The 56,214-nt window shown below is 65.8% G+C and carries 55 protein-coding genes, 3 tRNA genes, 1 pseudogene and 1 riboswitch; of the genes and pseudogenes, 29 read left to right on the top strand and 30 right to left on the bottom strand.

Annotated elements, in window-relative coordinates:
• Positions 1-76: 76 nt before the first annotated feature.
• Positions 77-691, top strand: a complete 615-nt coding sequence (locus Ahu01nite_RS26025) for a protein NO VEIN domain-containing protein (protein ID WP_203839250.1) — start codon at positions 77-79, stop codon at positions 689-691.
• Between the two features lie 1,239 nt (positions 692-1,930).
• Here the strand turns inward: Ahu01nite_RS26025 and Ahu01nite_RS26020 are convergent.
• The 6 genes from Ahu01nite_RS26020 to Ahu01nite_RS25995 all read right to left on the bottom strand — a co-directional run bounded on the left by Ahu01nite_RS26020 (position 1,931) and on the right by Ahu01nite_RS25995 (position 12,451).
• Positions 1,931-2,227 carry a hypothetical protein gene (locus tag Ahu01nite_RS26020; RefSeq protein ID WP_203839249.1) on the bottom strand — a complete coding sequence of 99 codons (297 nt, stop codon included), beginning with the start codon at positions 2,225-2,227 and terminating at the stop codon, positions 1,931-1,933.
• A 70-nt stretch (positions 2,228-2,297) separates the two neighbouring features.
• Entirely contained in the window at positions 2,298-4,907 is a 2,610-nt protein-coding gene (locus Ahu01nite_RS26015; RefSeq protein WP_203839248.1) for an RNA-binding protein, read from the bottom strand.
• A 204-nt stretch (positions 4,908-5,111) separates the two neighbouring features.
• Complete coding sequence (locus Ahu01nite_RS26010; RefSeq protein ID WP_203839247.1) at positions 5,112-7,103, bottom strand: AIPR family protein; 1,992 nt, start codon at positions 7,101-7,103, stop codon at positions 5,112-5,114.
• The gene (locus Ahu01nite_RS26005) at positions 7,100-8,104 is read right to left on the bottom strand and encodes a PD-(D/E)XK motif protein (protein WP_203839246.1); all 1,005 of its coding nucleotides are present in this window, start codon (positions 8,102-8,104) and stop codon (positions 7,100-7,102) included. Before Ahu01nite_RS26005 ends, Ahu01nite_RS26010 begins: the two co-directional genes overlap by 4 nt.
• Positions 8,101-10,878 (bottom strand): Z1 domain-containing protein, encoded by a 2,778-nt coding sequence (locus tag Ahu01nite_RS26000; protein WP_203839245.1) that lies wholly within the window; start codon positions 10,876-10,878, stop codon positions 8,101-8,103. The genes Ahu01nite_RS26005 and Ahu01nite_RS26000 overlap by 4 nt, the downstream gene beginning before the upstream one ends.
• A gap of 94 nt (positions 10,879-10,972) precedes the next feature.
• Positions 10,973-12,451, bottom strand: a complete 1,479-nt coding sequence (locus Ahu01nite_RS25995) for an ATP-binding protein (protein ID WP_203839244.1) — start codon at positions 12,449-12,451, stop codon at positions 10,973-10,975.
• 693 nt (positions 12,452-13,144) lie between these two features.
• Here Ahu01nite_RS25995 and Ahu01nite_RS25990 point away from each other — a divergent pair.
• Complete coding sequence (locus Ahu01nite_RS25990; RefSeq protein WP_239159136.1) at positions 13,145-15,118, top strand: DNA cytosine methyltransferase; 1,974 nt, start codon at positions 13,145-13,147, stop codon at positions 15,116-15,118.
• An 8-nt stretch (positions 15,119-15,126) separates the two neighbouring features.
• On the opposite strand, the gene Ahu01nite_RS25985 is transcribed toward Ahu01nite_RS25990, so the two are convergent.
• The 6 genes from Ahu01nite_RS25985 to Ahu01nite_RS25960 form a co-directional block, all read right to left on the bottom strand.
• Positions 15,127-16,434, bottom strand: coding sequence for an ATP-binding protein (locus Ahu01nite_RS25985; RefSeq protein WP_203839243.1), 1,308 nt, complete (start codon positions 16,432-16,434; stop codon positions 15,127-15,129).
• Positions 16,435-16,488: 54 nt separating this feature from the next.
• Positions 16,489-16,935, bottom strand: a complete 447-nt coding sequence (locus Ahu01nite_RS25980) for a very short patch repair endonuclease (protein WP_203839242.1) — start codon at positions 16,933-16,935, stop codon at positions 16,489-16,491.
• A 289-nt stretch (positions 16,936-17,224) separates the two neighbouring features.
• Positions 17,225-17,539: a hypothetical protein gene (locus tag Ahu01nite_RS25975; protein ID WP_203839241.1), complete on the bottom strand. Its 315-nt coding sequence runs from the start codon at positions 17,537-17,539 to the stop codon at positions 17,225-17,227.
• 1 nt (position 17,540) lies between these two features.
• The gene (locus Ahu01nite_RS25970) at positions 17,541-18,260 is read right to left on the bottom strand and encodes a hypothetical protein (protein WP_203839240.1); all 720 of its coding nucleotides are present in this window, start codon (positions 18,258-18,260) and stop codon (positions 17,541-17,543) included.
• A gap of 23 nt (positions 18,261-18,283) precedes the next feature.
• Positions 18,284-18,616: a hypothetical protein gene (locus Ahu01nite_RS25965; protein ID WP_203839239.1), complete on the bottom strand. Its 333-nt coding sequence runs from the start codon at positions 18,614-18,616 to the stop codon at positions 18,284-18,286.
• 16 nt (positions 18,617-18,632) lie between these two features.
• Positions 18,633-18,932, bottom strand: a complete 300-nt coding sequence (locus Ahu01nite_RS25960; RefSeq protein ID WP_203839238.1) for a hypothetical protein — start codon at positions 18,930-18,932, stop codon at positions 18,633-18,635.
• Between the two features lie 948 nt (positions 18,933-19,880).
• Between Ahu01nite_RS25960 and Ahu01nite_RS25955 the strand changes: the two genes are divergently transcribed.
• The 4 genes from Ahu01nite_RS25955 to Ahu01nite_RS25940 all read left to right on the top strand — a co-directional run bounded on the left by Ahu01nite_RS25955 (position 19,881) and on the right by Ahu01nite_RS25940 (position 23,218).
• The gene (locus Ahu01nite_RS25955) at positions 19,881-20,258 is read left to right on the top strand and encodes a hypothetical protein (protein ID WP_203839237.1); all 378 of its coding nucleotides are present in this window, start codon (positions 19,881-19,883) and stop codon (positions 20,256-20,258) included.
• A 753-nt stretch (positions 20,259-21,011) separates the two neighbouring features.
• On the top strand, positions 21,012-21,599 hold the full coding sequence (locus tag Ahu01nite_RS25950) for a helix-turn-helix domain-containing protein (RefSeq protein ID WP_203839236.1): 588 nt from the start codon (positions 21,012-21,014) through the stop codon (positions 21,597-21,599).
• A complete protein-coding gene (locus Ahu01nite_RS25945) occupies positions 21,596-22,036 on the top strand; it encodes a protein-export chaperone SecB (protein WP_203839235.1) in 441 nt (146 codons plus the stop codon). The genes Ahu01nite_RS25950 and Ahu01nite_RS25945 overlap by 4 nt, the downstream gene beginning before the upstream one ends.
• A 621-nt stretch (positions 22,037-22,657) precedes the next feature.
• Positions 22,658-23,218 carry an HD domain-containing protein gene (locus tag Ahu01nite_RS25940; protein ID WP_203839234.1) on the top strand — a complete coding sequence of 187 codons (561 nt, stop codon included), beginning with the start codon at positions 22,658-22,660 and terminating at the stop codon, positions 23,216-23,218.
• Here the strand turns inward: Ahu01nite_RS25940 and Ahu01nite_RS25935 are convergent.
• The gene (locus Ahu01nite_RS25935) at positions 23,206-23,673 is read right to left on the bottom strand and encodes an NUDIX hydrolase (RefSeq protein WP_203839233.1); all 468 of its coding nucleotides are present in this window, start codon (positions 23,671-23,673) and stop codon (positions 23,206-23,208) included. The two genes, Ahu01nite_RS25940 and Ahu01nite_RS25935, sit on opposite strands and share 13 nt — an antisense overlap.
• 5 nt (positions 23,674-23,678) lie before the next feature.
• Entirely contained in the window at positions 23,679-24,194 is a 516-nt protein-coding gene (locus Ahu01nite_RS25930; RefSeq protein WP_203839232.1) for a DUF5919 domain-containing protein, read from the bottom strand.
• Between the two features lie 391 nt (positions 24,195-24,585).
• On the opposite strand from Ahu01nite_RS25930, the gene Ahu01nite_RS25925 reads away from it, so the two are divergent.
• From Ahu01nite_RS25925 to Ahu01nite_RS25855, 15 genes and pseudogenes are all read left to right on the top strand, one after another.
• Positions 24,586-24,903, top strand: a complete 318-nt coding sequence (locus Ahu01nite_RS25925) for a hypothetical protein (protein WP_203839231.1) — start codon at positions 24,586-24,588, stop codon at positions 24,901-24,903.
• Between the two features lie 258 nt (positions 24,904-25,161).
• The gene (locus Ahu01nite_RS25920) at positions 25,162-25,656 is read left to right on the top strand and encodes a Pycsar system effector family protein (RefSeq protein ID WP_203839230.1); all 495 of its coding nucleotides are present in this window, start codon (positions 25,162-25,164) and stop codon (positions 25,654-25,656) included.
• 37 nt (positions 25,657-25,693) lie between these two features.
• Positions 25,694-25,873, top strand: a complete 180-nt coding sequence (locus tag Ahu01nite_RS25915) for a hypothetical protein (protein WP_203839229.1) — start codon at positions 25,694-25,696, stop codon at positions 25,871-25,873.
• Positions 25,874-25,968: 95 nt separating this feature from the next.
• Positions 25,969-26,898: a hypothetical protein gene (locus Ahu01nite_RS25910; protein ID WP_203839228.1), complete on the top strand. Its 930-nt coding sequence runs from the start codon at positions 25,969-25,971 to the stop codon at positions 26,896-26,898.
• A gap of 93 nt (positions 26,899-26,991) precedes the next feature.
• Entirely contained in the window at positions 26,992-27,870 is an 879-nt protein-coding gene (locus tag Ahu01nite_RS25905) for an FtsK/SpoIIIE domain-containing protein (RefSeq protein WP_438874831.1), read from the top strand.
• 101 nt (positions 27,871-27,971) lie between these two features.
• The gene (locus Ahu01nite_RS25900; RefSeq protein ID WP_203839227.1) at positions 27,972-28,412 is read left to right on the top strand and encodes a DUF6197 family protein; all 441 of its coding nucleotides are present in this window, start codon (positions 27,972-27,974) and stop codon (positions 28,410-28,412) included.
• Positions 28,413-28,435: 23 nt separating this feature from the next.
• Positions 28,436-28,735, top strand: coding sequence for a hypothetical protein (locus Ahu01nite_RS25895; RefSeq protein WP_203839257.1), 300 nt, complete (start codon positions 28,436-28,438; stop codon positions 28,733-28,735).
• A pseudogene (locus Ahu01nite_RS25890) lies at positions 28,732-29,127 on the top strand (RRQRL motif-containing zinc-binding protein); the annotation flags it as partial. The gene Ahu01nite_RS25895 and the pseudogene Ahu01nite_RS25890, both read left to right, overlap by 4 nt.
• A gap of 140 nt (positions 29,128-29,267) precedes the next feature.
• Positions 29,268-29,468: a hypothetical protein gene (locus tag Ahu01nite_RS25885; protein ID WP_203839226.1), complete on the top strand. Its 201-nt coding sequence runs from the start codon at positions 29,268-29,270 to the stop codon at positions 29,466-29,468.
• On the top strand, positions 29,465-29,755 hold the full coding sequence (locus Ahu01nite_RS25880) for a hypothetical protein (RefSeq protein ID WP_203839225.1): 291 nt from the start codon (positions 29,465-29,467) through the stop codon (positions 29,753-29,755). Before Ahu01nite_RS25885 ends, Ahu01nite_RS25880 begins: the two co-directional genes overlap by 4 nt.
• A gap of 113 nt (positions 29,756-29,868) precedes the next feature.
• Positions 29,869-30,603 carry a DUF2637 domain-containing protein gene (locus tag Ahu01nite_RS25875; protein ID WP_239159138.1) on the top strand — a complete coding sequence of 245 codons (735 nt, stop codon included), beginning with the start codon at positions 29,869-29,871 and terminating at the stop codon, positions 30,601-30,603.
• Positions 30,600-30,893, top strand: a complete 294-nt coding sequence (locus Ahu01nite_RS25870; RefSeq protein ID WP_203839223.1) for a hypothetical protein — start codon at positions 30,600-30,602, stop codon at positions 30,891-30,893. Before Ahu01nite_RS25875 ends, Ahu01nite_RS25870 begins: the two co-directional genes overlap by 4 nt.
• Positions 30,893-32,704, top strand: coding sequence for a replication initiator (locus Ahu01nite_RS25865; protein ID WP_203839222.1), 1,812 nt, complete (start codon positions 30,893-30,895; stop codon positions 32,702-32,704). The genes Ahu01nite_RS25870 and Ahu01nite_RS25865 overlap by 1 nt, the downstream gene beginning before the upstream one ends.
• Positions 32,704-32,934 carry a helix-turn-helix domain-containing protein gene (locus Ahu01nite_RS25860; RefSeq protein ID WP_203839221.1) on the top strand — a complete coding sequence of 77 codons (231 nt, stop codon included), beginning with the start codon at positions 32,704-32,706 and terminating at the stop codon, positions 32,932-32,934. The genes Ahu01nite_RS25865 and Ahu01nite_RS25860 overlap by 1 nt, the downstream gene beginning before the upstream one ends.
• Positions 32,931-34,097, top strand: a complete 1,167-nt coding sequence (locus Ahu01nite_RS25855) for a site-specific integrase (RefSeq protein WP_203839220.1) — start codon at positions 32,931-32,933, stop codon at positions 34,095-34,097. The genes Ahu01nite_RS25860 and Ahu01nite_RS25855 overlap by 4 nt, the downstream gene beginning before the upstream one ends.
• Positions 34,098-34,161: 64 nt before the next feature.
• Here Ahu01nite_RS25855 and Ahu01nite_RS25850 read toward each other — a convergent pair.
• The 3 genes from Ahu01nite_RS25850 to Ahu01nite_RS25840 form a co-directional block, all read right to left on the bottom strand.
• Positions 34,162-34,236 (bottom strand) — tRNA-Val (locus tag Ahu01nite_RS25850).
• Between the two features lie 15 nt (positions 34,237-34,251).
• Positions 34,252-34,322: transfer RNA gene (locus tag Ahu01nite_RS25845), tRNA-Cys, on the bottom strand.
• A gap of 37 nt (positions 34,323-34,359) precedes the next feature.
• Positions 34,360-34,432 (bottom strand) — tRNA-Gly (locus Ahu01nite_RS25840).
• Between the two features lie 260 nt (positions 34,433-34,692).
• Here Ahu01nite_RS25840 and Ahu01nite_RS25835 point away from each other — a divergent pair.
• A complete protein-coding gene (locus Ahu01nite_RS25835; protein ID WP_203839219.1) occupies positions 34,693-35,880 on the top strand; it encodes a GNAT family N-acetyltransferase in 1,188 nt (395 codons plus the stop codon).
• A 154-nt stretch (positions 35,881-36,034) separates the two neighbouring features.
• Here Ahu01nite_RS25835 and Ahu01nite_RS25830 read toward each other — a convergent pair whose 3' ends face one another.
• From Ahu01nite_RS25830 to Ahu01nite_RS25810, 5 genes are all read right to left on the bottom strand, one after another.
• On the bottom strand, positions 36,035-36,784 hold the full coding sequence (locus tag Ahu01nite_RS25830; RefSeq protein WP_239159135.1) for an FAD:protein FMN transferase: 750 nt from the start codon (positions 36,782-36,784) through the stop codon (positions 36,035-36,037).
• Positions 36,785-36,795: 11 nt separating this feature from the next.
• Complete coding sequence (locus Ahu01nite_RS25825; protein ID WP_203839218.1) at positions 36,796-36,996, bottom strand: hypothetical protein; 201 nt, start codon at positions 36,994-36,996, stop codon at positions 36,796-36,798.
• 251 nt (positions 36,997-37,247) lie between these two features.
• A complete protein-coding gene (locus tag Ahu01nite_RS25820) occupies positions 37,248-37,799 on the bottom strand; it encodes an FMN-binding protein (protein ID WP_203839217.1) in 552 nt (183 codons plus the stop codon).
• 16 nt (positions 37,800-37,815) lie between these two features.
• Positions 37,816-39,318 (bottom strand): ferredoxin reductase family protein, encoded by a 1,503-nt coding sequence (locus tag Ahu01nite_RS25815; protein WP_203839216.1) that lies wholly within the window; start codon positions 39,316-39,318, stop codon positions 37,816-37,818.
• Between the two features lie 134 nt (positions 39,319-39,452).
• A complete protein-coding gene (locus Ahu01nite_RS25810; protein ID WP_239159134.1) occupies positions 39,453-40,430 on the bottom strand; it encodes a phosphatidylinositol-specific phospholipase C in 978 nt (325 codons plus the stop codon).
• A gap of 69 nt (positions 40,431-40,499) precedes the next feature.
• Here Ahu01nite_RS25810 and cbiE point away from each other — a divergent pair, with 69 nt between their 5' ends.
• From cbiE to Ahu01nite_RS25795, 3 genes are read left to right on the top strand one after another with little or no spacing between them, the layout of a single operon-like run.
• Positions 40,500-41,813, top strand: coding sequence for a precorrin-6y C5,15-methyltransferase (decarboxylating) subunit CbiE (cbiE, locus tag Ahu01nite_RS25805; RefSeq protein WP_239159133.1), 1,314 nt, complete (start codon positions 40,500-40,502; stop codon positions 41,811-41,813).
• The gene (gene cobM / locus Ahu01nite_RS25800; protein ID WP_203839214.1) at positions 41,810-42,553 is read left to right on the top strand and encodes a precorrin-4 C(11)-methyltransferase; all 744 of its coding nucleotides are present in this window, start codon (positions 41,810-41,812) and stop codon (positions 42,551-42,553) included. Before cbiE ends, cobM begins: the two co-directional genes overlap by 4 nt.
• A complete protein-coding gene (locus tag Ahu01nite_RS25795; protein WP_203839213.1) occupies positions 42,541-43,263 on the top strand; it encodes a cobalt-precorrin-6A reductase in 723 nt (240 codons plus the stop codon). The genes cobM and Ahu01nite_RS25795 overlap by 13 nt, the downstream gene beginning before the upstream one ends.
• On the opposite strand, the gene Ahu01nite_RS25790 is transcribed toward Ahu01nite_RS25795, so the two are convergent.
• Together Ahu01nite_RS25790 and Ahu01nite_RS25785 are read right to left on the bottom strand one after the other, a co-directional pair.
• Positions 43,238-43,831: a DUF6114 domain-containing protein gene (locus Ahu01nite_RS25790; RefSeq protein ID WP_203839212.1), complete on the bottom strand. Its 594-nt coding sequence runs from the start codon at positions 43,829-43,831 to the stop codon at positions 43,238-43,240. The two genes, Ahu01nite_RS25795 and Ahu01nite_RS25790, sit on opposite strands and share 26 nt — an antisense overlap.
• A gap of 1 nt (position 43,832) precedes the next feature.
• On the bottom strand, positions 43,833-44,465 hold the full coding sequence (locus Ahu01nite_RS25785; protein WP_203839211.1) for a DUF6230 family protein: 633 nt from the start codon (positions 44,463-44,465) through the stop codon (positions 43,833-43,835).
• Between the two features lie 234 nt (positions 44,466-44,699).
• On the opposite strand from Ahu01nite_RS25785, the gene Ahu01nite_RS25780 reads away from it, so the two are divergent.
• Positions 44,700-45,482 (top strand): Tat pathway signal sequence domain protein, encoded by a 783-nt coding sequence (locus Ahu01nite_RS25780; protein ID WP_203839210.1) that lies wholly within the window; start codon positions 44,700-44,702, stop codon positions 45,480-45,482.
• Between the two features lie 92 nt (positions 45,483-45,574).
• Here Ahu01nite_RS25780 and Ahu01nite_RS25775 read toward each other — a convergent pair whose 3' ends face one another.
• Genes Ahu01nite_RS25775 through Ahu01nite_RS51420 form a run of 3 tightly spaced genes read right to left on the bottom strand, consistent with a single transcriptional unit; the run spans position 45,575 to position 49,378 of the window.
• The gene (locus tag Ahu01nite_RS25775) at positions 45,575-47,074 is read right to left on the bottom strand and encodes a precorrin-2 C(20)-methyltransferase (RefSeq protein WP_203839209.1); all 1,500 of its coding nucleotides are present in this window, start codon (positions 47,072-47,074) and stop codon (positions 45,575-45,577) included.
• 2 nt (positions 47,075-47,076) lie between these two features.
• Entirely contained in the window at positions 47,077-47,694 is a 618-nt protein-coding gene (locus tag Ahu01nite_RS25770; RefSeq protein WP_203839208.1) for a precorrin-8X methylmutase, read from the bottom strand.
• A 1-nt stretch (position 47,695) separates the two neighbouring features.
• Positions 47,696-49,378 carry a ferredoxin-like domain-containing protein gene (locus tag Ahu01nite_RS51420; protein ID WP_275411780.1) on the bottom strand — a complete coding sequence of 561 codons (1,683 nt, stop codon included), beginning with the start codon at positions 49,376-49,378 and terminating at the stop codon, positions 47,696-47,698.
• Between the two features lie 97 nt (positions 49,379-49,475).
• A riboswitch (cobalamin riboswitch) is annotated at positions 49,476-49,614 on the top strand.
• Positions 49,615-49,643: 29 nt separating this feature from the next.
• Between Ahu01nite_RS51420 and cobN the strand changes: the two genes are divergently transcribed.
• Both cobN and Ahu01nite_RS25755 read left to right on the top strand, forming a co-directional pair.
• Positions 49,644-53,192: a cobaltochelatase subunit CobN gene (gene cobN / locus Ahu01nite_RS25760; RefSeq protein WP_203839207.1), complete on the top strand. Its 3,549-nt coding sequence runs from the start codon at positions 49,644-49,646 to the stop codon at positions 53,190-53,192.
• A 14-nt stretch (positions 53,193-53,206) separates the two neighbouring features.
• Positions 53,207-53,785, top strand: a complete 579-nt coding sequence (locus Ahu01nite_RS25755) for a helix-turn-helix domain-containing protein (RefSeq protein WP_203839206.1) — start codon at positions 53,207-53,209, stop codon at positions 53,783-53,785.
• On the opposite strand, the gene Ahu01nite_RS25750 is transcribed toward Ahu01nite_RS25755, so the two are convergent.
• Positions 53,762-54,490 (bottom strand): nucleotidyltransferase domain-containing protein, encoded by a 729-nt coding sequence (locus Ahu01nite_RS25750; protein ID WP_203839205.1) that lies wholly within the window; start codon positions 54,488-54,490, stop codon positions 53,762-53,764. The two genes, Ahu01nite_RS25755 and Ahu01nite_RS25750, sit on opposite strands and share 24 nt — an antisense overlap.
• 66 nt (positions 54,491-54,556) lie before the next feature.
• On the opposite strand from Ahu01nite_RS25750, the gene Ahu01nite_RS25745 reads away from it, so the two are divergent.
• Complete coding sequence (locus tag Ahu01nite_RS25745) at positions 54,557-55,000, top strand: DUF1203 domain-containing protein (RefSeq protein ID WP_203839204.1); 444 nt, start codon at positions 54,557-54,559, stop codon at positions 54,998-55,000.
• Positions 55,001-55,047: 47 nt separating this feature from the next.
• Here Ahu01nite_RS25745 and cobF read toward each other — a convergent pair whose 3' ends face one another.
• A complete protein-coding gene (gene cobF / locus Ahu01nite_RS25740) occupies positions 55,048-55,833 on the bottom strand; it encodes a precorrin-6A synthase (deacetylating) (protein ID WP_239159132.1) in 786 nt (261 codons plus the stop codon).
• A 186-nt stretch (positions 55,834-56,019) separates the two neighbouring features.
• Positions 56,020-56,214 (bottom strand): hypothetical protein (locus tag Ahu01nite_RS25735; protein WP_438874830.1); only part of this gene is annotated, 195 nt, incomplete at its 5' end.

Below are 56,214 nucleotides of genomic sequence, written 5' to 3'. Positions count from 1 at the left end.
GGGCGGCGACAACTTCAGGAGGGCCTACGACGGAGGCGCCCCGGAGCGCTACGTCGTAGTTGACGATGCAGGAAGCGTGGATGCGCTCGTCCTCCTGGTGGGTGCCAGAGCGCTAGCCGGTCTCGCCGTCGCCGGTCCGTGGCGCGGCGACCGAGTAGACGTCGCCGATCCGTTGCAGGCGCTGGGCTATACGGTTGACGCCATCGATAGGCAACCGCCTCCGGAGGTTGAGGCTGTAGAACTGGCCGTGCAGGAGGCTGCCGGCCATGGGCGTCATCCCGGTGCTGGGCAAGGCTTCGCGGTTGGCCAGGAAGCCAAGGTGGCGGTCGAGCTGCATGCCATGAGGCGTGCTTTCGAGTACTACCGCGACGAGGGTTCTGTCACCGACACGTCATCTCAGAAGAGCTGGGACTACGAAGTCGACATAGACGGGCAGTGTTGGCACATCGAAGTGAAAGGCACAACCGGCGACCCCGTTGACGTCATCCTCACTCCGAACGCGGTCGCCCACGCACGAAGCTACCCCTTCGTCGCCTTGTATGTCGTTTCCAATATCAACCTTCACGTCGATGACGAGGGCAGGTGCACCACCGATGGCGGTCAGGTCACACATAATCATCCGTGGCGCCTTGACGACGGCGAACTGAGGCCCATCGGCTACAAGTATCGACTGCCGAGCGTACTTGCGTGAACTGAAGAGTGCCTTGCCGTGGACGGTAGATAACTGCTGTCGTTGCGGTGCCGCCCCTCCCAGGTAATGAGCACTGAGGTCGCAGGCAGTGGCCCCTCAACTTCTGTCGGATGCATTGTCGTGGTGGACAGTGTCAGCGCGAGCAACGGCAGGTGGCGGACATCGGTCCGAGGCAGGAAGGGCAGATTTCCGCTCGTGCCGTTGGACGCGGAGCTCGGCCACCGTGACCTTTTCCTTTCGACCTCTGCAATGCAGAAGTGCGGATTGGAGCGGTGGCGTCTAATAGAAGTCCCTGATACCGTGGCGTCCGGCGATCCGATTTGTCGCCTGGGGGGAGTAAAGCCTGACGAACGTCCTGCGCGGTGAAACCGGTCCAACCGCAGCTTTGGAGTATCGTCGATATTTGCTCAGGGTTCTGGATGCTCCGGTTGTTGCAAATGCTTCTGGCCGCTTCGGTGAAGCCTTTCGGATTCTTGCGAATTTTTTATACGTCCGCTGCCCACCGATGATAGTTCTGGCTTTCGAGGCGATTGAGAGCCGACGTTCACGTTCAGGATTGATTGCCTCCAGGGCGGCTTGGATGTCGGCAAGTTGTATGGCTGCGAAGCTTCCTCCCTTTTTACGCAGGGCGTCGCGGAGTGCGGTAATACCCATGTTGGGCTGAGTGGTCAGTTCCTGTCGGACTACAGCGTTGATATCGCTTCTGCTTGCCCGGCCCGTTGGCTTCGTTCCCGTTCGCGCTCCTGGCGGCTGCCGTCGCGTGGCAGCCGGCTTCTTGGTGGCGGGGCCGCGAGGGGGTTGTTTTGCCAGAGCAGGTTGTGGAGCGCGAGGTGGCTGAGACTGCCCGAGGGGCTGTCTGTGCTGTGCTGACACTTGGTCCAGCCAGTTATCGACGCCTCGGTCCGGGCGGTCGTCGTCGCCCCAGTCCCGGCTTGGTGCATCCCATCCGGCGTCTTCGGTATTCTTGTACCAGTCGTCGATAGACATCAGAGGTTCTCCATGTCGTCCGCCGATCCTGATCGGTGACTCGGACCATCGACGGGAGAACGCCAAACATTAGCCAAATACCAACAGCGACAGCCGTGAACGCTGAACGGAGGAGAGTGTTGTTGGCGTTCGGCGGATGGAGCGGCGTGCCAGGAAGCTGAGCGTCAGTTCTGCTGCAGGGTGAACCTGAGGCGCGCCTACCCCGTTGCGGGGATGGCTGGGCAGTGTGGTGCCGCCTGTGTCGACTACTGACTACGAGAAAAGTCGCCCAAAACCATCGCCGATTATCACGGCTGCAGCATCGGCGAGGAACGGTGCCAGCGGCCCGTCCGCCATCTCCAGCAGGATATAGCGTATTGCCTTTATGTGGTCAATCAACATTGATCTGTCTTCATCCGTGATACTGAGTTCGGCGGCATGAAGATGATCCAGCAGTTCGGACGTCACCTCGGGATTGAGTCCAAGAAGGTCGATTCCCTGGCGAAGTGCTCTGGTCAGGCCAAGAGCTGCGTCCACGTCGCCGTTCGGTGGCCCGCCTTCAGAGTTCATTTTTAATCACTTCATCCCTCGGCTGCCGCGGCCTTCCGGTCCTGTCTGGCGGCCCTGTGGCAGGTGATATTCAATCCCCGGTTTCGTTTCGATGTTGCAGTTCGCCGTCAGCACCTTCTGTCTGCTCGTTGTTGTGTATACGTAGCAAGCGTGTGGTGCTGTCCAATCGTAGAGCGGCGGAACTGTTTCGAGGGTAGTACTCCACGCGGCCGGACCAGTTTTTGCCGGGAGGACTGATCATCACTGTTCGGCCGCGCGTTGCCGCGTTGATCACTGCTGCGGCCTCATACTCGGTGATCCGGCAGACTATGCTTTCGTGATGGTCAGTCATGCGTGCAAGGTGGACAGCCGCGTCAAATGTATTTACCGAGGCTGATTTATTGGGATAGTAGCGTGCCCACCCTACGATGACATTGTGCGTCAGTACCGGGGTGTCTCGGCGAAGCCGATATGCATCTACGGCAGCTTGAGCCTCCGACACGCGGATCCAGCCGACGCTGCGGTAGCCGTCCGGCACCGGGAGCCCATCCGGGGCATGGTGATCGACGCTCTCCACGCGAGTATCGGTCTCGTCCGTTGCCGTTGAAGGCAGGTCCGGCGTCACGGCCTGCAACGGTTGTTCCGCACCTTCTGACAGGACGGAGGTCAGGCGTAACGGGGAAGTCCTTGATGGGCGTGTCCATAGCGATTCGAGTTCCAGAGCAATGTCCTCGTCGCCTCGTTGGTGGTACGCACTGAGCACCTGCCTCGGCTTGGCGTCCGTGGGTAATCCCGCCGCGGCCGCGAGCGCTGCGATGGCCTCATCGTCGCTGTCAACCGCAGAGACGCCGATCAGTGCCAGCGCGCTGGCCAGGGGGGCCGCCTTCTTGTCCACGTGGGGCGCGGCCGTCACGTCGAAACGACCATCGTGACGGAAGTCAAGGAACACCATCTGACCTTCAACCAAGCCGAGATCATCGAGGAACCGCTTGATGCTGCCGCTGGTCGGTTGGGGTCCACTCCAACGGATCGGCTGGGTTCCGAGCCGGGACTCCAATTCGACCGTAGAGCCCTCCAGACATCCCACGATCGCGGATACGGCGATGGGGACCGGGAAGCCGGAGCCTCGTAGATGATCCCTCGTGAGAGTGGTGCGTAGCCGCCAGCCGGCCGCATGTTGAAACAGCCGCCGGGTCTCGGCCGGGCTCTTCCGGGCTTGCGCGTTTTCCCGTGGTTGCACTCGCCCTTCTACGATGTCGAACCCTGCGGGCGCGACCGCTTCAAGGATGGTCGAGGCGGTGACGTCCAGCTCGTTCGAGATGGAGCCGATGAGGTCGTGGAGGTCGACACCTCCTCCGGAGGCGTCTACGCGAATGGCAATCAGTTTGCGCACGTCAGCGTCCGGCGGCACATCAGGGGCTCTGAGAGTCCACGTGGAGGGAGCGGTCTCTTGGATCCGGTCGTCGGAGTCGAGTGTGTCCTGTAGCGCTTGACGGTCCAGGGCTGAGTCGATCTGCTGGATGATGGCTTCGGTGGTGAGTGGTGAGCCTGCGACAGCGAGGATGCCCGCTGTGTGATCACCGAGGGTCGCGGTTCGGGTGAGTACGTGTCCGTGGCTGATCGGGTACCCACACCATTCGAGCCAGGCCACGAGTTCCTGTCGCGGCATGGTGCTGGTGGCCGCGAGTTCATCGATCGCCGCGGCACCGTAGGGATCCGCGGAGTCCTCTAACCAGGTCCGGGTGTGATCCCGGGCCGCATCGGTGTGCGGTGCGGCGGCCCAGCCGTCCGTGACCTCGAAGTAGTCATCAAGCCTGTCGAGGACGTGCCACAGAGGAACGTCGAGTTCCGGAACCTGCGCGGCCAGGTCGGGGTGTAGTCGGACGAGTCGGGCGAGGGCGGCCACGGGTTGGATCTCGGTACGGATGCTGGCGAGTAGATTGCCTGTCGCCGTGCCGAAGTGGAACGTGCGGGCCAGGAGCCCATGGAGCTGCACTTCGATGTGCCGCACGTTGTCGACCGGGATGGCGAGCAGGGCGGCGATGTCGGCGTGGTCACTCGGCGCGGTTGCGAGAAACCTCCTGCGAAGTAGCGTCCTTTGATGGCTGTCGAGGCGGGCTACCAGGGCGACGAGTTCCTCGACCGGATCTGCAAGCGGGGAGACGGGAGCGATGTCGGTTGCGGTCAGGGAATTGATCCGCTGGACGGCTTCCTGGATCTCCTCGGGCGCCATGGCCTCGACGCCGACGGCGAAGAGGGGACGGTCCGACAGCTTGCGGATGTGTTGCCAGTTGGCCACCCGGCCAAGATCCTCCAGGAGCTGGGCATGCGATGCCGGCTGGCCTGGGATAGTTGTCCCCGGCCGCGAGCCCTCATCGTCGCGGTCGTTCAGCCCGCCCCCTGCTGGCAGGGTGATGGCGGCTGCGATCAGCGCGGTCACGGCCTCTTCGACGGTGCCCGGTCCGGTGCCACGGGTGTCGAACATGTTCTTGACCGTGACTTCGCCCAGGTCACGGACCGTATGAGCGTCGAGACGCTGAAATGTAGTACGTACACGGCTGCCCGCCGACAGCGCAGAAACCGGCAGTTGCGCAGGAATCGTCGGTAAACTGCTACCGAGCGGGGATTCGGAGTGGCGGGCGATGAAGACTCTGGCGAGGGCGGTGCACAGATCGAAGTGGTCGACGACCATGGTGGTCACAGCGGGCGACTCCGTGAGCCACCAGTCAGGCGCCGGCGACAGATCGGTCAGTTCCCGCAGAGTTCCGGCTGAATAGTGCGTCAGCCATGGTAGAACCTGCACCCACGGGTCGTCGTGGTAGGCCTCTGGGGGTAGATCTGTGAGTGCGGATCCCACCGTTACCTCCTTGAATTCGGTGCATGGTCCGGCGTCGAGGGGCGTGGCTTAGACACGGAAGCCGAGTCGCTCCGACTCCGCCATGAGCCGCAGTGCCTGGGTGGCCTGTTTTTCGGTCACGGTCCAGCCGTTGTTGATGTACCGGCCGATGGTGTCGGACAGTTGCCGCTGCCACGGCTGGAGATTCTGGGTTTCTTTTGCCCATCGGGCGACGGCGAACCAGTGAGGGGCAGGTGTGGCCATGACCCTCGCGACGTCACCGCCGGCTGCGTCGTCACCGGTCGGGCCGGCCCGGTCCTCGATCGGATCCTCGGTGAGCTCGGAAACGAGAGCTGGGGGGACCCTCCAGTTGAACGCGAGGGCGGCCTCCCAGCAGTCCGGCCGCTTGGTCCACTCGCCGACGTGGGTGCCGTGCAGTGGATTGACGATGACGTCATGGATTGGAACGCTGAGCTCGCTGATGGCATGTGCTAACGCGGGCGTGAGTCGTTGATCCCGCCAGATACGGTCGAGATCGATGCGCCGGCCGACGGTCTCTACCAGCCGCGACACTGTGTACGCCGTGATGTTGATTTTGTAGCCGCCGAATTCGCGGGAGGCGACAACCTTGTCCGCCTCCTTGAACAGGATGGCCTTCGCGATGAGACGTCGGCAGTAGCTGGGGTCCACGACGGGCACTTCGTCGCCCATACGCATCATCAGCTCACGGAAATTCTTCTCTGCGCCACGGCTGACAAGGTGGGGCAGCCCACTCCAGGAGTGCAGGTACTTCGCCGCGTCGGACTTGCTGAACTTCTGCGCCAGTGGATGCAGTGCCTTGAACTTGCGCTGGTTGGCCGGCGTCCGTTCCCGGGCGAGGGCATCGGTGTACTGCCCGCGGGCCCGTTCGTAGAACCACCGGGTCTCCTGCCCGCTCCCGTCAGCCGCCGGTGCCCATAGCGACCGGGTCACCTGTTCAAGGGCGACATGGAAGGGGTGGTTGGAACTGAAGTCGACGACGGTGACCTTGTTCTGCGTATTGGAGTACTTGGAGATCTCCGGCACGATCTCACTCAGGCGCTCCGGTGAGACGACAGTGAGCTTCATCTGTACCGACACCCGACTGAGGTCGGCTTTGTCGCGGCTGTGCGCGTAGTGGATGGAAGCCGTGGTCTGCCCACCGTTGACGATCTGAAGGTCGTGTATCCGTTTCACAGCGCGCCCGTCGTCGGTGAAGTCGACCCGTGATGCGGTGGCGGTGATGCCGTTGTTGTAGGCCAGGAACCTGTCAGGTTCGGTCAGCAACGTGTTTCGGATACCGCGGTTGACCCCGCCCTTGGTCTGCAGGAAGGAACGGACGTTGAGCTCCAACAGACGCGTGCCGTGGGTGCCGTACAGATTGGCAAGGTCCTGGCCCGGGATGATCGCGAGGAACACCGCAAAGTCACGGTCCGTCTCCGGCGTCGCCAGGCACGCCAACGGGGGATCGAAGTCGATGGCAATAGGCTCGCTGAGAGTGCCGGAGCTCGCCAACCTTTCCAACCGGGTGAGGTCCCACAGCTCATAGGTCATCACCAGCCCGTCAAGGTCTCCGGCGGGTAGGGCGGTCACCGCGCTGATCATGTTCGTCAGCAGAAACAGTCGGATGCGGGGAGCCTCCGCCAGAGACTTCTGGACCGCCGTGCACATGTCATGGACGTCGGAGGACTCGTCGATGTCGGCCGCGAGCCCGTCGCGTGACCGGCGCACGAAGGCGGCGAGGTGTCTGAACATTGTCTCCACCCGTGGTCGGGCCAACCGCTCCTCCGACGGCTGAAGACTGAACACGGTGATGAAGAGGTCCAAGGTACCGAGCGACTCATTGCTGCCGTAGCCGTTGACCTGCAGACCGCGTCCGCTGTGGTATGCGGCGAAGGTGTTCTCAACTGCCCCTGCCTGCTCGAGCTCCTCCAGCACGCGGCGGGTGAACACCTCCGGCGCCGAGGCGTTCTCGGCTTCTGCGGTCGCGAGCACGTCGGCGACCACGTCCTGCGCATAGGTACGACTGTCCGGAAGTGTCACTGATGCCCCTTGAGCATGCCGGGCAGGTTTTCAGCTGCCATCACGTACTGATCCAGTCCTGCTGTGCTGATGCGGTACCGGCACTGGCTGACTCCCAGTCGCAGATCGGTCTCGACGATCCGTGGGAAGTCACCTGTGACGTGCCAGAAAGACGTGGTGCGTACCGTGTAGCGGGGTTCCTCGTACAGTGCCCGATCCGCCGTCAGGATGCCCACTCTGACCAGCAGGTCGTCGAACGCCGAGCAGGGGCCGGGGGACAGTGAGCTCCTCAGCGAGTCCACCATGGTGTTCAAGGACTCTCCGGTGCCCCCACGCCGTTCGTCCACAGCGAGGTAGATGAGGACCAGCCTTCCCATTCCGGTGGCATCGAGTTGCCGTTCGTTGGCGATGACCAGGGATCCCGGTTGCATCCCGCTACCGGTTTTCACCTCGATCGCGATCGCCGGCAGCTGGAAGTCCTGATTTGCCTTATGCGGTCCGGTCCAGGACAGGACCGCCTGGGTGTCCGGGAGTTGCGGTAGTAGGTGGTCGCGCAGCACGACCAGTTCCCCGAACAGCCCCCGACGGGCTTCTGCCGACAGGCCGGTTTCGGCGATCGACTGCAGGAGGTGCCGCCAGCGTTCGAAGCGTTGGATGCCGGCATTGAGTGCGGCGGCGGGGTCTGTGGCTGCGCCGGCAGCGTCGGCGACATCGGCGATGAGGGGGTTGAACACCTCGGCCCGCTCGGGGGTTGTCAGCGCCATCTGCAGGTTCCGGTGACCACTGACCATTGGCGTAAAGGCCAGCTGTATGCCCTGGGTCTGGGGTAGTTCCCCGTGCTGGCGGACGAACGCCTCGGCGACGGAGGCCGGTATCCTCAGTAGGAGCATCCGTTGATTGGTGGGGCGTTGGACAGCAAGGTAGAGGTCCTGCCCGGAACGCGGTAGGAGCCGCTTCGTTACCACCCCGTGGTCGAGGTCTCCTGCCTCCAGCTCCGCCCAGTCGTCCTCGCTTATCCTCATTCGTCGTCGTCCAGGTCGTCGATCTCGAGTTCACGCCAGATGTTGTTGACGATGTACTCGGTTTCCCTGGGCCGTGTCGATTCGGGGAAGCTCACGGCGAATCCGACGATGGGGGAACGGTCCGGGCACCTGGATGCTTCAGGGTGGATGAGCGGATAGAGCAGCAGCAGCGGCTGATCCACGCCCCGTACCTTACGAAGCGGCCGGCCTGTGGGCACCGTCGGTTCCTTGTACTTGGCGAGCTTGCCTGTACGCTCCGCCCTTTCCCGTGCCGCCGTACGGGTGCCTACGAGCGCCCGTTCCTTTTGATCTTCGGTTAGGTCGCGACTTTCGTCAGGCGGGCTGAGGACCCTGCGAATCATGTAGTGGTCGATAAATTCACCTTTCTGGACGGGTTCCCTTTTGCCGGCCGCCCGCCTGACCAGAGGCGCACGCTGCACGAGCCCTGTCTCCCAGGCCCCGATCTTCTGCCGCTCAGGACTGCCCGGGTTCGAGACGAGGCGTACGGTCCAGGACTGCAGCTCGTCGTCTGCGGTGCACTTGCGGATATAGTCGGCGATGAACGTCGGCCTGACCCTGTAGGAGCGGCCGTCGGGCCGGTATCCATCGAAGAATCCTTCGATGACGTCGTGGGGGGAGACGTTGTCCCAGACGACGCTGTCCAGTTCGCCTTCTTGCTGCCCGGTGTTGTCCCCGAGGCGGTCCACAAACTGGACAAGGTTGGCGAAGTTCATGGCGACGGGTTCCGGATCGAGACTGAAACTGGTCGTCTCGGGAATATCCGCCGAGTAGCTGAGTTTGATGGTCTTGCCGCGCCGTCGCTTGTTTGCTGCGGTCACCATGAGCCCTGCCGAGGATGCTCGGACCTTCAACCCGAACGTTGTGGGGGTCTCACCGAGGGCTGCCATCTCCTCAAAGTCGTGCCGCAGTTCATCGTCCGCCGCGGTGATCTCCTGGTAGGCGTGGTAGAGCGATCTCGTGGTGAAGAGCCGACACAGGTCCTCGTAGCCGCGCCGGTACCCGAACCACCGCCCCATCTGCAGCAGCGTGTCGTACGCCGCTGAGGCGCGCAGGTAGTAACTGACGCTGAGACCCTCCAGTGTCAGGCCCCGTGACAGCCGGTTGCCGCCGACTGCGATGACCGACAGCCCGGTCTTTCGATGGTCGTAGTATTCGAGGGCATCGCGGGAGCTGCCGTTGATGGCCCGTACCACCATCTTCTGCAGGGCAGGGGCCAGCTCGGCGACCACGCTCTTCCAGGCGACTACAGGCGCTTCATCGGTGCTGAAATGGGCACTGGTCGGGACGAAATCTTCCTTCCACAGTTCCTCGAGTTCCCGGAGCGCTTCGTCAGCCTGCGCGCCGTGGGTGTCACGCAGGCGGCTGCCCAGCAGGCCGATGTAGTCGTCGACCTGTTCGCGGACTCTGCCTTGGACGTCGACGTAGTGCGTGACGTGGATCAGCATCGAACTGTGATCTTGTCCCTGTCCACGCGCCCGCCGGGCAGCGCAGCTGAGGACGAACGAGTTGAGCGCCTTCTGCAGCGACGGGGGTAGCGGCTCCGGTGGAATCCAGTCCTTCTTGTGTCCCTGGGGCATCCAGGTGGCCTGGTCGGTGATGGGGGAGTAGATCGGCAGTGGATCGACCTGTTCGGCGTCAGGTCCGATTCCGGTGAGGCCGAAGAGACGCTCGGGGCCGAAGTAGTTGGAGGGCGCTGCCAGGCTCTCGATGAAGCTCTCGGGGAACAGGTCGGCGCCCAGGGCCGCGTGGTCCGCGTCATCGTCGATGTAGATGTTCGCGAACGGCGTCGCGGTGTATCCGACGTATGCGGCGCGGTCGAAGCTATTGAGGAGCCGGCGGATGGCTGCGTTGATCGCTGTCGGATCCGTTTCCCCGTCGTCGTCCTTACTGGTGTCGACCGAGGCGTGGTCGGCCTCGTCGTCGATGATCAGCAGTGGGATGTCGTGGACGACCTTGTTCTCGGAGCCGGCCGTGGCGTGACCCTCGACCTCGACCATCCACTTACGGATGTACTCGAGGACGCTCTTGTGTTTCTTCACCACCAGCACGACGGGGTAGTCACCGATGGGCAACGCCATGTTCTTCGCTACGCCACGGTTGAAGTCGCCCTTTTCCGAGCTGTTGGTCAGCGAGGCGACCTTGAGCCGTTTGGCGCCAGGGATGATCCCGACACCAATGCGTGAAGAGTTCGTGGTGGTCTCATCGGAACGCAGCTGATACTGGGTGTCGAAGCCGAGAAGGCCCTCGTCGACACGCAGCTGGGTCTGGCTGCGCAGACTGTTGTGGATGCCGGCGAGCACCACGATCAGTTTGTAGCCGGCATCCGCGGCCTTGCATACCAGACCGATGTAGTTGCCAGTCTTGCCCGACTGCACCTGGCCGGCTACGAGTCCCGTCCGGCGCCAGCGGCCGGGCCGGTGGGGATCCTCGATCCTGCTGAGAATCCGGTCTGTGCTCTGGTCCAGGCGTCGTACGACGCGCGGCGGCAGGACCTGTACGTCCTCCAGATAGCGGCGGTACCGTTCCCAGAAATCCCAGGAGCGCTCGAGGCGTGCTTCCGCGAGCCATTCGACGTGGTCCCGGTTGTCCACAAGTCCCACCGAGTCGTCCTGCCAGATCGCCACCTTGGACTCGATCTCCTTGAGCAGCACGTCGCGGTCGACGGTCACCCCACGCGAGTGCTGCATCATCCAGACCATACCGACGCTCTCGTCGATCTCCGAGGCCGTTGGTGGGCGGTCCTGGGCCAGCATCGCGAGCACCAACCGGAGCGCCTGCTCGATCGGTTCGTCCGTACCAGGGTTCGGTGCTGTGGACACGGGTCCTCCGGAATGGGGTGTGGTGGGCTCAGTTGCCTGAGCGCCAGAAGCCGTCGATCTGGTCGAAGGGAGGCATGAGAGTCATTCTCCGACGCGCCTCGCCCGGTGTATGGCCCTGCGAGACGAAAGCGGCGAAGATCCGGTCTGCCACGGCGGCTACCTCGTCGCTGGATGAGGTCAGAAAAGGTTCGGGGTCATCAGCGGTGTCGCTTTCGTGCATCACCCGTAGGGTCTCCACCGGAACGGTCTCTTCCAACAACCTGATCAGTGCCTTTGCCGCTGCGGTGGTATCGCCCGTGCCGCGCAGAACTTCGCGGACGAGTGGATGTTCCCTGTTGATCCTGCACCTGATCCGACCCTCGTGGCGGCTGACCAGCCACGTGTAGATGAACTCCGCGCCGTGCGAGCGTGCGGCAATGCGCCCACGGTGGCGCAGCACCTCCACTGCCCGCGTTCTGGCGGCGGAACCGATCCGCTGCAGGTGGCGTCGTACACCGATCGGCGGTACTGCGGAGGACTTGCGGACATCCACCGCCCAGTCCGCGTCAGCCTCGGCAGGCACGTCTACCGCAATCCGAGCCAGGTTGTACCGCTCATCACGACGGAACCCCCGGATGCCGAGCCAGTCACCCGCCAGGATCAGTCGGTTCCGGCGGTACACGTAGAAGCCCTGATGATCGAGCCATCCGGCCGGGCCGGCTGCCAGGTCGGCCTCGGCTGGGTCGAGCCGCCGCGGATGCGGCAGGATGAAGGGCTCGATCCGTACGGCATGGGCACCGACAGGTATGTGCTCGGTCGGCAGTCGCTGTACCGAGGAGTTCGCTGTCAGGAAAGGATCCCAGGGCCTCACCGGGACACCGTTGACGAGCAACGACAGGCCACCACGGCGGCCCAGAAGCCGACCGAAGACCATGCCCAGATGCGCCTCGACCCGGGTGACCTCGCTGTAGAACTGCTTCTGTGCTGCTGCGTCGTCACTGTCGGGGGGCGCCGATGCGAAGCGGTGTAGCTGACGCCACAACACGACGGTCCCCGCAGTGCCCGGTGCTCTTAATGCGGCAAGCACCTCTGTGCTCGCCGGGTCACACCCGTGCAGAAGCCTCCACTGTCCCGTCTGAGCGACGACCGAAAGATCCCAGGTCCGGACGCTCTCATTCCCCCCGGATGGCGTGGTGGCAACCGTCAGCCGTGCCGCCTGGGAAAACGACGCGGTCTTCAACCCCATGCCGAAGCGTCCAAGGTCTGTCGCGTCCCGCTCCACGGTCGTTCCACGAGCAGCAACGGTCATCGCGGTTACCAGACCCGCTGAGTCCATCCCGCGGCCGTCATCGATGACCGCCACCCATGACGATGCCCCATCCCAGGTGAAAGCAACGTCCACCTTCTGTGCAGCGGCGGCGATGCTGTTATCGACTAGGTCGGCAACAGCCGCCTCGACGCTGTAGCCGAAGGACCGCAACGACGAGATCGTCCCCGCCGGGTCGGGATTGGCGATATCAAAATCCACAGGGCGCCCTCCATCTGACGCGAGGCACAGCACTAGCCGCGATCCACGAGACAGACGGCAAAGGGCAGGAGACAGACGGCATCGATAGCTCACGAAGACGGGAGACTGGGATCACGAAGAGTATAGGTTCGCGACGCCTATTTAAACTCTGCAGGCCCCAGGGTGACAGATTCAAGCCGTCCGGCTGGCCGAATCCGGATAGCAGGTTACGCCGACACCTGACAGGGGAGGACTCATTCACATCGACACCACGTCGCTCACTGACGCTCAGTTATTTCCGGCTAGGTGAGTGGAATGCTGTCTGGGCATCTTCTTGCCCTGAGGCATGGACACAACCCTCGCGGCGCGTACCGCGAAGGGAACTGAAGACGGATGCCTCTTCCCGGGTACGGACGGCTTGCGACACGGCTCAAGCGCAGGTGCGCCTGCGCCCTCGGTGGGGTGAACGGGCAGGCTTCACTCCACCACATCAAGCGGGGCCCTGCTCTCCGTTATCGCTCCGACCCCCTGGGTAAGGGTCTGATTCATGTGACGTTCGACCTGGCTTCTAACCTGACCTCTCGCATCCCATCACACGCAGTAGTACCTAACCCTCCCATCACTGCAGTCCTTCCTTACCTTCAGTGACACCATCGGTTTGTGACTCAAGTGGTGCTTGGGTACACCGGTCTACTACCGGTAACGTTCGTTGCCGTGACTGCCGCTGACATTGAGACCGCCCCGCCAGCGCGGGATCCGTCAGCCCGGCGGGGAGCGTACGGCGTGAAGCTCATCCGCGGCCCCTTCGTGCAACTCCCCAAGCATCCTGACGCCAGCGATGAACCGGATGAGATGCTCGAGTACGCCCGGACTGCCCGTGCACGCGGCGAGAAGCTCGCGGCTGACCTGTTCAGCGGTGCAGGCGGACTCAGTCTGGGTCTGGAGGAGGCCGGCTACCGGGTCGTGCTGGCCGTCGACCACTATCCTGAGGCGGTCGAGACCCACCGGCATCACCATGCTGGCCTAAGTGTCGACTGGGACCTGGGCGACCCGGACCGGATCCGGCAGGTCGCCGGGCTGATCAAGGAAGCCGGCGTGGAGCTGCTCGCCGGTGGCCCACCGTGCCAGCCGTTCTCCAAGGCAGGCCGGTCCATGATCCGGCACAAGGTCCGTCATGGTCTGCGTGACCCCTACGACGAGCGACGTGACCTGTGGCGTTCATATCTCGAGGTTATCCGCCTTGCCCGCCCGCCCGCGGTGGTCATGGAGAACGTGCCGGACATGGCACTCGACAAAGAGATGTTTATCCTGCGCACCATGGTCCACGAACTGGAGTCAATGGGCTACTCCGTCGAGGAACGCGCCGTCGACACCTGGCGGTACGGCGTGCCCCAGTTCCGCCAGCGGCTCATCCTCGTGGCCCTGCGCGACGGCACCGCGTTCCAGTGGCCCGCCGAGTCACCCGAAAGGCCGACGGTCTGGAACGCCATCAGTGACCTGCCCGAGGTCGAGGGCGGCTGGCGACCGACGGGAGGTTCCGAGGGCTGGGCCGACTACGACGGCCCGAAAACGGACTTCCAGCAGCGGATGCGCCGCAACGTCGCCCACCGCGACTCGGCCAAGGTCTTCGACCACATCACCCGGCCGGTACGTGAGGACGATCTGAAGGCGTTCCAGCTCATGGACGCCAGCACCCGCTATTCCGACCTGCCGGCGGAGATGAAGCGCTACCGCGACGACATCTTCGACGACAAGTACAAGCGTCTCGACAAGGACGGGCGTTCACGTACCATCACGGCGCACATCGCCAAGGACGGGTACTGGTACATCCACCCGGAACAGCACCGCACCATCACCGTACGCGAGGCGGCCCGCCTGCAGACATTCCCCGACGACTTCCGTTTCGCTGGACCGCCGTCGGCCGCATTCAAGCAGATCGGTAACGCTGTCCCCCCAGTTCTCGGTGAGCACCTCGCACGAGCCGTTTCCACCTCGTTGCAGGCGGGAGTGCCTGTGTCCGTCACCACCCAGGAGATCGCGGCTTCCCTCGCCACCTGGTTCGATGGCAACCATTTCAGCGGAATCCCGTGGCTGCGGGCTCAAACGCGCTGGCAGGTCATCCAGGGCGAGATCCTGCTGGACCGCACCGCTCCGGAGGTCACCCGCCATATCTGGCGGGCGCTGCAGAACTGGCATCAACCTCAGGACACCCTCCGGCAGGAGGAAAATCTGCGACGTACGGGAGGCTTCATCGCCCGCGAGTCCCGCGCTGATGTCATCGCGCAGCTCGCTCGCACACTAGCTGACAACCCTGCCCTGCTGCGCGATGACGACGCGCTGCGCAGCGTCAACGGTCTCAACGAGTCGGTCGCTGACCTGGCCATTCTTGTCGTCCCGGCAGGAGAAGGCGACGATGATTCGGAGGAGCCGGTCCTGGTGACCAAGGGTGTCCTACGCGTCGCCGCCCGGTTCAGCGGCAATCATGTGAACAGCCGTAACCGCCTCACCGACGGACGGCTCGAGATTGCCCGCATGATCGGCATCGACACGGACGCCCGTAGCGCTCACCTCGGGCTAATCGATCTCGCCAATACGCTCTGCCGGGTGAAGGAACCGCTGTGTCAGCACTGCCCTCTCGTCAAGAACTGCGCCGAGGCCGATGTCCATCCGGACCTTTTCTCTGGCTGACGTCCTGGCTAGATTCCGTTGAGTCCCAGTAGGTGAACGACCTCCGGTGACTGCTCTCTCAGCACGGCCTCGATCCGTTCCCAGGCGCTCCACTGGTCAGCCTCCATTGCGGCCATTCGTAAGGCAAGACCGGCGGTAGCCGCGGCCTGCGAAGCGGCCCGCACCTCAGCGGGCGCGCCAAGGTTGGTAGGGACCAATCTGCTCGTGCGTGATGTTTTGCGATAACTATCGTCCGCCATGACACACAGCTCGTTGACTGCTGGTTCGATCAGCTGACGCAACTGAGGCGGCAACGTCACCCGCATCTTTGCGACGTTGATGTTGAAGGCCGCGTCGAGGTCAGTGTCGAACTCGACGGCGGCGCGGGCCAGTTTGGTGTGCTCATCGATTCCCCGGATGCCGCCCCAGCCGCCCCACTGCACCAGTCGGTTGGCCCGGTAGACGTAGAGGCCCTGCTGCCGATTCCAGTTCAGCGGCCCAGACAGGCGGTCGAACCCTTCCGGATCGGTGAACCGGTCACGGGCGGGGAGAACGAACCGATGAAGCTCGACCTTGCCGACAGAGCCCGGTGATTCGATCTCGAACCGCTGCATCGGGAGTTCCTTCGTCGCCGGTTCCTGACGGGCGAACGGGTCCCACGCCTCGACCTTCTGTCCGTTGACGGTGAGGACCAGCTGCGGCCGCCCGGCAGCGCCCTCGATGAAGCGGTGGAAGACCATTCCTAGGTGCTCGGCTGTGCGCGCGGCCAAGGAGTCCAGCCGTCGACGTGCCCATCCTCCTTCGGGCCGTTTTTCCGGCAGCACCCTGTCCAGCAGCTGCCAGATTACGACTGTACCCGTTCCTTCGGCCAACCACTGCCGAGCCCTTGCGGCGGCGGGGTCGGTATTCGCCGGATCGACGATCACCCACTGGTCCCATTCCTCGATGAGGTCGAGATCCAGAGCTCTGGCACATGTACGGACCGCGGATTTCGAGCTACGGCTGACCACCGTCAGCAGTCGGCATTGCGACAATGATGCGGTCTTGAGACCGAGACCATAACGGCCAAGTTCGCCGCGCCCATAACCGCGACGCGTCCCGAAGCGCAGAGCCTCGAGCAACCCGGCCGGGGACATACCATGTCCGTCATCGGCGATGTACACCCTTGATTCGGTACCGTCGAATTCGATGAGGATCTCCACGCGCGTCGCCCCGGCACCGACACTGTTGTCCACCACGTCGGCCACAGCTGTAGGGAAGTCGTAGCCGATGTCCCGCAGCGAGCCCGTCAACCGTGCCGCTGACGGCGACACGTCGTACCACGCCTTTCCAGACACAGGATCCTCCATCACGTCATCGGTGAGGACCAGGATGCCACAGTGCTCACCTGATCACCGAGGCGGCACGGCGGACGGAGACGAATGCGAATTTCGCAGTGACAGCCACAGTTCCTGGAGCCTGTCGGCAACCTCGGTGGTCTCTTCGTGTTCCCAGGCGTGGAAAACCTGCCATCCCCGCATGCGAAGCAGTTCATCTTTTTCCCGGTCACGTTCGACGTTTCTTGTTAGTTTCGCGGACCACCACTGCGCATTGTTCTTGGGCATGGTGGTGTGAAGTGGGCACATATGCCAGAAACAGCCATCGACGAAAACCGCAATCTTAGCCCGGCTGAAAGCGATGTCCGGACGGCCCGGGAGCTCTTTGTAATTTGCGCGGAAACGCATTCCGCGCCGATGCAATTCACGCCGAAGAAGCATCTCCGGTCCTGTTCGTTCGCGCGGCATCCGCTTCATCTGCGCCGACACGTCAGCATTCAATGGCTCAGGTGTACGTTTCATGAGAAATCCTCCACGAAATAGCCGCAGAGCTTAGTGATTCCGGTTACATTCCGGTCTGCCCCCAAAGTAAGGGCGGAACGCGAACGGCTCGTTACCGGTTTCCCGATAGCGAGCCGTTGACCTGCGGTGTTGCTGGTGGGCGATACTGGGATCGAACCAGTGACCTCTTCCGTGTCAGGGAAAGATCAAGACCCTTTGGCCACAGATCAATAAGACTCTGACCTGCGAAGCTAGTCCCCGGTCGTCCATGGTCGTCCGAGAGCGTGGCACCCGGTTGTCACTCAGTTAGTCACTCGCCTGTGACGAAAGGTCCAAGCTCCTCTCGGGTCCGCTGCTCCAGTTCGTTGCGCTCTTCTGGGGTCAGTGCGTTCTGCCACTGCTGGAATTTGGCCATCGCCGTGTTGAGGTGTGTCGCGTACGCCTCGCTCTGGCCGATCTCTCGCAGGGTGGTCCGTCCTGCAAGTAGCTCCTCGGCCATCTCGGCCAGGTCTTTGCCCGCGGTGCCCTTGCCCAGTTGACGCAAGCTGTTCTTGACGGCTTCAGCCGCCTTGGGATTTCCGGCGATCCTGAGTAGGTCTTCGTCGATCGGCTGAGGGTCGGCCACGTCAGGCTCCTGGGCGTGCGTAGGGTGCCGTTGGCAACGGGAAGGCCGACAGGTCGCCGCCCTGACCGCCGACGGCCATGCCACCACCGAACGCAGCCATGATGACGGTTCCGGCCGTGTTGATGATCGCTGATGCTTTGTTGACCAGTTCGAGTAGCTCGATGGCCTGCCACGCGGCGACGCCGTATCCGGCTACTGCTCCTACTCCGGTCTCTGCCGTGGCCGTGCCGGCGGCCGCGGAGATACCGATCAGAATCGCCTTGTCAGCGATCGCTTGCAGGAGATTCCCCAACTGGTTGGACAGCTGCCAGGCGCCCTTGGCGGCCTCGCGGTAGCCCTCGGCTGCCTGGTGCAGCGCGAGCTGTTTCCCGCTGGTTGCTGCGGCCAAATCGGTGAAGTAGTTGTAGGCGGCGTCCGAAGCGTTGCCGTCCCACTGTCGGTCCATCTTGATCACACCGGACTGGATGTCCATGCCGAGTTGCTGCGTGAATCGGGCGAGGGCGTCGAGCGCGTCTCCGAACTTGTAGAGCTCGCCCCACTCACCGGTCAGGGTGTCCGTCGCGTAGCCGAAGATGTCGATTCCCGTGGTCTTCTCGATCACGTCGTTCACCCACGCCGACGGGCTCAGGTAGTTGAACATGTCGAACGGGTTGACGAACCCGTTGGTGATGCTGTCATCAGGCTCGGCCGGGTCAACGAGATACTGGCTGGGTTGGCTCATGAGGAATCCCCGTTGCTGGTCGGTCAGTCCCGGTTCGGTGTCGGTCTCGGCGCGGTGGGATAACTTGCGTCGACGCGTGCGGCACTCTGCTGGTCAGAATCCTGGTAGGAGTCGGCAACTGCCCGCAGCGCCTCGTTCGATCTCCAGAGGACGACTTCCAGCTTGTCGTGCAGCTCTTGTAGTTGCTGCATGAGACCAGCGTGTTGGCCCGAGAGCTTCCCGATGACCCCTGCCTGGTGGAAGCTGAAGTCACCGTGAACCTTGATATAGTTCTCGGCCATCTCTACCTCTGAGTAGAGGTTCACAAGTTCCGCCGCGTAGGTGCTGAGAGCAGTCGGCTCCACCTTGAACGTCATAGTTTTCCCCCGCTGTCTAAAGCGCGTACGCCGCGCCGACCAGCAGCACCAGGCCGGCGATCCCGTACACAAGCGCCTTGCGCCACAAGTTCGAGATCCGCTGAGCATCATCCGTTGTGTGCAGCTGGATTGCGTAGTAGGCCGCTGGAACGAAGGCGCACCCCGGGATGACCGCCAAGGCGATGTTCAGCGGCTCGAACGATGCACCCCGCGCAGCGCCAGCCAGACCCGCGACCAAGACGACCACCCAGCACAAGGCCAGGAACAGAACCACCTTGCCGATGAGCCTACGTGCTTCGATCGCGTTCTTCGCCACGCTGTACCTGTCCTCGCCGTTTGACTGGAGCCGACCTTAACAAGGGTTGATGCCCCGGCGTTGGCCCTCTAGTGCCCACACGCTTGGAATGGAGCGGCTCCGACACGTAGAGGCGCTCGTGCGCCTGAGCGGGGACGTCAACGGAGCCACGCCAGGCTTCTCGGTCCAGCACTCGGTTCGAAAATGAGGCAGCATCTAGGCGCAACCGTGCTGTTGAGCTGCACAACGGCCGTCTCAGCTCGGCGAGAACCTCTAGTCGTTGCACCTCCTCTGCATCGCGGTGTCTAGCGCGCATAGGCCGTGGAGAGGAGGGAGAGTTGTTTGCAGCAGCGCATGATGCTTGATCAGCTCATCATGTGCGTCAGGCATCCGGATCAAGACGCAAGTTGGTGGAGTAGAGCCAGGCGGACGTACTGATTCGAGGTTCAGGCTGATCAAACGGGGATGCGGGATGGCTGTCGAGCTGGCCAGGCTGTTTTGAGACCAACAATTTCGCAACGAGCGTGCTCCGGAAGCTCGGCTGAAATGTTCTTAATTACCTGGTATCAGATGAAATATTATCCATATGGAAACACAATCACACGTAGCCAAACACGGCGCGCGAGTGCGGATGCAAGTGCATATGCACGGCGGTGCACGAACCTCTAGACGGGGGTCACTACTCTTCGTATCCTCTAGGCGTGAAGGTTGGCGTCTGTGATCCCAACCGGATGATCATCTAGTCAAGAGGCATCCGTGCCAAAAGTAGTGACCGAGTAGGCAAGTTTATGTCTTAATTAACTCGTTTACCGCGCATAAAGGTCATAGCGGATTGAGGTGATGCAGGTGACACGCCACGCCGCTCGCGTTCGAACCGGACACCGGGCTCACGCGGTGTAGCATCTCCCATCGACGGCTAATCGGTCCGAACCGATTTGCAGGACCGGCCGTAGCAGATGAGGAGCCCAAGTGGCCATAGATGATCGCCCAGAAGGGACGGAAGATCCCCGGGCGCGTGAACAGGTCCCAAGACAGCCCTGTGCGGGCGACGCCAACACGAGCGCTATCGGCTCGGAAGGGGAGGATCTGGAGCCCGGCGAAGAGGGTCCTGGGTCTGACGAAAAGAAGCAGGGCGCCCGGTATGCGGCCGGCCGCCCTGCTCATGAACCATGCAGCCACGCGAAGACCGATGGTGAGCACACCATAGTTCAGGAAAACCAGGACGACTACAAGAAACCCCCGAAGATCATCGTCACGATCGGACGGGTAACAGGTCTCCTCATTGCATCGACAAGCTTCGTTGGAGCGCTTGTCCGGTTCGCGGAGGAGGTCTCAAAGATCTTCTAGTGAGGTTGGTGTCAACACTGGGCCGATCCTTGGGGTGAATCCTTCATTGGATTCGTTCCCCGGGGGTCGGCCCAGCCGTTGCCCGGATGATGGTGCAGCTTCCGACGGCTGTGACTTTGACGACTATAACTGATTGTGAGAATCTGCCTACCCAAAGTTCCCTCGAAGGAAGAAGGCGGCAGTGGCGCTGGCCGAAGGCTTGTGGCTATCCCTTGCTGGCTGGCACTTCGCAAGGAACTTTGAGGGTAACTTTGCCGTCTTGTCCGATATAGAGCTTTGGTCTGTTGCCGCGCAAGGCGCCCTAATGGCAACGATGGAGGCATGTTGGAAGGATGGATGCGTACTCCCTCAAGTGGAACGGGTGCTCGAAGACACGCACGTGCTCACTGTTCCGCTGGATGGGAAGTTTCATCGGCTTCTCTTTGACGACAAGCGCTGGCGAGACGGGCATCTCGTTGCCTTACACGCCTTCACTAACCGACGGCGCAAGCTCCCACCAGGAGTTCTGGTGGTCGGTGAGCCGGCCCTCGAACCGCCCAGGCGGGCGCCCCTGACTTGATGTTCGTCCGTTTGGGTACAAGCTAACGATCTTGCAAAACCTCTACCCGGGTGGCAAGTTAGGTGCGATGATCGGTTCTAACCGATTCGTCTCAACGCAGAGAAGGATCTAGCTGCGTGCCGGCGCAGCTGAGGACGTGTCGGCGGCTGTGCGACTAATGCGGTGATGAGTCGCTTGAAGGAGGGGGCTGCGAGATGGACGCCTACGGCCTAAGTACATGGCACAGCACTGCTGCTCATGTAGCCCGAGGAACGGATCAGTCGCAGCGTGAGCAGGAACGTATCCTCAGAAATGCTGCCGAAGACCACGGCATCAGACTAAGGGTAATTCAAGCGCTGACTTCTATACGTCAAAGCCTTAGATTGACGCAGAAGCAGGTTGCTTCCCTCATGGGTACTCAGCAGTCCGCTGTTTCAGACATGGAGAAAGGTCTAACGGATCCGCGCCTTTCTACACTGCAGCGATATGCGCGTGCAATGGATTGTTCCATTAACGTGGAAATCGTTGAAGAGCTTGATGACCCTGATTCGGCAGTTGCCCGTTCAATGATCCATTACAGCTCTTGGCGGCACACTGACGCCACTACTAATCAGTCAAATATCACCCTTGAAGTGCACGACAGTGGCATGGGTTCTTGGGACTGGTTGCACGATCCGCAGGACCTAAATGGTTTATCTGAGGATGAAATAGCGGGACAAGTGAGATGGGCGCACCCCTATGGGAAATCTCAGGCAAGCGATGTTTCAATTACCGGCGTAACTCAACGGCTTAACATCCGATGAAAGCTCAGCAGGCTGTGGACGGGGACCGCGCGACCAGTAATGCAATTAGCAATAATTTCAAATTAATCGATCTTCGCTTAAAGAACGTAGCGGCGAATCTGATGCTGCCCTCTCCGCGAAAGCCGTTGGACCTAGCAGCGTCGGTGCTTGTTGACATCTCTCGCCTTGGCGAATTTGTAACCTACGACGCAAGATATAAGCTTGGTGTTACTGACCGAGATGGTCGGCAAGTGCTTGAGGCGGACATCATTTATAGTCTGCTTTTTAGATTGAGGGATGGTTGGAGTCCCGCCGAAGACGAGCTTCGCTCCTTTGGTACCTACGGAGCAGTCGATATTGCGCATCCTTATATGCGAGAAATTGTGCAGACCATTACGGGGCGAATGGGCCTTCCGCCATTGGTTTTGGACATCCGCGCCCCAGAGCCAACAGAGTAAAAGTAGCCCCTCGGCTCTATACCTCTGGGCGGATTAGCCCACCGACAGATTGCATTTCGTTGTCAATCCAGGCTTGACGGCTGCTTATCGGCTGCACCTCTTGAGTCGGGCGTTGGGGTTGGCGGCGCGCACCCTGTGAGGGCAGGCCATCGGCCTGCCCACGACTCCTGCCCGAGGGTCGCAGAGGCTCCCAGGTCAAGGGCGGCCCGTAGGGCCGTCGCCTGCGACGCGCAGCGCCCTTGAGCTTGGAGGAGCGGCACGGCACACTCGCGCCGCCCACCCCGGCGTCCGACGGCCGTGACCTCGCCGTGCGGCCTGGCGTGAGCTGCTGGGTCGCGTCGCCCAGGCCGTGCCAGTCGGCTGCCGGCCAAATCCCACACCCGGACTTCCGGCCCTGTCGTGCTTCGGCAGGCCCGACTCCTCCGCCTTGCACGCCAGCCGACGGGCTGCCTGCGTGTCCCGGGCCAAGCGACAGCGGCGGCATGGGGCGCGCGCCCTGGTCGGCGGCGTGAGCGGCCCGGTCCGGGCCGCCTTGAAGACGTACAGAAAGTTTGAACAGCATCTGGCAGCCGCCCGGCTGGGGGCAGTGCTGTTTGCACGTCAGCGGCTACTGTCTTTTGCATGTCGCTGGTCACCTGGGCCTACGAAATCTCGGAACAAACTCTCGCCGTGCCTCTCCCTCGACGGTGGGCACACGTTCAGGGCGTGGCCCTGAAAGCGAGAACATTCGCGGGTGCGGTCGGTGATGATGCCGAGCTTCTTGAGGCTGCAGCCGTGCTGCACGATGTTGGGTATGCGCCAGACCTAGCCCGTACCGGCTTTCATCCGTTAGATGGCGCCTACTTCCTTCAGTCGGTTGATGCTCCGAGACGGCTTGTGCACCTCGTTGCGCATCACTCGTGTGCGATCAGGGAGGCTCGACTGCGAGGCATCAATGAGGAGCTCGCGCCCTTCCTCGACGAGGAAGGGCCTGTCCGAGATGCGCTGTGGGCGTGTGACCTCACAACGACACCCGATGGAACGCCCACGGAGTTCGTCGACAGGGTTGCCGAGATCAAGGCCCGGTACGGTCCTGATGATCTCGTGACGACGTTTATCGAGGAAGCCACTCCGGATCTCGGCGCCGCCATTGGTCGGACATACGAGAGACTCCGGACCCGCGGCGCCCATCAATCGATGTAAGGGTCGCCATCCTCTAGGCCGTGCTGCACCCTCAACTTCATCGAGGGATGCATCGGCAGCGACCCTAGTTCAGCCACCCCCACCCACTGAACCTCGGTTGACTCGCTACTGGGGCGAAGAGACCCGGCGACTGGTTGGCCGCGTAGGCAGATCGAGAACTCCTGGCGCACTTCACCATCGTCGTATGCGATGACATGCCTCGGATCCGAGTAGATACCAGAGATCCCGACGACTTTGATGTCAAGCCCGGTCTCCTCCATCACCTCGCGCGTCGCGGCTCCTGTAACCGTCTCACCGAGGTCCTGGGCGCCACCCGGCAGTGCCCACAACCCGTTGTCTGAGCGCCGAATCAAGAGAACGCGTCCCCGATCGTCACGCACGACGACAGCCACGGCTACGACGAGCGAGTTTGCCGCTGGTGCACTCGGGTCGTTCAGGTAGTCAGTCTTCGGCATGATCCTTATTGTGCGCCTCGCGTGGTTGGAGCGCTCCATACAGCGTCGAAGCTCTCCGCGTACGCGTCAAACAGCCCGTACGTCGCAGTCCGGCGTACATGAAGCGCCGGGGCCATCGGCGCCGTTTTGCCGAAGATATGAGGGTTCGCGATCATTTCGTCATCAAAGCGGTAGAGGCTGTTGTAGAGCACTGTTTCGTGATGCCGGATCTCGATGTTTTTGGTTTCTTGCAGGGGTCGGAAGAAGGCGTCGGCCTGATCGATCTTCGCAGAGATAGTTTCTCGGCCAATACCTTCGTCCTCGCTGCGCTGTTTGACAGTCGCAGAATCGCGGTTGCCAAGAAGAATCCGGACGCGAACTCCACTGCCCGCTTTGGAGCGAAGGCGCGCGAGAAGGTTTGGTTTCTCGGTGAGGAACATCCCCACGTAGACCAGGATGCCTATCTCAGCACTCGCTGAATCAAGAAGGCGATCCCAAAGAGTTGGCGGGATCGCTCCACGATTGTTGTAGAGCTGCACCATGTCGGGAGTGTTCGTCGCCTCAGACGATGCTCTGGTGGCTCCTGGCCACAGAAAGTCTTCGTCTTCTCTCAAACGCTTTGCGATCTTGAAACGTGTTCTGGGATGTGGCACTCGTCCCCCGAGCCATCGGCTCACGGTTTTGACGTCGCTCTCTGTGTATACCGCCAGCTCGGCAGGGGTCACGCGTGCTCGTCCTAGAGCATCTCGTAGTCGTTCATTCGCCATTGCAGCTCCGATCCACGAGGGACGTTTGTATCACTATAAACGTCCTAAGCGTCCCGGCAAGGCCATTTGGACGTCACCTTTCCCAGAGTCTCCTTGAGGTGCGAGCAACGAACTCGCACGGAGCAGTCGTCCACTGGGGACGCGCTCAAACAGGGAGGTAATCCTCGTGAAGCTGTACGTGGACACGACCGGTAAGCAGGTCACGGTGTCGAAGCCCACCGAGACGAAGAACGACCAGCAGGGCAACCAGCGCTCCGAGAAGGGGACGGGCCGGCTTATGTGGTCCACCCAGGTCATCGTGCTCGACGAGACTGGCGGCGAGGTCATCGCCATCACTACGGCTGGAGAGAAGCCGAACGTGACGGTGGGGCAGCTCGTTGCTGTCGAGCAGCTTGAGGCCATCCCGTGGGCGACCAACGGGCGTAACGGTGTCGCGTTCCGTGCGGTGTCGCTGAAGCCCCTGTCGAGTCCTTCGTCCAAGTAGTTCGGACTTCGCAGTATCCCGTTCTGTCTAGCCACAGTGTCCGTGGCAACAACATCCAAGCGGCCTTGGGTCCGCTGACGTCAAACCGATCAACATCTGAGTCCGGTGATGGTTCTGGCTCCTACATCCCCGGCATCACAGGCCTCATCCGCTGAGGTCATCCCCGAAGAGTGGCGCGGGGTCGGTACTGGCTCCTACACCTGCCGACCTCGCTGCCTTCCAACCTGTTCGCCCTTTTACTGTCAAGGGAAGGTTGTCATGTCTCGTCGCCTCAATGCCGCCTCCAGCAAGGCCCGGCGTTCCGAGAACACGGTCACTGCCATCAACGAAGTCCAGGCCCACATGGGACGCGTGGACACCAAGGCATCCATTCTGTTCGGCTTCTCCCTCGCCGCCCTGACCGGTGGCGGAACTGTACTGGCAAAGGCGCATCTCCCGATTGCGAGTTCGGTACTCGCTGTCATCGCGGCCGGTGCACTCGTATCGGCCCTGGCGTTGCTGGGAGCTGCTATCCGGCCCGCACTCGGCGGGAACCACGGATTCGTGCGGTTCGCTGCTGCTGAATCACCGGAGCAACTCGCTGCTGATCTGGCTGACATCGAAAACGTCACCGTGGAATACCGCGCCGAGCAACTGCTGTGGCTGTCGCGTGCAGTTCAGCGCAAATACCGGCGTGTTCGCCTCTCAGTCGACCTGCTGATGACCGGCCTTAGCTTCGCCGTTCTCGCAGCACTGATCGCCATCGCCTTCTAAACGACCGTCACAGAATCCGCAGCTAAGGGGAAAGCTCATGGACGACGTCGTACTCACCGCGCTTCTAGCTCGTCTGCGCGAGGACTTCGAACGCAAGGACGGCAAATCCGCCGCCACAACCCTCGACATGATCCGTATCTGGGCTGGCGATGACTTCACCGACCGGCTGACCGCCGGAATCATCGCTCTCGGGCTGGAACGCCTGCGCCGCCTCTGATTCTCCGGAAATGAAGCGTGGGGCCGGTACTGGCTCCTACACCTGCCGACCCCGCGCCCTTCCAACCCATCCACCCTCGTAAGGGAGGACGTGTCATGTCCAAATCTACCCCCCGACGTGGTTTCGGGAAACGCTCCGGAACGGTGACGGTCATTGAGGCCAAAGTCCACCGCTCCTCGGCCCGTAACGCCCGTATGGCGTTTATCATCACCACGATCGTCACGTGCTTGATCGCCATGACGGTCGCCTCGGACCACATGCACCCGATCCTGGCGTTCCTGCTTGGAGCGGTCATCGGCCTGGTCCTGGGCGCCATCGTCTGGACGCTGGTCAGGATCTGGCCCGTCATCCGGGTCATCTGGTGGTGGACCCCCGAAATCAGCCTGGCGGTGCTGCTCACCTACGGCTGGGTGCAGCTTGCCACCAGCACCCCGGCACTGGTCACCCTCGCGGTCCTCGCCGTGGTGGTAGGTGTGCCCGCGGCTGTCCCGTACATCCGACGTCACGTCGTCGCCGTCGTCTGGTGCATGGTCGTCCGGCACCGGTTGCGGGTCTGCTTCTCGCAGTTCATCATCGCGAACCAGTCCGGTTCGCTCCCGCTGATCCTCTGGGCACGCCCGACCCCGGTCGGGGAACGTGTCTGGGTCCACCTGCGGCCCGGTCTGTCCATGCCCGATCTCGTCGGGCGCCTCGACAAGATCGCGGTCACCTGCCTCGCCTCCTCGGTGATGATCGAACGTGCCTCCGAAGGCAACGCCGCCTACCTGAGGTTCGACATCAAACGCCGTGAGGTCCTCACCGCAACGGTCGGCTCACCCCTGCCGGATCTGATCGACCCGGATTTTGAGCCGCTGCCGCGTGAACCCATGACGGTTCCGCTCGACCTGGACTTGCCCGACGTTCCGGCCGACCCGAAACCGAAGGCACCTGCCACAAGGCCGGCGGCCTCTTCGAACGGCAAGAAGCCTGCTGCTTCATCTGCCACACAAGCCGATGCGGGTGACGACATCGACGACTGGATCTGACACCGCGTCGGCTGATAGCCCACGCAAAGCCGGTGCGGATTGCATCCGCTTGCGGACTCCGCACCGGCCTCTATCCCTTGATCGGAGACCATCGTGTCCACCATCGCTCGTGACCCCCTCGGTACCGGCCGAGTCCCGGTCGGTCCGGGCATGTCGATGTTCGACCCCATGTTCATCGGCATCGACGAATTCGGAGAGCACGTCACGCTCGACGTCGTCTTCCACAACCTGCTCATCGCCGGAGAACCCGGCGGAGGCAAATCCGGCCTCATCAACATCGCCGCCGCCACCGCAGCTCTCAGCGAGAACACCCGCCTGGTGTGCTTCGACGCGAAACTCGTCGAACTCGGCCCCTGGCGCGACATCAGTGACGCCTTCGTTGGACCCGACCTCGACGAGGCGATCTCGGTCCTGCGTCGTCTGCTGACCGTCGCCATCAACCGATACCAATGGCTGCTCGCCAACCGTCGCCGCAAAGTCGGCCGCTACGACGGACTATCCACGATCCTCACCGTCATCGACGAGATCGCGATGTTCTCCACTGTGCTCGGCACCGAGGCACAGCAAAAAGAGTTCTCGACCCTGCTGCGAGGACTCGTCTCCCTCGGCCGCGCCTGCGGGATGCCCGTCATCGGCGCCTCGCAGCGCACCAGCTGGGACATCATCCCCGCCTCCCTGCGGGACCTGTTCGGCTACCGGTGCGCATTCAGGTGCACCACCACCGGCAGTTCCGACGTGATCCTCGGCTCCGGCTGGGCCGAGCTCGGCTACTCCGCCTCCGACATCAACCCCGAGAACCGGGGCGCCGCCTATCTGCTCACCGAAGGTGGCACACCCCGGCGGATCAAAGCCGCGTACCTGTCCGACGACGACATCTACAACATCGCGGACTACGCCGACTGGATGCGACGCCCTTCCGGCATCACGGTCCCGGCCACCAGCCGCACCTCTGAATGGCAGATGGCTGCCTGACCTAGCACCTACAAGAGAGCCGACAGGACCCGACCCAACGCCTGCAAGCACGGCGGGTCCTGCCGACCACCACCAAGCCCTTTCGAAAGGACGTGGCTGCCTTGAAGGCTACCCACAAACCGGCCCTCGACGCCTACTACACCCCGGCCGCGCTGCTGCGCGGAGCTGCCTCCTACCTCAGCTTCTACGGATGGACCACCGGCGAAATCTTCGCCACCGTCGACGACACGACACCCTTCCCGGCTGCCTGCGCGATCGGCGCTATCAACATCGCCGCCTTCGGCTCACCGCTCTTGAGCTGCGACGACGATGCGGACTCCCGTTCCGTTGACTCCGCCATCATCGCTGCGCGTGTCTTCGCGGCATGGATTGACCCTGAATACAGCACCCCCGACGTCGGCCACCGCCTCGGCATCGCGGCCATAGACGTCATCGGTGACTGGAACGACTACGCCGGACGCACGTGCGACGAGGTCATCAAAACCCTCAACGACGCCGCCGCGGACTGGGAAGCCACCCACCCCACCGGCGGTGCCCGGTGAGCCTCTCCTACGTCAACCAGACCTTGACACTCAACCCGGCTGGCGACGAAAGCCGGCCCCCGAGCAAGCGCCGTAACGCTGTCGTCGAGAACGACAAATTCGGCAAGTTCGCACGGCGCATCATCCGTGCCTTCGCCAAGCGTGTCGGTGACGGCGACGTGGAAGCGCTACAAGACATGGTCGCCCTGTCCTCGGATCTCGACGACGCGATCGGTGTCGCCGTCATGGGCCTGCGTGCCTACGGCTACTCCTGGGAAGAGATCGGCTCCCGGCTCGGAGTCTCCCGGCAGGCCGCCCAGCAACGCTGGGGAGCCACCAAATGACCACCACCGCGTTGACGAATCCGTTCCTGGAAGCCCTCGGGCAGCGCACCGGCATCCGGGTCGAGTTCTACGACCCCACCGGCGACCGGTATGGGTTTCCCACCTTCCCGTATCACCAGGTCCCCGAGGGCCTGGCAACCCGCCGCCAACTCCGTGCACAAAGCCTGTGCCCCGGTGGCTACGACCCCGTCGCGCAGATCCTCTGGCGTCACTACGGCCAGATCCGTGTTGCCTATCTCTACCGACGCGACCTCGCCACACCCAAGCGTGTCGCCACCCCGGCCCAACTGACGGCCATCTCCAAGGCACTGCGAGCGCGGCGCACCTGCCCGCTCTGCCACCAGCTCAAGGCCTACTACATCCCCCGCCGCACCGGCGCGTGCCTCGCCTGCGAACCGATCGGGCTATCAGCCCCCGCCGATGACAAGGGATTCGGCTACAGCCGCGACACCACCGAACCCACCTCGGCCACCGTCCCGGACGGTGTCGTCCTTATCCCGCTGACCGGCCGCGTCCGGCAGGAGGCCACCCGATGACGATTCATCCTGACGACGGGTCCCAGCCGTCACAGACCCCCTGTCCATGTGGTGACTACTACTGCTCCGACTTCATGCCCAAAGACCAGGACCGCTCCCAGTGCTGCATGTACTGCGGCCCCTACGACTGCGACGTCTGCGGCTGGATCGACCCCGCTCGGGCTTCCACGCCCGGCGACGAAGAGGTGCCCTCATGAGCCTCTACGACCGACACGACCACAGCACCGCACCCGGCTGCCACTGGTGCATCGACGGGATGACCCCCGCCGGAATCTCTCCCATCCTTGGGCCTGTCCTGCGCCTGTGCCCCACCAAGAAGTGGTGCGAGGAATGTGACGACAGCTCCGTCTTCCTGACTGATCAGGAAACCCTCGACGACCGCATCAACGAACTGCTCAGTGACGGATACGCCGCGATTTGGTGCAGCAACTGCAACGGCGTCACCGCCGTCGTGCCCGTCACCAACGACGGAGGCATCCGATGAAGCTCCGTAAAAACCGCGACGCCAAAACCAGTCCCTTGGCGATCACGGCACCGGTCACCAAGAACTTCACCGAGGTATTCGCCCTCACCTACGCCGAAAAAGCCGTCCCCGACATGCTCAAGGCCATCGACTCCATCAAGCGCTTCAACCGGTTCGTACTGCTCGGCGCGCTGCTCACCAGCTACCTGCACCAGGCCCACTACCTGTGGAGCGAAAAGGCCGGCTACTTCGCCTACCTTGTGCCGCTGATCTTCGACGCCGCCATGGTCTCGATGCTCACCGTCGTCCGCACAGCAGGCATCGCCAAGGACGCCAAACGCGGCGCCATGGTCGTGTTCATCAGCGCTGCTGTCATCTCTGCGACCATCAACTTCGCATCCCCCGGCTCGTGGGGTCTACGTGCGATTTTCGCCCTGGTCGTCATGCTGGTCATCGGCGTCGAACTCGTCGCCGGACGCATCCGCCCGGACTTCGCCGCCATCCAAGAACAAGCAGCGGAACTTCTGGCCGCCGCCCAGTCCATCACCGCCAGCGAACCGGCCACCGACGCCATCCCGGCAACCAGCGAACAGGCGCTACCCGCAACGGTCAGCGTCGCGCCCGCCGTCATCACCGCGGCCGTGCCGGAACCGACTCCGGAAGCCCCTGCCCACCTCCTGCCCACCGCCCGGTTCTCCGTCGCCCAGCACGAGCAGACCACCGGGCAACCCATCACCGTCGACGAGCTGGCCGCCCGCATGAGCGTGCCCCCGGCCGTTGCCGGACAACTGCTCAACGCCATCCGGGGACACCACCCGACACCCGCACCGCTCAACGGGCATAGCCCTGTGCTCGGTGGTGCCCGATGACCTTCGTCCACGTCGACATCCACCACCTCACCCACAGCTGCCCTGCCAACGCAGAGCCCCACCCCTACGACACCCGCCGCTCCGTTGTCGCCGTCGTCGACGGCGGCACCTGCCGCCGACCGGTCACCATCCGATCCGGCACGACCGCTTCCACCATCGCCTGCGGGCGTCACGAACCGCGTGAACGGCAGTGCCCGAACTGCCTCATCACCGTCATCGAACACGTGGTGACCTTCACCTTCACCGGCCACCATGGCCCGCAGCACCCCGCTACCGGGAACGCTGCCTGATGGATTCGTTGCTGGACCTCGCATCCCGGGAGAACTCTGCCCGGGGTGCGGGCTCGAACCCCGAAACCGCCTACGCCTGGACACCACCGGCCCCGGCCTACACCGCCGCCGGATCAGCACTCGCCCGTGCCGCCCGGCCGGACTATTTCGCCTGGCTCGAACACGTCAAAGCCGCTGGCGCCTGCACCCGCCCGATCCGCCTGTCCGGCTCCCTGACCACCGTCGAGCCCGACACCGGACGCCTGCTCAGCGAACGGCACACCGACGAACTGCCCGACTCCGCCATCTATAAAGCCTGCGGCAACCGTCGCCACGCCGTGTGCCCGTCCTGCGCTCGCACCTACCAGCGCGACGCCTACCAGCTTCTGCGCGCCGGACTCGTAGGCGGCAAGGGCATCCCCGCCACGGTCACCCGGCACCCGGCCGTGTTCCTCACCCTGACCGCCCCGTCGTTCGGCACCGTCCACAGTCGCACCGTCAAGAAACACACCTGCCACGACAGGCGCCGCTGCGACTGCCGGGCCGAACCCTGCCACGCCCGCCGCGACACCGGCCTGTGCGAACACGAAAAGCCGGCTGTCTGCTGGAGCCGCCACGAACCCGATGACCCGCTGCTCGGACAGCCACTCTGCCAGGACTGCTACGACTACGACCACCAGGCCGTGTTCAACCTGTACGCGCCCCAACTCTGGCATCACACCAAACAGGCCGCCGAACGCGCCCTCACAAAACTCTGCCGCCAACGTGGCATCCCGTTCCACCCGGTCGTTTCCGCCTCGGGCAAGACGACCTGGAAGGCACCCGTGCGGGTCTCACCAGGCAAAGTCGCCGAGATGCAGCGCCGGGGCGCCGTCCACTTCCACGCCCTGGTCCGCCTCGACGGCGTCAACCCGGACGACCCCGATGCGATCCTTGCCCCACCCGAGGCCATCGGCGCCGACGACCTCATCAACGCCCTCGAACAGGCCGCCCACGACATCACCGTCAACACTCCGGCGCATCCGGACCGGGCTGCGGGATGGCCGGTCGGCTGGGGAGAACAGGTCGACATCCGGCCCATCACCCTCACTGGTGACGGCGAAATGACTGACGGCATGGCAGCGGGATACTTGGCCAAGTACGCCACCAAGAGCACCGAGGCCACCGGGCACACCTCCACCCGCATCACCGCCGAGAACGTCGACGACTACGCCGACGCCCAGGGAGATCACACCGCCCGCCTCATCGACGCGTGCTGGCGCCTCGGCCGCCCCACCCAACACTCCGCACCCCTCGCCGGACGGTTCGTGACCCATCCCGAACCGGGGGACCGGCTCATACCGTTCGACACGCCCTGGACCTGCCAGGACTGCGGCACCCGGACCCGCTACGCGGCCTGCCCCGTCTGCGTCGCCGAGCGTCAAGCCAGCCTTGACAGTCAACCGGCGAAACGGCCCACAGCCGTCAATCCCTATGCGCGGCTGCGTCGATGGGCACACATGCTCGGCTACGGCGGACACTTCCTCACCAAAGGCCGCCGATACTCCGTCACCTTTGGTGCACTCCGCGCCGCTCGGATCGCCTTCCGACGCGTTGACCACCCCAGCCCGACGAATGATCACCTGGGCACAGCGGCCATCACCGGGCCTGTCGAGGTTCAGACGACGTTGCTCATCGGCACGCTGTCCTTCGCTGGAGTCGGCTGGCACACCAGTGGCGATGCGTTACTCGCCAACACCGCCGCCGCCATGGCCCGCGAACGCCGTGACGCCGGATGCGAGGAACTGGCCCACGAACGCGCCGAAACCCTACCCATACCCCTGGCCGCCTGATGTTCGCGAGAAAGGAAACGCCGTTGGACGACACCGCTCGTAAGGAGCTGTACCGCATCCCTGAGGCGATGCGGCTGTTGAGCCTGAGCCGGTCCGTGATCTACGAACTGATCCGATCCGGACGGCTGCACACCGTAAAGGAAGGCCGTACGCGGCTTGTACCGGCCCGAGCCATCACCGACTACGTCGCACTACTGGAACGTGAGAGCACGAGAGGAATCGCCGCATGACCAAACGCCGCAGCCGAGGAGACGGCGGGATCCACTGGGACGAACAGCGCCAACGCTGGATCGCCACAGTCACCGTCGGCTACACCCCGGCCGGTAAACGCATCGTCCGCAAAACCAGTGGCAAGACCAAGACCGAAGCCAACAACGCACTCCGCAGCAAGATTCGTGAGTACGAGGACGGCCTTGCTCAGGACCAAGCGGGCTTCACCGTCGCCCAGGCCGTCGAAGATTGGCTCACCTACGGGCTCAACGGTAGATCGCAGAGCACCATCGAGAAGAACCGCTACCTCTGCAAGCACATCATCTCCGGCCTTGGCGCACGAAAGCTGCGCGAGCTCAAGGCATCAGAAGTCGATAAATGGCTGCTCGGTCTCGCCCATCACCTCAGCACCAGCACGGTGCGACGCATCCATGAATGCTTGAGCCGCGCGGTTGATCGCGCCATGGCTCGTGACAAGGTCAAGCGCAACGTCGTAGTCCTCTGCGGCATCCCGACCGGCAAGCCCGGCCGCCCTTCCAAATCACTGACGCTGGAAGCCGCGAAAGCGCTCCTGAACGCAGCCGAAGACACCCGGCTCTACGCGTACGTCGTGATCTCGCTACTGACCGGGGCCAGGACGGAAGAGCTGCGGGCTCTAACCTGGAAAAACGTCGATCTGATGGGCGACCTGGAGGCGGTCAGTCCCGTCCCGCCCTCTATCCAGGTGTGGGCATCGGTCCGCGACGGCGGAGATACCAAGACCCCCAAGTCTCGCCGGACCCTCGCCCTACCTCTGCGCGCAGTAGTCGCCCTACGCGCTCAGCGGGCGCTTCAGGAGGACGATCGCAAAAAGGCCGGCGGTGACTGGCAGGCCCTCGATTTGGTCTTTTCCTCAGCGCTCGGCACGGAACTCGATGCCGCCAACGTTCGCCGGGCCTTCCGTCGCATCACCAAGGAAGCAGGGTTGGACCAGGGGGACTGGACGCCCCGGGAGCTACGGCACAGCTTCGTCTCCCTGCTGTCGGACGACGGCGTCTCGATCGGTGACATCGCCGACCTGTGCGGGCACTCCGGAACCTCGGTCACGGAGAAGGTGTACCGGCATCAGCTCAGGCCCGTCCTGTTGACGGGAGCTAGCGCCATGGATCGGATCTTCCCGCACAAAGGGGAGTGCGTTTCTTAGTCACCCAGTTAGTCACTCAGACACAGAAGAGGCCATGTCCGCTGGTGGGACATGGCCTCTGTGCTGGTGGGCGATACTGGGATCGAACCAGTGACCTCTTCCGTGTCAGGGAAGCGCGCTCCCGCTGCGCCAATCGCCCTCGTTCTTGTTGCCGAGGTGGAGACGGGATTTGAACCCGTGTAGACGGCTTTGCAGGCCGTTGCCTCGCCTCTCGGCCACTCCACCGAGCTGGCCTCCGCAACGAACTGTGGTGGCCTCTCCGAGCGGACGACGGGATTCGAACCCGCGACCCTCACCTTGGCAAGGTGATGCGCTACCAGCTGCGCTACGTCCGCTTGTCCCTCCGGGTTCCCCCGGCGACGGAAGAAACATTACTTGGTCCAGCCGACACTTGCCAAACCGGGGTCCCCCGGCGCGTCGTCACCCCGGAAAAGGCCAGGTCAAGACCCCTTTGACCGCATTTCAGTACGCGGGGGAGCGCGGTTCGGGCTCCGATGAGCTCGGGGTACGGGGCTTCGGGCGTACCCGAGAGGGGTTATCCACAGGCTGGAAATCTGGGGAGCGGGGCCGGGGCGGCTGGGGGTTGGATGGGGCCATGCAGATCCGACAGATACCCGCTGAAGAGCGGCCCGACGCGATGTTCGACCTTGCGGCCTATGCCTTCGAGAGCTCTCCGTGGCCTGAGGCCGACAAGGAGACCTATGCGCGGCGCATGCCCTTCTACGTAACCGCCACCGGGCTGGTCGCCGAGGAGGACGGGCAGGTGCTGGCGGCTGTCACCGCCCTGGCGATGCGGCAGAACGTGCGTGGCGTGGTGCACGACATGGCCGGCGTCGCCTCCGTGGTCTCGCATCCGTCCGCGCGTCGGCGGGGGTTCGTGCGGCAGCTGCTGACTCGGTTGCTGGAGCAGACGCGGGAGCAGGGGTGTGCCGTGAGCGCCCTCTACCCGTTCCGTCCCTCGTTCTACGGGCACTTCGGCTATGTGGGGATGCCCCGGGTGCGCACCGCCACGTTCGCGCCTGAGGGCCTCGCGCACCTGGTCCGGGCTGAGCTGCCGGGCGAGGTCGAGCGGTTGCCGTTCGCCGCGGCCTTTGACGAGTTCGACGCGCTCACGTTGCGCCTGCTGGAGGAGCGGCACGGGTTCGCCGTGTTCGACGAGACCCGCACGGCAGAGTTCCGCGACCGGACCAAGCGCTGGGTGGCGATCGCCCGTTCCGGCGGCGAGGTGGTGGGGGCGGTGATCTACCGGATCGATGAGTACGGCGGGGACCTGATCGCCGAGGATCTGCTGACCACCGGGCCCCTCGGTCGCGCGCTGCTCCTGCAGTATTTCGCCCGGCACGTCGACCAGGTCGCCCGTGTGATCGTGAAGATCGGCGCCGACGAGGTCCCCGACCTGTGGGGCACGGACTTCGCGGTGGTGACCGAGGGGCGCACCGGCTACCCGAAACACGGTGGCCCGATGGTGCGGCTGCTCTCGATGACAGCCCTGAACGGTCTGCACACCCGCGCAGACCTCGGCGTCACCGTCGAGGTGATCAACGACGACCTGCTCAGCGGGCGCTACCGCATCACGGGCGAGGCGGGCGTCCTGACGGTCGAGGAGACCAAGGACGAGCCCCAGGCCACGCTGACCTGCGCCGGCATCTCAGCGCTGGCCTACGGCGTCCTGGACCCGGTGGAGGTGGTGCTGCGCGGCTTCGGCCAGATCGACGCGGAAGCGGTGCAGGTGCTGGGCGCGCTGTTCCCCAAGCAGATGCCCTACCTGTTCGCCGACTTCTGAGCCGTTGCGGGGCGGGCGGCAGCGGGGCGGGCGGCAGCGGGCCGGGCGGCAGCGGGCCGGACGGCAGGGTAGGCAGCGTGCTGGGCGGGGGCGGCGGGTCAGGCTGCGGCGGCGGACGAAGTGGGCTGAACGGTCGCGGGGCTGAGCTGGTGAATTAGACGGCGGCGGGGAGGTTGGGGGTGGTGAAGGCTCGGGCGTCGTCGGTGACCACGGCGGATTCGTAGCCGTCGGGGATGAGTTTGGCCAGCCATTCGATGCCGGGGGTGCCCATGGCGAGGGCGGTGGTGGCGTAGGCGTCGGCCAGGGCCAGGTCGGGGCCGACGACGGTGACGGAGCGGAGGCCTCGGGCCGGTTTGCCGGTTCGGGGGTTGAAGACGTGGTCGCCTCGCTCGTAGGTGCCGGAGGTGGCTACCGCGGCGTCGGCGAGGGAGAGGACCCAGCTGAGTTTGTCCGCTTCCCAGGGGTGGCGGATGCCGACCCTCCAGGGCTTGCCCGACGAGGAGAGGCCGCGGGCGCGGATGTCGCCGCCGGCGTTGATGCAGTGGTGGGTGGAGCCTGCCGCGGCCAGGCGGGCCGAGGCGACCTCGACCGACCAGCCTTTGACAAAACCAGAGGGATCGAGCGGGCCCGCGGCGTACGCATCGAAGTAGCCGTCCGTCGAGCGCCACAGGTCCGCGCAGGCGTCCAGGACCAGGCGCATGTCGGGGGAGCATTCCTCCAGCGTCAGCTCGCGGCGGCGGAAGCGGCACACTTCGCTGTCCTCGCGGTAGGTGCTGAACCGCTCGTCCACCTCGTGCAGCCAGGCGCACACGTCACCGACCAGCCCGCGCAGGGTGTCCTCGGGCAGATCATCGGCCAGGTCGATGCTGACAACCGTGCCCATCACGTGCTCGGCGTGGTGCATGACGCGCGACTCTACGCGCCCGGCCGGAACCCTGCCCGGCCCTCACCCGAGCCCGCCGCCATGTCGAGGCTTGTGCCCGCGGCCATGTCGAGGCTTGTGCCCGCGGCCATGTCGAGGCTTGTGCCCGCGGCCATGCCGAGGCTTGAACCCGCGGCCATACCAAGGCTTGAACCCGCGGCCATGCCGAAGCCCGGGCCTGTGGCTGTGGCCATGGGAAGGCTAGAGCCCGCTGCCATGGCAATGCCCGAGCTGGGGTTGCTGGCCAGGCTGAAGCCTGAGCTGGGGTCGAGGGCCTCGCCCAAGCCCGAGCCGGGGTTGCCGGCCGCGTGGAAGCCCAAGCCCTGGTTGCCGGCCGCGTGGAAGCCCAAGCCCCGGTTACCGGCAGTGCCGAAGCCCAAGAGCGGGTTGCCGAAGCTCCGGGCGGGGAGGTCGCTCGTGCCGCCATCCGGACAGGCCGGGAGGGTCACGGGGTGGCCTTGTCGATGGCGGCCTGGAGGGACTTGACGTAGGACTCGGAGGTGAAGGTGGCTCCGGAGACGGCGTCGACGTCGGCGCTCTGGGCTTTGACCGTTTCCTCGTTGAGTTTTTTGATGGCCGGGGGGTTGATGGTGGCGCTGTCGGCGGTGGTGGGGTAGGTGGCGTCGGCGGCGGTGATTTTGCCGCCGGTGATTTTGATGGAGACCTGGATGGTGCCGTAGGGGTTCTTGGAGCCGGTGCCCTGGAAGACGCCGTTTTTCAGGCCGGAGCCGCCGGCCTCGCCCGAGGACGAGTCCTTGTCCGCTGAGGCGTCCTTGTCGGAGGAGGACTCGGAGGAGGATTCGGCGGCTTTGTCTGAGCCGCCCTTCTTCGAGGCCGACGGTTCGGGGGCGGCCGTGTCGTCCTGGCCGTTGCCGGAGAGGTCGATGGCGGGGGGTGCGGCTGCGGTTACGGGCGGCGTGGAGACGCTCAGGCGGACGCCGATGATGAGGGCGGCTCCGGTGAGCGTTCCGACTGCTGCTGCGGTACTGCGTCGCATCACTTACTCCCAGGGCTCAGAATTCGAAGGGGTCGAGGTGCATCTGGCTGGCCGGCACGTCGAGTTCGTGCAGGGTCTGCACCGCGGCGCCGACCAGGCCGGGTGGGCCGCAGAGGTAGACGTCGCGGCGGTTGACGTCGGGGACCAGGCCGAGGAGGCCTTCCGGGGTGAACAGGCGGCGGGGGCCCGGGTCGTTGCGGGAGCCGACGATGTAGCGGACCCAGGCGTCGCGGCGTTCGGCGAGGTCTTCGAGTTCCTCGCGGAAGACGAGTTCGTCGGGGCGGCTGGCCCGGTAGATGACGATGGTGTCGGCGGGCATGTCCTCGAGCAGGGCGCGGATGGGGGCGATGCCGCTGCCGCCGGCGATGAGCAGGGCCCGGCGGCGGGTGCGGCGCTGGGCGGTGAAGGTGCCGAACGGGCCTTCCGCCCAGATGCGGGTGCCGGGGCGCATCTGCGCCAGCAGGGCGGTGTGGGCGCCGACCGCGGTGACGGTCAGGCGCAGCCACTGCGAGTTGGGGGCCGCGGAGAGGGAGAACGGGTGGGACTGCCACCAGCCGTTGCGGGTCATGAAGCGCCAGCGCATGAACTGGCCGGCCTTGGCGGGGAGTTTTTCGAGGTTGCGGCCGTCGATGTAGATCGAGAACGTGTTGGCACCCTCGGCGACCACCTCGGCGACGCGGAAGCCGTGCCGGGAGTTCAGCCAGAGGGGTTCGATCAGCCGGCCCCAGACCAGGGCGGCGATGACCAGGGCGCCGAGGCCGGGCCAGAAGATGTCGGCGAACTTGCCCGAGAGGTTCGCGCCCATCGCGACCTGGTGGCCGTAGCCGAGCAGGAGCACGAGGTATCCGGTCAGGTGGATCAGGTGCCAGAGCTCGTAGTTGAGCTTGTTGCGCAGCGTCCTGATCGAGATGAAGCTGATGAAGACGAGCAGGCCCGTGGCGACCGTGGCGCTGATCATGTTCGGGAACGTCTTGATCATCGTGAGGCCCTGGTCGACCACGCCGGTTTCCGCGGTCAGTGCGTACCCGTAGATGATGAAGACGATGTGCGCGCCGACCAGCACGACCAGTGATGTGCCGAGCCAGCGGTGCCAGCGCAGCAGGTCGCGGGCGCCGACCCACTCCTCCAGGAACGAGACGCGGCTCATCATCAGCAACTGGATGAAGAGCACGTAGCCGCCGGCCAGCCCGGTGATCCGGCCGATCGCCATCATGAGTGTGGCCGTGTCGTTGACCGCGCCGGCCTCGGTCTCGAAGAGCCACAGCGCGAGGCTGGTGGCCAGACCCGCGAAGAACAGCAGCACCGTGAGCAGCCGGTTGCCCGAGGTGGCCTCGGACGGCGGGCGGTCGTCGGTGGCGATGCTCGGGCCGGAGCCCTGCCAGCCCGTGGGATTCTCGGGCGCCTCGACGATGATGTCGCCGCGTGGGACACCCCGGTTGAGGCCGGGTTCGTCCCAGAAGCCCGGAACCTCCCGGGGATCCCGGCCAGCACGCTGATCCTCGAAGGTCTGGAACACCATCGACCTCACCCGCTCGGCAGTCGTCTTCGGCGTCAGCCACCCCCCAGCGGCCGACGTGACGACCGGATCTCGGCTGGCCGTCGAGGTGAAGTACGCGCAGACGTGCGGGAAGGCTCAATCGCGAGCCGAAAAAACTAGTTGTACGAAATGATCTTCTCGATCAGGCCGGAGCCGGGAAAGTCCATCATGATCGCGCCGGTCCGAGTGAGGCCGTGTCCCTCATTCATGTAGATCAGCAGGAACGGATCCACGCCCTGCACGCCGAGTGCTCCGCCGGCGACCTGCTGGGGCTGCGCGAACAGGCTCGATCCGCTGCCGAAGTTGACATAGATCCTGGAGGGGTCGCCCGCATTGGTGGTGTCGAGGAAACGGCGGACCTGGTCCCGCTTGGTCGCGATCGCACCGATATTCGGTACGGAGTAATTGTCCTGGATGTACGTCGACGAACCGTCCGTCCAGGTCGCGAATTGCGCCAGTCCGTAGTGCTCGATCGGGCTGCCGAACGCGCCGTGCATGACGGCCAGCACGACCTTGCCCCGGACGGCGCCCAGCGTCGGCGTCGCCGCGGCGGCCCCGCGGGTGACTGACGGGGCCCAGAAGAGGCTGGAGGCGTACGAGTTGAAAATGTCCTGGAAGCTCTTCTGCCCGGACACGTCGGTGCAGGAACCGAGCTCGCCGGTGCACTCCTGCTTCAACCGCATGATCACGGTCTCGGTGGGGTGCGCGGACAGGAAGGCCGACAGCGTGCCGAGCACGTCGGAGAAGTTGGCGTTCTGGTAGGTCGCGCCGTGGTGGATCGTGAACGTGTTCCCGCCGTTGACCCGGGCCCGGATGTCGATCATGCGGATACCGGCGGTGAGCTGCCGCGCGAGAGTCCCCCCGCTGGCCCCGAAGTCCTCCTGCGTCTGGGTGAGCGAGCCGCCGAAGATCGACATCGTCTCGTGCGTGCCCGGGATCGACAGGGCGGCGAGCGAGGTGTTGTCCGGCACGTTCGCCAGCCAGTCGGGGTGATTCGCGGCACTGAGCGTCCGGTACGACGAGTCAGCGGCGAACGCTGCGTCCGGGAGAAATAGGACGAAGGCCGCGATAAATGCGGCAAGGGCGCGCTTCATGCAGCGAAAGATATCGATCTTTGGGGTACAGGGGAAGAACGTGAAACGGCGGAAAGCTAACGTCACGTGGTGACTGACAACCCCGCCGGGCTCACCGTGGTCGGCATCGGCGCCGACGGCTGGCCCGGATTGACGGGTACGGCCAGAGCGGCCCTCGAATCCGCCGAGGTCATCATCGGCAGCGACCGACAACTCGCCCTCCTTTCAGCCGGCGAATCAGCGTGGTCGAACGCCGACCCCGATCGGCCGCCGAGCGAGCCGGGCCTGTCGCCGGGCGGGCCAGAGCTGTCGCCAAGCGGGCCAGAGCTGTCGCGGGGCGAGCCGAAGCTGCTCGTTGCGTGGCCGTCGCCCATGCTCCCCGCGATCCCCGGGTTACTCGAAGCCCACAAGAGGCGGCGGATTGTGGTGCTGGCGAGCGGCGACCCGATGTTCCACGGCATCGGTGCCACCCTTCGCCGGTTCGCAAAAAATGTCCGAGTGATCCCGCACCCGTCGTCGGTGTCGCTGGCCGCGGCGCGGCTTGGCTGGCCGTTGGCTGATATCGATCTGCTGAGCCTGGTGACGGCGCCGGTCGAGGAGCTGCACCCGCTTGTGCACTCCGGGCGCCGCATCCTCGTGCTCAGCCGGGACGAACACACTCCGGGCCAGGTCGCAGCTCTGCTGCAGGAGCGCGGCTATGCGGACAGCAAGCTCACCGTGCTGGCTCGGCTGGGTGCGCAGGACGAAAAGATCGTCACGGGTACGCCCGGAGCGCTCGACGAGGCCGGAATTGATCCCCTCAACGTGGTGGCTGTCGAGTGCGGGGCCGGCGGGGCGGCGCGGCCGCGGGTGCCGGGGCTGCCCGATGACGCGTACGAGAGCGATGGTCAACTCACCAAGCGTGAGGTTCGCGCCGTGACCCTGGCGCAGCTGGGGCCGCAGCCCGGCGAGCTGCTCTGGGATATCGGGGCGGGTTCGGGCAGCGTGGGAATCGAATGGATGCGCGCCCATCCGGCCTGTCGGGCGATCGCGATCGAGTCCGATCCCGTGCGGGCGGGCCGGATTTCGGGCAATGCGCGCGCTCTGGGCGTACCCAAATTGGAAGTTGTTGTGGGTCGCGCGCCTGACGCCCTGGCCGGATTGCGTGCGCCGGACGTGGTTTTCATCGGCGGCGGCGTCACGCGCGACGGGGTGCTCGAGGCGGCCTGGGACGCGCTGAAAAGCGGCGGGCGGCTGGTCGCGAACGCCGTGACGCTCGAATCGGAGGCCGTGCTCGCGGCCGGATATGCCAAGCTCGGCGGCGATCTGACCAGGCTGGCAGTCAGCCGGGCGGCGCCGGTGGGCGGATTCACAGGCTGGCGGGCCATGATGCCGGTCACTATCTGGGCGGTGGTCAAGCCATGACGATCCACTTCATCGGTGCGGGTCCCGGGGCCGCGGACCTGATCACCGTACGGGGCCAGCGCCTTATCGCGGCGTCACCGGTCTGCCTGTACGCGGGCAGCCTCGTGCCCCGCGAGCTGCTCGAAGCGTGCCCGCCCGGCGCGCGGCTGATCGACACCGCCAACCTCAACCTCGACGAGATCATCGCCGAGATGGTGCGGGCGACCAGGGCCGGCGAGGACGTGGCGCGGTTGCATTCCGGCGACCCTTCCGTGTTCAGCGCGGTCGCCGAGCAGATGCGCCGGCTCGACGAGGTCCCGATCGCGTACGACGTGACCCCCGGCGTTCCGGCGTTCGCGGCGGCGGCGGCCTCGCTGGGCCGCGAGTTCACCGTGCCGTCCGTGGCGCAGACGGTGATCCTGACGCGTACGGCGGAGCGCGCCACCGCCATGCCCCCCGGCGAGGACCTGGCGACGCTGGGTGCGAGCCGGTCGACGATGGTGCTGCACCTCGCCGTGCAACGGATCGACGCGGTGGTGGCCGAGCTGCTGCCCAACTATGGCGCGGACTGCCCGGTCGCGGTGGTCGCGCGGGCCAGTCGCCCCGACGAGCAGATCGTGCGCGGCACTCTCGCCGACATCGCCGACCAGGTACGCACGGCGGGCATCAAGCGCACCGCCATCATCGTGGTCGGGGCGGCGCTCACGGCTTCGCAGTTCCCCGACAGTCATCTGTACTCGACTACGCGATGCCGGGACTGAGGGTTCTTGTCCTCGGCGGGACCACCGAGGGGCGGGCGCTGGCTCAACGCGTACCCGTGATCAGCTCTCTTGCCGGACGCACCTCCTCGCCGTTGCTTCCTCACGGTGAGGTGCGGATCGGGGGGTTCGGCGGGGTCGCGGGCCTGGCCGGCTATCTGCGGGCGGCGGGGATCGAGGCTCTCGTGGATGCGACTCATCCGTTTGCCGCGACGATGACCTCGCACGCTGTTGCCGCGGCTGCGCTCACGGGCGTTCCGTTGCTGGTGCTGCGCCGTCCCGGATTCAGTGCTGTTTCCGGTGACGTCTGGCATCGCGTTCCGTCGCTGGGTGCTGCTGCTTCGGTGCTGCCGTCGCTGGGGTCGCGCGTCTTCCTGACCACCGGGCGGCAGGGGCTTTCGACATTTGCTGATTTGTCGGAGATTTCGTTTCTGTCGCGGTCGGTGGAGGCGCCGGAGCCGCCGATGCCTTCTCGGCTGGACGTGATCCTGGACCGGGGGCCGTTCACGGTTGCCGGGGAGCGGGAGTTGCTGCGGGAGCATCGCATCGACGTGCTGGTCACGAAGGACAGCGGTGGTGGCACTGCCAAGCTGGACGCCGCGCGGGCCGAGGCGGTGCCGGTCGTGATGGTGGACCGGCCGCCCCTGCCCGAGGGCGTCGCGGCGGCCGCCACCGTCGACGACGCTGTCAGCTGGCTGGACTCTCGGTCCTGACGCCGGTGTCCGGCTCGCCCGCTTCTCGGCGGGATTCCTCAGGTCCTTTCGGTTCTTCCGGTGATCGGGCTTCGTCGGGCGATCGGGCTTCGTCGGGCGATCGGACTTTGTCGGGCGACTGGACTTTGTCGGGCGACCGGACTTTGTCGGGCGACCGGACTTTGTCGGGCGACCGGGCTTTGTTGGGCGACCGGGCTTTGTTGGGGGACCGGGCTTTGTTGGGGGACCGGGCTTTGTCCGGGGACCAGGCGAAGGCCAGGGAGACGCCGATCAGGCCGAGGATCAGGCCCAGGAAGAATCCGCCCAGGTTCGAGGTCAGCCACGACGTGAGCGTGAGCACCGCGGCGACCGAAGCGTAGAACGGTCGCTGGGCCGGGCTGACGATCAGCAGTACGCCGCAGATCAGTAACACGAGCGGGACGATGTAGCCGACCATTCCCTGCATTCCGACGTGGAGCACGATCGGCAGCGGGGCTTTCACCGTCAGCAGGATCTCCGCGCCGGCCAGGGTGACGAACAATCCACCCCAGAACGGCCGGGCGTGCCGCCAGGACCACCAGGCGGACATCTCAGCACCCGGTGCTGGTGAACGTCATCCGCAGGTGCGGCAGGGTGAACCGGGCCGCCGTCGTGGCGTAGTTGTTCTGCCGCAGGTTGGCGATGTCGACGGTGTCGGCCTGCTGACCGAACACGCCCTCGCCGCCCTTGATGTAACCGCCGGCCGGATCTTTCACCTTGTTGAAGGTGCTCGCGTCCCCGCCGATGTCGATACTCCTGAAGTCGGCGTCGCCGGAGATCAGGTCCGAGTCGACGACCAGGCTGTCGGCCTTGACCGGGGTGTCGCCGTCGCCCGCGGTGATTTTCAGATACATGCCGCCGAGCGAGACGCTCTGGCACAACTTGGTGAGCTCGGCCTTGTTGATGGCCGAGACGATCACGACGACCTGGCCGCCGGTGTCACCCTGATTGGGGCTGTTCTCGATCATCGAGTCCAGGGTTGCGAATTGCTCGAAGCCGTCGCCGTGCAGGTGCGTCGCGGTCACCACGAACGGCATTCCGGAGATCGAGAAATTGGCGGCGAGCACACCCTGCGCGGTCAGCGCGACCAGGGCTGCGGTGGTTCCGGTGAGGAGCGCGAGCATCCCGGCGAATCGCTTCCAGCGGACTCCGCCGGCTGGTTTGACAGTGTTTGCTGTGGACATAGGGCCACTCCTTGATCGACATATCCACGGGCTTTGGCGCCATAGCTGAGCGTCAATGTCGGTCAGGCGAAGTTACTGCTCGGTAAGCATCGGGTCAAGGGGTAGGAACGCGGCGATGCAAGTCCTGCGATGTTAAGTATTCGCGTCCTTGACGTTAAGCCGTCGACGGGTCTATAAACCGACAAGCTGGGCGTCGGTGTCGGTTCCACTCCCGCCCCGCAAAGGAGATCCACAGTGCGCGCAATCCGAATCAACACCGCGATCATCGCCGCCCTGCTCGTCGCAGCAACCGGCACCCCCGCCCTGGCCGCGCCCTCGCCTGCCGCTTTCTCCCCGGCCGCCTTCTCCCCGGCCGCCTTCTCACAGGCCGCCTTCTCACAGGACGCTTTCTCACAGGACGCTGGGAACGCAGCCACCGGTAGTGCGGCCGCTGGGACGGTGCTGACCGTTGGTAGCGCCGAGGGTGACGCCGCCGCCGTGGGTGACGTGCTCACCGCGGCGGTCGTGACCGGCACGACGGCGGACTTCAGCACCGCGTCCGGCGGCACGACCGGCATCAAGTGTGCCCAGTCGACCTTCACCGCCGTGGTCGTGGACAACCCGGCGGCCCCGGGCGTGGCGACGGAGTCCACGACGGCGCAGACGTTCGCCTCGTGCACGGCCAACATCCTCGGCGTGACCAGGGTGAACACTGTGACCGTGAACAATGTCCCGTTCGCCACCACCGTGGAGAGCGGCACCGGCACGGTCACCGTGGCCGGCACCGTTGCCGCCCCGATCCAGACCACGCTCAACCTCGGCACGATCCTGGGCACGATCAACTGCGTCTACCGGGCGGTGGGCAACGCCATCACCGGGCTGTCGTCCAACGCGGACAACTCGATCACCTTCACCAACCAGGAGTTCGCAAAGTCGAGCGGCCCCATCACCTGCCCGTCGAGCGGCTTCTTCACCGCCCACTATGCCCCGGTCCTCGACACCAGCATCGACGGCAGCCCGGCCGTCTTCACCAACTAGAAGCCATCGGCGGCAGCCGGGCCGGTCTCACCAGAGCAAGGCCGTTCGGTAACTGAGGCCCGCCGCAGCCTGGCCTCAGTTACCGAACGCGGTCAGATCCCGTAGTGGCGCGGGGTGAAGACCTGGCCGCCGGGCAGCACCCGGGTCTGGCTCGATCCGACGATCAGCAGGCAGCGCATGTCGATGGTCGCCGGGTCGAGCTCACCCAGCGTCGTCACCCGGATCTCTTCCTGCGGGCCGCCGACGTCGCGTCCCACCACCACCGGGGTCTGCGGGTCGCGGTGCTCCAGCAGGACCTTCCGGGCGCGGACCAGCTGTTCCTTGCGGGTCTGCGACGCCGGGTTGTAGATCGCGATCACCAGGTCGGCGCCGGCCGCCGCGGTCAGCCGGGTCTCGATGATGTCCCACGGCTTGAGGCGGTCGGAGAGCGACACGATGCAGAAGTCGTGGCCGAGCGGCGCCCCGGCGCGGCTCGCCACAGCCTGCGCGGCGGTCAGCCCGGGCACGACACGGATCGGCACGTCCTTCCACTGCGGGTCCTCGCTGACCTCGAGCACCGCCGCGGCCATCGCGAAGACGCCCGGGTCGCCCGAGGAGACGACCGCGACCCGGCGGCCCCGCTTGGCGAGGTCCAGGGCGAACGCCGCACGCTCCGCCTCGACCTTGTTGTCGGATGCGTGCCGGCGCTGCCGTGGATTGGCGGGGACCCGGTTGACGTACGTCGTGTAGCCGACCACGTCGTCCGCCTCGGCGAGTGCTGCCTGGGCCTCGGGGGTCAGCCATTCCCGGGCGCCGGGACCGAGCCCCACCACGGTCACCGAGCCGTTCGACGATGCGGCCGGGGAATCGGTGGGTGAGACGAACGCGGTCGCCGCCGGGCTGGGCAGCAGCGCGAGGGAGAAGTAGGGGACCGTCGCCGGGTCGATGTCCGCGAGGCGGCCGTAGCGCTGGCGGTCGGTGGTGGCGCGTTCGACGTACCAGGCGTCGTCGAGGCGGCCTGCCCGGTCGAGGGCGTCGCGGACACCCTCGAAGGTGCGGCCCAGCTTCATGATCGCCGCGGAGTCGGTGGTGGCGAGGCGGGTGGCGAGCTCGTCCGGGGGCAGCGTCCCGGGCAGGACGGTCAGCGTCTCGTCGCGTTCCATCAGGGGGCGGCCGAGGACCGCGGATGCGGCGCTCACCGAGGTCACCCCGGGCACCACCTCGGTCTCGTACCTGTCGGCCAGGCGTTTGTGCATGTGCATGTAGGAGCCGTAGAAGAACGGGTCGCCCTCGGCCAGCACCACCACGTCGCGGCCCGCGTCGAGGTGTGCCGCCAGCCGCTCGGCGCTCGCCGCGTAGAACTCGTCGATCGCGCCCTGGTATCCGCCCGGATGGTCGGTCGTCTCGGTGGTGACCGGGTAGATCAGCGGCTCCTCGATCTGGCCCTCCCGCAGGTAGGAGACCGCGATGGCGCGCGCGTTGGATCGCCCGTGCCGCGCGGCGTGGTACGCCACGACGTCCGCCGCCGCGATGAGCCGCGCGGCCTTGACCGTGACCAGCTCGGGATCGCCGGGGCCGAGACCCACGCCGAACAAACGCCCCGGGACCGTCACTGTCACTCCTCCTCCGAGGCGAGCGCGTTGACCGCGGCCGCCGTGATGGCACTCCCGCCGCGGCGTCCGCGCACGACGAGATACTCCAGATCGGACGCGGCCAGCGCGTCCTTCGACTCGGCCGCCCCGATGAACCCGACCGGGATCCCCAGCACCGCCGCCGGCCGGGGCGCCCCGGCCTCGATCATCTCGAGGAGCCGGAACAACGCCGTGGGCGCGTTGCCGATCGCCACGATCGCCCCGCCGAGCCGGTCGCCCCAGAGATCCATGGCAGCGGCACTGCGGGTGTTGCCGATCTCGGCCGCGATCCCCGGAACAGCGGGGTCACGCAGCGTGCAGATCACCTCATTGCCGGCGGGCAGCCGCGTACGGGTCACTCCCGACGCCACCATCTGCGCGTCGCACAGGATCGGCGCCCCGGCCTGCAACGCCTTGCGCGCAGCCGTGACCACGCCGGGACTCCACGCCAGATCCTCGACCAGATCGACCATCCCGCACGCATGGATCATCCGCACGGCGACCCGGGCCACATCAGCGGGCAACCGGGAAAGATCCGCCTCGGCCCGGATGGTCGCGAACGACCGCCGATAGATCTCCGCCCCGTCACGCACGTACTCCATGTCAGCCTTTCCTCAGCCCAGCCACCAACGCCCCCACTTCGGCAGCGCCGGCCCTACCCCCACCACGCGGCGACGAGACCAGATAGTCCTGCCCCGTGGCCTCCACCCGGACATGCGGCCCAGCCGGGCTCCCGCACCCCCGCACACACCCGACCCAGTGCACCGGCAACCCGCCCCGGCCGCTCACTGCCGCGTCATCCCGCTCAGCCACGGCGGTGGCATCGCTCCGGACATCCGCCAGCGCCTTCGCGCACCCCGGCCGCCCGGCACATGACGTCACCCCGGCCCACGCAGAGTCAGCGGAGACCAAGATCCCCGCCCCGGCCAACTTACGGATCCACCCGATCGCCGCGCCAACCGTCAGATCCGGCAGCACCACCCCCCGCCACGGGGTGAACACAAGATCAGAAGCAGATTCCAATACCTTCAGCTGTACGCCGTCAAGTCGCCCCAAAGGCACCAGAGCCCCCAGCGCCACCCGGCCCCCCGCCCGCCCGAAGCGCCCCACCGGCTCCCGCAGGACCGGTCGCACCAGAGCCGGATCCGCCTCACCCAGCGTCCCACCCAGCGCCTCGGCGACCAGCGCACCCATCCGCGCCGGCCCATCAACAAGCTCCCGAACCCGCCAAGCCCGCCGCCCGCTGCCGCCGATGTCGCCGGAAGTGGGGGAGACAGGAGCCGAGGCAGTGGACTCGGAGGTGGGGAAAGTGGAGGCGGGGGACGTCGGGAAAGTGGACGCGGAGGTGGGGAAAGTGGAGCCGGGGGACGTCGGGAAAGTGGGGGCGGAGGTAAGGGAAGCGGAGGCAGAAGGAGCGGAGGCGGGGGTTGAGGTTGTGAGGGTGGAGTCTGAGGAGACGGTGGGGGAGGTTTCGGACGCGAGGCCGATGAAGGCGTGCGCCGCGTCGATCAGGGCGGGCACCACCTGGTCCGCGGCCACTCGCAGCCCCACATCCCGCCCGGCAAAAATGACGGCCCACAGCTCACCGGACAAATCACCCGCCGACCTACCCGGCAAATCGCCCGCCGACCCCTCGGACAAATCGCCAGTCAGCCCCCCGGACGGCTCGCCAGTCAGCCCGGCGGACGGCTCACCAGTCAGCCCGCCGGACGGCTCACCCGCCGGTCGGTCGGTCGGCTTGTCGGACCGGTTGCCGGGAAGGTTGTCGGCCGGGGCGGGGAGGCGGAGGGCGGCGACGTCGGCTGAGTAGGCGACGTCGCCGGTGCCGTCGTCGAGGGCGAAGAGAAAGCGGCCCGGGAGGGCGGCGAGGGCGGGGTCGGCGCAGAGGGCGGCGTCGAGGGTGCTGATCGGCGCCGGGTCGCGGATCAACGGCGAGGCGGCGATGTTGCGTACCAGCTCATGGGTGGGGGAGGGCAGTAGGCCGGCGGCCGTGAGACGGGCCTCGAGTTGCAGGGGTGGGGCGTTGCGCAGGGCGCGTAGTTGCAGGTTGGCCCGGCTGGTCAGCTCGATGTGCCCGTCGCCCCACTCCTCGGCGATTGCGCGCAGCTCGGCCAGCTGGGTGCCGGTGATGCGGCCGCCGGGGATGCGGATGCGGGCCAGCGGGCCGTCGGCGGCGTCGTGGAGTCGCAGAGCGCCGGGGCAGGCATCCTGCTCGGCCCGGTCGGCTGAGCCCGCGGGCAGGCGGATGGGGCCGGCGGGCAGGCGGAGGGGGACTGGCGAGGACACGGCCCGGATACTACGGACCGGGACCGACACTTTCCGCCCGTCGGGTGGGATCGGTCGGCATCGTCACAGCGGGGCTCTCACGTTGACTTGGGTGCCGCCCGGTCGGCAGAGTGAGGGTCCACGTGCGGCGATGCCGTGGAGGAAGCCGGTGTGATTCCGGCGCGGTCCCGCCACTGTGACCGGGTGCTGAAACGCGGCGCCCGGGAGTCAGGAACTCCCGTCGCCGTGAACTTCGACCCGGGGCGCGGACCCCGAGGGGAGAGCCGTGTTTCTGCTGCTGTCGACGTCCGACACCGACCTGCTGAGCGCCCGTGCGAGCAGCCATGAGTGGCGTTTGGGCAATCCGGCCCGGACCGCCGTCGAGGATCTGCCCGCCCTCACCGAGGGTGTCGAGCTGATCGTCGTGCGGATCCTGGGCGGGCGCCGGGCCTGGGAGGAAGGCCTCGACGAGCTGCTCGGCGGGGTGATCCCCGTGGTCGTGCTCGGTGGTGAGCAGACGCCGGACGCCGACCTGATGAAGCTCTCCTCGGTTCCCGCCGGGGTCGCGGGGGAGGCGCACGCCTACCTCGCGTATGGCGGGGCGGAGAATCTGGGCGCGCTGCACGACTTCCTCTCCGACACGATCCTGCTGACCGGCAACGGGTTCGCCGCGCCGGTGCCCGCCCCCGACTGGGGGGTGCTGGAGCGCACGCCGGCCACGACCGAGGGCCCGACGATCGCGGTGCTCTACTACCGGGCGCACCACATGGCGGGGAACACCGCGTTCATCGAGACGCTGTGCCAGGCGGTCGAGGCCAAGGGCGGGCGGGCGCTGCCGATCTTCACGTCGTCACTGCGTACGGCGTCGGAAGAGCTTCTTGCCGAGCTGCGCAAGGCGGACGCCCTGGTGGTGACCGTGCTGGCCGCCGGTGGCACGAAGCCTGCCACTGTCACGGCCGGTGGTGACGACGAGGCGTGGGACGTCGGGGTGCTCGCGGGCCTGGACGTGCCGATCCTGCAGGGGCTGGCGCTGACCAGCAGCCGCGAGGCGTGGGAGGCGAGCGACGACGGGCTCTCCCCGCTGGACGCCGCCACCCAGGTCGCGATCCCCGAGTTCGACGGCCGGATCATCACCGTGCCGTTCAGCTTCAAGGAGGTCGACCCCGACGGGCTATCCGTGTACGTCGCGGATGTCGAGCGCGCGTCCCGGGTCGCGGGCATCGCCGTCGCCCACGCGCGGCTGCGGCACATCCCGGCTGCGGAGCGGCGTGTGGTGATCATGCTCAGCGCGTACCCGACAAAGCATTCAAGGATCGGTAATGCGGTTGGCCTGGACACCCCGGCGTCCACGGTCCGGCTGATGGCCGCGATGGCGGAGCGTGGTTACCAGATCGGCAGCTTCCCGGGCGTGGCCGAGCAGGACGGCGACGCGCTCATCCACGCGCTGATCGCCGCCGGTGGCCAGGATCCGGACTGGCTCACCGAGGAGCAGCTGGCCGCCAACCCGGTCCGGATCAACGGCGACAGGTACAAAGCCTGGTTCGAGACGCTGCCCGAGGATCTGCGCGAGAGCATGGTCCGGCACTGGGGGCCGCCGCCCGGTGAGCTCTACGTCGACAACAACGACATCGTGCTGGCCGCGCTGCGCGACGAGAACACCGTGGTGATGGTGCAGCCGCCGCGCGGTTTCGGCGCCAACCCGGTGGCGATCTATCACGACCCCGATCTGCCGCCGAGCCATCACTACCTGGCGGCCTATCGGTGGCTGGCCGACGAGTTCGGCGCGCACGCGGTGGTGCACGTCGGCAAGCACGGCAATCTGGAGTGGCTGCCGGGCAAGAACGTCGGCATGTCCGCCTCGGACGGCACCGACGCGGCGCTGGGCGACCTGCCGCTGATCTACCCGTTCCTGGTCAACGACCCTGGCGAGGGCACCCAGGCCAAGCGCCGGGCGCACGCGACGCTGGTCGACCACCTGATCCCGCCGATGGCCCGCGCCGAGTCGTACGGCGACGTCGCCCGGCTCGAGCAGCTCCTCGACGAGCACGCGAACATCGCCGCGCTCGACCCCGCGAAGCTGCCCGCGGTCCGCGCGCAGATCTGGACCCTGATCCAGGCCGCGAAGATGGACCACGACCTCGGCCTCGAAGCCCGCCCGGGCGACGAGGAGTTCGACGAGTTCATCCTGCACGTCGACGGGTGGCTCTGCGAGATCAAGGACGTGCAGATCCGCGACGGCCTGCACATTCTCGGGGCGGCACCGACCGGCGAGGCGCGGGTCAACCTGGTGCTCGCCATGCTGCGCGCCCGGCAGATGTGGGCGGGCAAGGTCGCCGCGCTGCCCGGTCTGCGGGAGGCGCTCGGGCTCAGCGAAGACGCGTCCACCGCGGAGACCGACGCCGTCGAGGCACAGGCCAAGGCCCTGGTCAGCGCAATGGAGGAAGCGGGCTGGCCGAACGAAGCGGACAAATTCCACGAAAACCCCGAAGTAGTCAGGGTTCTCGAATTCGCCGCCACGGAGATCGTCCCGAGGCTCGAGAAGACCACGGACGAGCTGACCAACGTCCTGCACGCCCTCGAAGGCGGCTACGTCCCGGCCGGCCCCAGCGGCTCACCCCTGCGCGGCCTGATCAACGTGCTCCCGACCGGGCGCAACTTCTACTCCGTCGACCCGAAGGCCATCCCGAGCCAGCTCGCCTGGGAGACCGGCCAGGCCATGGCGGAGTCGCTGCTCAAGCGTTACCGCGAGGACTACGGCGACTGGCCCAAGTCGGTCGGGCTGTCCGCCTGGGGGACCAGTGCGATGCGCACGGCGGGCGATGACATCGCGGAGATCCTGGCGCTGATGGGCGTACGCCCCATCTGGGATCCGGCCTCGCGCCGGGTCACGGGCATGGAGCCGATCGACCTGGACGAGCTGGGCCGGCCGCGCATCGACGTGACCGTGCGCATCTCGGGCTTCTTCCGGGACGCGTTCCCGCACGTCGTCGCGATGCTGGACGACGCGGTCGGGCTGGTCGCGGGGCTCGAGGAGACGCCGGAGCAGAACTTCGTCCGGGCCCACGCGCTGGCCGACGTCGAGGCGGACAAGACCTGGCGGCAGGCGACCACGCGGATCTTCGGGTCGCGACCCGGGGCGTACGGCGCCGGCATCCTCCCGCTGATCGACAGCCGCAACTGGCGCGGGGACGCCGACCTCGCCGAGGTGTACGCCGTGTGGGGCGGCTTCGCGTACGGCCGCGGGCTGGACGGCGCCGAGGCGCGCGGGGACATGGAAACCGCGTACAAGCGCATCGACATCGCGGCGAAGAACATCGACACCCGCGAGCACGACATCGCCGACTCCGACGACTACTTCCAGTACCACGGCGGCATGATCGCCACGGTGCGGGCGTTGACCGGGCGTGCGCCGGCGGCGTACATCGGGGATTCCACGAACCCGGACGCCACGAAGACCCGCAGCCTGACCGAGGAGACCGCGCGGATCTTCCGGGCCCGCGTGGTCAACCCGCGCTGGATCGCCGCGATGCGCCGCCACGGTTACAAGGGCGCGTTCGAGCTGGCCGCGACCGTCGACTACCTGTTCGGCTATGACGCGACGGCGGGCGTGGTCGCCGACTGGATGTACGAGCAGCTCGCGGCGAGCTACGTGCTCGACCCGGAGAACCAGAAGTTCATGACCCAGTCGAACCCGTGGGCGCTGCACAGCATCACCGAGCGTCTCCTCGAAGCGGCCGACCGCAAGCTGTGGGAAGCCCCGGACCCGTCGACGCTCGCCGCGCTGCAGCAGGTCTACCTCGAAACCGAGGGCGACCTCGAGGACGGCGGGGAGTAGGGCAGTCTGAACGGGTGGACGAACTCGATCAGGCGCTCGGGGCGGTCGGCCCGCGGTTGCGTGCGCTGCGCAAGCAGCGGAACACGACGCTGGCCGACCTCGCCGCGGAGACCGGCATCTCGGTGAGCACGCTGTCCCGGCTCGAGTCCGGTGACCGCAAACCCACCCTGGAGCTGCTGTTACCGCTGGCCAAGGCGTATGCCGTCACGCTCGACGAGATGGTCGGCGCGCCGCCCACCGGCGATCCCCGCATCCACCTGCGCCCGGTGCAGCGGCACGGGATGACCATGCTGCCGCTGACCCGGCGCGCGGGCGGCATCCAGGCATTCAAACTGATCATCCCCACGGGCTCCGGCAACCGCCCGCACGAGCCGCAGACCCACGAGGGCTACGACTGGATGTACGTTCTGACCGGCCGCCTCCGGATCATCCTGGGCGAGCACGACTTCATCCTGGAGCCGGGCGAGGCTGCCGAGTTCGACACCCGCACCCCGCACTGGTTCGGCGCGGTCGGCCCGGAACCGGTCGAGATCCTCAGCCTCTTCGGCACCCAGGGCGAAAGAGTCCACCTAAGAGCTCGCCCTAAAAACTGACCGTACGGTCTGACAAGCGTCCCGCCAGGCGATATAGCCCGCTCGCAGCCGTGGCGAGCTGACGTCCTCGCCCCGCCGCCGCGCGAGCAACTGCTCGATGAGCCAAGCAGGCGCGCCGGCCTGCTTGATGGCGTCGGTCTTGGTGAGCAGCCCGCCGTGCGCGAGGCTGTGCCGTCCCCGGGCCATCGCCGTCAGCCCGAGGTCGACCATGACGGGGTCCAGCCAGATCCGCGGCCGTCGCGCCGCCCAGGCCCAATACCCCGTGAGCTCGGCCCGTGCGGCCTCGCGGATGTCATCGTCGCTCACGGCCGGAAAAACTTCCTGAGGGGTACGCCCGAAGACCGCGAATCCATGCCGCACCAGCTCCGCTCGCGTGACCCCGGAGAGAATCCGCTGCACCAGGAGCTCATGCGTCCACGTCGGATGCTCCTTACCGGCCGCACCGATCGTGGCACCGTCGACGTACACGCAGCCAAGTTTGAGCCCGTACCCCGCGCCCCGGTCGACGTCGCGGTGCAGCGCCGTGAGCACCGCCTGCCGATCCTGGTCGACGGCCCCGGCGGTGAGCGCGACCAGGTCGAGGTCGCTGACCCCGGCCGTGTAGTCGCCGGTGGCCAGCGACCCCGCGACGTGCAGATCGGTCACCCACTCGAGCTCACCGAGCCGCTCACCGAACTCGTCCACCGCCGCCGTCGAGGTCCCCATGCCCCCATTAAACGTCAGGTCTGATTCCCGCCGGACTCCCTGCCTGCTCTGCGCCACGCTGGTGCCATGAGAATTGATGCGCTTCCCGGTGTGGTGCTCAGCAAGGCCCGTAACGAGGGGGCGGGCAGCCCGGTGGAGTTCAGCACGGCCGAGGGCGGCGAGCCGCTGCGGTGCTGCCTGCGTGATGCCACTCCCGGCGAGGACATCATGCTTTTCGGGTACGCGCCGGAGCTGCCACCCAGCCCGTACCGTGAGATCGGCCCGGTCTTCGCCCACGCGGAACCCTGCGACACCACCCACGACGAGAACGCCTACCCCGCGGACTGGCTCGGCCGGCCGCAGGTCCTACGCGCCTACGACCGCGACGGCCGCATCCACCCGGCCACCCGCGTCCACGACGGCACCGACCCGACGGCCGCCATAACCGACATCCTCACCGACCCGGACGTCGTCCAGATCCACAGCCGCAACGTGTCCTACGGCTGCTATATGTTCGCTATCCGCCGCTAGCCGCTGCTCCGTCTGGGCAGATGCCGGCCGCTTCGCCTGGGTAGACGTCAGCCGTTCCGCCGGAGCAGGTAGGTGTCCATGATCCAGCCGTGCTTCTCGCGGGCCTCGGCGCGGACGCGGCGGATCTCGTCGGCGACCTCGGCGAGCGGGCCGGAGATCAGGAGCTCGTCGGGGGTGCCGATGTACGCGCCCCAGTAGATGTCGACGTTCTCCGCGTCGACCTTGCCGAACGTCTGCCCGGCGTCGAGCATCACGATCACGTCGTCGACCTGGTCGGGCCACTGCTCGGCGAGCCGGCGCCCGGTGGTCACCTGGAACGGCTGCCCGACCCGGTTGATGCCGATGTGATGCTTGGCGGCGAGGGCGGAGACGCTGCTGATGCCCGGGACCACCTCGTAGTCGAAGCGGGTGTCGCCACGCTCGAGGATCTCGTCGAGAATGGCGATCGTCGAGTCGTAGAGCGAGGGATCGCCCCAGACGAGGAACGCGCCGGTCTCGCCCTCGAGCAGATGCTCGCGGATCAGCGCCTCGGTCACCTCGGAGCGGCGGTGGCGCCAGTCGGCGATCGTCCCCTCGTAGTCCGCCGGGGTGCGGTCACGGTCGGGGTCGCGGCCCTCGGCGATGCGGCGGCTGGGCTTGCCGTAGGACTTGAGGACCGTACGGCGCAGCTCGATCATGCTCTCCTTGACCTCACCCTTGTCGAGGAGAAAGAACACATCGGCGCGCCCGATCGCCTTCGCCGCCTGCAGGGTCAAGTGGTCCGGGTCGCCAGCCCCGATCCCGATGACATAGATCCGCCGCCCGCTCTCCCCAGAACCCACATCCACAGTCACGCCAGGGATTGTGGCAGGTCGCGCCCCTGCCCGGTCCGGGAGGCCCGACCCCGGGGCCTGACTCCGGGGGCCTGACTCCGGGGGCCTGACTCGGAGGGCCCGGCTCCGGGAGTTCGGCTCTGGGGCCCGGCTCCGGAGGTTCGGCTCCGGCAGGCTCGGCCTTGGAAGGACCCCAGCCCGGTCCGCTCAGCCCGGTCCGCTCAGCCCGGTCCGCTCAGCCCGGTCCGCCCAATCTCGGTAGGCCAGCCCGGTGCGCCCAGCCCAGCCCAGCCCAGCCCGGTGCGCCCAGCCCAGCCCAGCCCAGCCCGGTGCGCCCAGCCCAGCCCGGTGCGCCCAGCCCAGCCCAGCCCAGCCCAGCCCAGCCCAGCCCAGCCCAGCCCA

Origin of the sequence: Winogradskya humida (genome assembly GCF_016862215.1) — a bacterium.
Taxonomy (GTDB): domain Bacteria; phylum Actinomycetota; class Actinomycetes; order Mycobacteriales; family Micromonosporaceae; genus Actinoplanes; species Actinoplanes humidus.
Note: the sequence above shows the minus strand (reverse complement) of the source record. Positions and strands in the feature narration are given on the sequence as shown.

What these genes read in the sequence shown, in the direction of transcription:
- Ahu01nite_RS25830 (WP_239159135.1), bottom strand. Translation starts at nt 36,784, where the DNA reads ATGCACCACGCCGAGCACGTGATGGGCACGGTTGTCAGCATCGACCTG.
- Ahu01nite_RS26000 (WP_203839245.1), bottom strand. Translation starts at nt 10,878, where the DNA reads ATGCTGGCCCAGGACCGCCCACCAACGGCCTCGGAGATCGACGAGAGC.
- Ahu01nite_RS25910 (WP_203839228.1), top strand. Translation starts at nt 25,969, where the DNA reads ATGTCCAAATCTACCCCCCGACGTGGTTTCGGGAAACGCTCCGGAACG.
- Ahu01nite_RS26005 (WP_203839246.1), bottom strand. Translation starts at nt 8,104, where the DNA reads ATGAGGATAAGCGAGGACGACTGGGCGGAGCTGGAGGCAGGAGACCTC.
- Ahu01nite_RS25865 (WP_203839222.1), top strand. Translation starts at nt 30,893, where the DNA reads ATGGATTCGTTGCTGGACCTCGCATCCCGGGAGAACTCTGCCCGGGGT.
- Ahu01nite_RS25855 (WP_203839220.1), top strand. Translation starts at nt 32,931, where the DNA reads ATGACCAAACGCCGCAGCCGAGGAGACGGCGGGATCCACTGGGACGAA.
- Ahu01nite_RS25935 (WP_203839233.1), bottom strand. Translation starts at nt 23,673, where the DNA reads ATGCCGAAGACTGACTACCTGAACGACCCGAGTGCACCAGCGGCAAAC.
- Ahu01nite_RS25965 (WP_203839239.1), bottom strand. Translation starts at nt 18,616, where the DNA reads ATGACGTTCAAGGTGGAGCCGACTGCTCTCAGCACCTACGCGGCGGAA.
- Ahu01nite_RS26020 (WP_203839249.1), bottom strand. Translation starts at nt 2,227, where the DNA reads ATGAACTCTGAAGGCGGGCCACCGAACGGCGACGTGGACGCAGCTCTT.
- Ahu01nite_RS25785 (WP_203839211.1), bottom strand. Translation starts at nt 44,465, where the DNA reads ATGTCCACAGCAAACACTGTCAAACCAGCCGGCGGAGTCCGCTGGAAG.
- Ahu01nite_RS25930 (WP_203839232.1), bottom strand. Translation starts at nt 24,194, where the DNA reads ATGGTGCAGCTCTACAACAATCGTGGAGCGATCCCGCCAACTCTTTGG.
- cobM (WP_203839214.1), top strand. Translation starts at nt 41,810, where the DNA reads ATGACGATCCACTTCATCGGTGCGGGTCCCGGGGCCGCGGACCTGATC.
- Ahu01nite_RS25810 (WP_239159134.1), bottom strand. Translation starts at nt 40,430, where the DNA reads ATGAAGCGCGCCCTTGCCGCATTTATCGCGGCCTTCGTCCTATTTCTC.
- Ahu01nite_RS25950 (WP_203839236.1), top strand. Translation starts at nt 21,012, where the DNA reads ATGGACGCCTACGGCCTAAGTACATGGCACAGCACTGCTGCTCATGTA.
- Ahu01nite_RS25820 (WP_203839217.1), bottom strand. Translation starts at nt 37,799, where the DNA reads ATGCGACGCAGTACCGCAGCAGCAGTCGGAACGCTCACCGGAGCCGCC.
- Ahu01nite_RS25880 (WP_203839225.1), top strand. Translation starts at nt 29,465, where the DNA reads ATGAGCCTCTACGACCGACACGACCACAGCACCGCACCCGGCTGCCAC.
- Ahu01nite_RS25825 (WP_203839218.1), bottom strand. Translation starts at nt 36,996, where the DNA reads ATGGCCACAGCCACAGGCCCGGGCTTCGGCATGGCCGCGGGTTCAAGC.
- Ahu01nite_RS25920 (WP_203839230.1), top strand. Translation starts at nt 25,162, where the DNA reads ATGTCTCGTCGCCTCAATGCCGCCTCCAGCAAGGCCCGGCGTTCCGAG.
- Ahu01nite_RS25940 (WP_203839234.1), top strand. Translation starts at nt 22,658, where the DNA reads ATGTCGCTGGTCACCTGGGCCTACGAAATCTCGGAACAAACTCTCGCC.
- Ahu01nite_RS25915 (WP_203839229.1), top strand. Translation starts at nt 25,694, where the DNA reads ATGGACGACGTCGTACTCACCGCGCTTCTAGCTCGTCTGCGCGAGGAC.
- Ahu01nite_RS25790 (WP_203839212.1), bottom strand. Translation starts at nt 43,831, where the DNA reads ATGTCCGCCTGGTGGTCCTGGCGGCACGCCCGGCCGTTCTGGGGTGGA.
- Ahu01nite_RS25835 (WP_203839219.1), top strand. Translation starts at nt 34,693, where the DNA reads ATGCAGATCCGACAGATACCCGCTGAAGAGCGGCCCGACGCGATGTTC.
- Ahu01nite_RS25770 (WP_203839208.1), bottom strand. Translation starts at nt 47,694, where the DNA reads ATGGAGTACGTGCGTGACGGGGCGGAGATCTATCGGCGGTCGTTCGCG.
- Ahu01nite_RS25745 (WP_203839204.1), top strand. Translation starts at nt 54,557, where the DNA reads ATGAGAATTGATGCGCTTCCCGGTGTGGTGCTCAGCAAGGCCCGTAAC.
- Ahu01nite_RS25980 (WP_203839242.1), bottom strand. Translation starts at nt 16,935, where the DNA reads ATGAAACGTACACCTGAGCCATTGAATGCTGACGTGTCGGCGCAGATG.
- Ahu01nite_RS25875 (WP_239159138.1), top strand. Translation starts at nt 29,869, where the DNA reads ATGCTCAAGGCCATCGACTCCATCAAGCGCTTCAACCGGTTCGTACTG.
- Ahu01nite_RS25815 (WP_203839216.1), bottom strand. Translation starts at nt 39,318, where the DNA reads ATGGTGTTCCAGACCTTCGAGGATCAGCGTGCTGGCCGGGATCCCCGG.
- Ahu01nite_RS25795 (WP_203839213.1), top strand. Translation starts at nt 42,541, where the DNA reads ATGCCGGGACTGAGGGTTCTTGTCCTCGGCGGGACCACCGAGGGGCGG.
- Ahu01nite_RS25885 (WP_203839226.1), top strand. Translation starts at nt 29,268, where the DNA reads ATGACGATTCATCCTGACGACGGGTCCCAGCCGTCACAGACCCCCTGT.
- Ahu01nite_RS25945 (WP_203839235.1), top strand. Translation starts at nt 21,596, where the DNA reads ATGAAAGCTCAGCAGGCTGTGGACGGGGACCGCGCGACCAGTAATGCA.
- Ahu01nite_RS25970 (WP_203839240.1), bottom strand. Translation starts at nt 18,260, where the DNA reads ATGAGCCAACCCAGCCAGTATCTCGTTGACCCGGCCGAGCCTGATGAC.
- Ahu01nite_RS25750 (WP_203839205.1), bottom strand. Translation starts at nt 54,490, where the DNA reads ATGGGGACCTCGACGGCGGCGGTGGACGAGTTCGGTGAGCGGCTCGGT.
- Ahu01nite_RS25860 (WP_203839221.1), top strand. Translation starts at nt 32,704, where the DNA reads ATGTTCGCGAGAAAGGAAACGCCGTTGGACGACACCGCTCGTAAGGAG.
- Ahu01nite_RS25870 (WP_203839223.1), top strand. Translation starts at nt 30,600, where the DNA reads ATGACCTTCGTCCACGTCGACATCCACCACCTCACCCACAGCTGCCCT.